Below are 57,671 nucleotides of genomic sequence, written 5' to 3'. Positions count from 1 at the left end.
TGGAATAGGACCTTGATGCAAGTGAAGGGTCAACACCTTCAATGCTCAATTTATTGGAAGCGAAGAACTTATTCCCGTCTGACTTTTGCTGAAAAAGAGAAGTTGCTTCACTTCCGTTAATTGAACTTAAAAGACCGTTCATCTGGACACCCTCTGTCCACTTTTTAATATCGAGAGATTGAAAAGCTTCCTTGACTGCTTCAGACTCTACTAAGGAGCTTGTGATGAGTAGATTTCCTTTGGCCTCGTTCTCTAACTGTTGACTGACAGACTGAGTTAAGTTATCAGCGAAAAGTTCGCATGATACTGCTGATGCAACACCAACACTCAAGATAAGAGCCAATAGTCCGTATCGTTTTCTTCCAGATGATAAATTATGAAAAGGGATAAACCAACGAGGAGAGATGAGTTCCCTCATGCTTCCAACCACTCTGAAAATGAAAGAGAAAGCAGATGAACATACCTTCACAAATATACTTACCAATATAATAATCAGTAGAATCCCTAAAAAAGATAGAACGACTCTAGAACTAATGGATTCGGTTGAACCCAGAAAAAGTGTTTTTTGTAAGTAGAATGCTACAACTAGCGAAATCAGTAATAATAAGAGTCCTCTTTTCCAAAAGCGTACCCGATAAGAAGGGATCTGATGGTTTCCTTCAAGCAATAGCTGCATAGGAGAGACGATGAGCATTCCTTTTAGAGGAATCCATGTTGATATCAGTGCCATTAGCATTCCTACTGCGAAGGTAACAATTGTGACTTTCCATGAAAACTCCCAAGACAACGGTATAGCTAACATTTTACCTACGTAAGAAGTTAACCAAGTACTCACTAGAAGACCTGTTACTATTCCAGTAATAGTTCCTATCGTTCCGATAAGAATACCTTCTGTTAAAAAGGTACCGGCAACTGAGCGAGAGCGTACACCTATTGCCTTCATAACTGCAATATCGCGCATTCTTGTGCTCATTGCCTGCTTCATTGTATTTGAAACTGTCAAAGCGCTGATTCCCAGTGCAAGCAGACTGAACAATTGTAAAAGTAAAAGAAGGGTCTTGGCTTGAGCCAAGCTTTCGTCTGTCCGCTCTTTCGTGTCCGTTAGCGTAGCACTTGGCAGATGCTTCTCAAGTTCTGCTTGCCAAGAAGTCTTTGGTGTGCCCGCTTTCCAATGGATAAGAATTTCATTTGTGCTTCCGGCTGGAGCGTTTAGCAGATTAGCTGCTTCATTCAAGGTAAGATAAGCAGCTCCAAAAATATCCGCATCTCCGTAAGACTCTTGAACATTAAGTACTAATCCTTTTACCTTGTACTCATGCAGACTTCCATCAGACGCGCTCGGCAACCAAATTTTTTCTCCAACCTTTACCTGTAGGCGATCTGCTGCATTATCAGCAAGAAGGACCTCATTCGCTTGAAGTGAACGGATGCCAGGGTATTGATTTTCCCCATAATAAGGGTAAGTCTTCGGATCAATTCCCTTCAAGATCACGCTTGTTGTTTTATTTTTGGATTGCACCATGCTCTGTCCGACATATGAAGATGAATGGCTGTCGATTTCTCCCATGTCTTGGAATATATCATTCACTATATTGCTCTGTAGTGGCTTAAGGTAGGACTGGACTAATACATCCCCACCTAATAGCAGTTTGGCAGAATTCTCAATAGAACGTGGCGCCAATTCAGATAATAGGAACATACTAAAGAAACTTGCACTTCCAATAATGAGAGACAATATAGTGAAAATTGTTCTTAATTTGTTACGTAATAAACTTCTCCCGGCAGAGCTCAGCCATATCATCAGATATTCACCTTCCTTTACTCAGACAAGGATCCTCAGTTTCAACCCGTCCATCTCTAATGTAAATCACTCGGTCGGATTTTGAAGCAACCTCTGGATCATGGGTAGCAATAATGAAGGTCATTCTCATTTGCTCTTTTAAGCGGAAGATAAGGTCAAGAACTTTCTGTCCGGAATCACGATCTAAATTGCCGGTTGGCTCGTCGCAATGACTAGAGAGGGCTTATTAATCAGAGCTCTTGCAATAGCGACACGTTGCTGTTGTCCGCCGGATAGTTGATTAGGCAGGTGCTTCATCCGATCGCCCATCCCCACAAGCTTCAACATTTCTTCTGCTTTTTTACGTATTTCACTATGTCGGGTGCCTTTGATGCAGAACATGGGAAGCATTACATTTTCAAGAGCGGTCATTGTAGAGATTAGATTGAAGGATTGAAAAACAAACCCAATTTTTTGTGCGCGATAATCAGAAAGTTTTTTTTCAGATAAAGATTCGATTGACTTACCCTCAAGTGCGATTTTCCCTGTACTAGGCTTATCTAGGGATCCCATAATCCCAAGCAGGGTTGATTTTCCGCTGCCGCTGGGTCCCATAATGCTTACAATCTCACTTTTGTAAAACTTCAGATTTATTCCCGTAAGAACAGATATTATGCCGGCTTCGGATTCGTACTCTTTGTTAAGATTTTGAATGTCCAGAATCGGTTGTTCTACAATCAACTGAATTTTCCTTCTTTCTGTTAATTTTTTTAATAAGTAATATGGTGAATTGAAGAATTAATATCACAATCACTATCAAAATGCCTTTGAAGTTTGTCCAGTTCCAAGAATGAAAGAGGGAAGTAAATGAAAAAATAAAACGTAACATATACATTAAAGCAATGCTAAAAACAATTAAGTATAAAGAGGAATACGCTAAAAACACTTTCTTGTAAGTACTGCTCATATTGATAATATTTAATCTGAATTTCTCGCGGAAAAGTCGTTTCCTACATACATATCCCAATAATCCTTGTTTTACCAATGTAAAATTTCTAGTATGCAGGTTGGGAATTCCGAGGATATCTGTAAGTACCCAGAAACCATCAAGACGTAATAATGAAGAAAGATGCTTTTAGATAAAATTGTTAACCCAAACCTAATGACATCACTTGATTCTTTAGATACCCTAATAACCCATTTATTAACAATGTTATTCTATAATTTTAAATCTACTTATTATGTGAATTTAGTAACAAAGTCAAAACTCTTCCGAAATTTTCAAAATAAATGTATTAAATCTCAGTGAGGAATTTAAGTTGAGGGAATTCCTGCTCACCAGAGATGCGGTAAACTAGATGCCTTGACTACTAAAATTTGCATTAAATATTACCTAAATCGTATTTATCGAGCAGGAAATAACAGGAGCTAAATTGAAAAAGTATACCCTATAGCAGCACTGACCGGGAGGATGGCATGCAATTTCAACCAATTTATTATAATGGGGAATTATTTCTACCGAAGATCGAATTAAATATGACACCGAATCAATCGGTTGGCATCATAACGGACTTGAAGCGAAAGCAGCTTTTAATGAATCAATTAGGGGATCATTCCCAATATTATTTATTTCGGGCTGGGCAAAACGAGTATATGCGTTTATCGGTGGAGGAACTAATCACTTTTCTAATCAGAATAACGGAGAGGTATGAGCGTGCCGCTTCGTTGATAGATTATTTTGCTTTAAAGGAAGAACGGAAGGTAAAGATCAAGGATCTAAGCTCATCGAAAAGAATGTATGTGACATTGCTGCGTGTATTTTTCGCGTATCAGCCTACACTTGTACTGGAGGAACCCTATTTTTACTTGGAAGAGCAAGATTGTCGTCAACTCAAACGGATTCTTGATGATCTTTCACAAGAAAAGCAGATTTTAATTTTAACTTCGAATTTAGAGGATGCCCTTATTTCCTGTGATGCCATTTATCGGTTGAACGAATCGGGATTTCATCCATTGGATATTCGGGACTTCGACGAGGATAAGCAGGAAGTACAGAAACAAGACGAGGCCAATATAACCTTGCAGAAGATCTCTACCAAAAGAAATGACAAAGTGATTTTATTTAATCCGCCTGAAATTGATTTTATAGAAAGTGTAGAGGGGTCAATCCTTGTTCATGTGGGCGGTGAAAATTATGACTGTGCGCTGACGCTGACCGAGCTCGAGCAGAGATTATTAAATTTCGGTTTTTTTAGGTGTCACCGATCCTATATTGTTAATCTGCAAAAAGTAAGAGAGATTATTACATGGACGAAAAATAGCTACAGCTTGCGATTAAATACAGGTCAAGATGCCGTGGTTCCGTTATCCCGTTCAAAATTGTCTGAATTAAAAGCTCTTCTTAACATTTAAAGGGTACCATTCAGGCGCTTACAGCTACATTTCGGCGCGTTTTGATGGCAGGAAGCATGTAATCTGTATATGTTTAAGCCATCAACACTAAGGATGTGGAGTTAATGAATGTTATCCGGGTAGAACGTATCCGTAAGAGATTTGGAGAAAAAGATGCGTTAGCAGATGTTTCTTTTTCAATTCCTAAGGGTGAAATTTTTGGTTTCCTTGGACCGAGTGGCTCAGGCAAAACAACATTAATCAAGATTTTAACGGCACAATTAAATCCGACAAGTGGACAGGCAAGTGTATTTGATCAGTCAGCGGAGATGATGCAGCAGTCTGCTCAGAAGATGCGTTTTGGCATTTTGACGGATAACAGTGGTCTATATGAGAGGTTAAGTATTGAGGAAAATCTGGAGCTGTATCGTAAGTTATATGATCTTCCCAAATCTGCGGTCGACAAGGTGCTGCAGTTTGTAAACTTAAGCGGGGAGCGTAAAAAGAAAGCCAACCTCTTATCCAAAGGGATGCGTCAGCGTGTCATGCTGGCATGCGCGATTATCCATGAGCCGGAATTATTATTTCTGGATGAACCAACTTCGGCTTTAGATCCGGTAAACACAGCACATATTTATAAAGGCTTACGCTACTTAAATGAGAAAGGAACAACGATTTTTCTGACTACGCATGATATGTCTGAAGCAGAATTGATATGCAACCGTGTAGCGATTCTGTATCAGGGACAAATCCAAACCATAGGCTCACCAAAGGAACTTAAGCGGCAGCACCGGGAGAACGTAATTTGTGTGGACTTAATCAATGGGGAAACCTACGAGCTCCCGATCGATGAGGGGGCGGCAGATCAAATCGCGGATTGGATGAAGCGGGGGCTAATTGACCGGTTAGAGACGAAAGAACCAAGTCTAGGTGATATTTTTATTAAAATGACAGGAAGTGAGCTACTATGAGTATCTCATACAAACGTGCCCGGGCGATATTTGTGAAGGATTACAAAGAGTTTTCACGTAACTACGCGCTGTCCATTATGCTGATTTTTCCTATTATTATCGCTCTGATTTTCAAGAGGGCAGGTGCGTCTTTACCTGGAGCCAGCGGTTTTCTTTTTAATAGTTCGTTTGTATTGCTAACATGTTTCGCACAAGCCTGCTTGATTGCGGAAGAGAAGGAGCGTAACACTTTACGGTCATTAATGATGACACCGGCTACGACCATGGATGTACTAATCGGTAAAAGCAGTTTGGTCTTTGTCATGTCCACTGTTGTTCTCGCTATTTCTACATTATTATTTGGCTATGAGCCGGCTAATATATGGGCGTTTGTGGCAGTAATCATTCTTTCGATTATTCTGTACACTGCAGCTGGGACGATCTGCGGCTTATTCTCCAAGACGTTGCTTGAAGCCTCATTATCTATACTCCCTGTGGCGTTTATATTTATGGGGGCACCGTGGGGAGAAGTACTAGCGAAGGATTATCCGGTCTTCAAAGTGCTGGATTACATGCCAAGCAGTCAGCTTGTGCATCTGCTGGGTCTAAGCAATACAGGTTATACGACGGGCGATGTATTGAAACCACTCCTCATTAATTTGGTATGGACGGTTGTGCTAACAGTAGTGTCTGTCATTTTGTATCAGCGGCGGTTGAAGGACGAGTAAGGGAGCTCTGAAGGGACTTTAGCCAGCCTTCGGTGGGTCTTTGGTAGGGTTGAAACAAGCGGCCGACTGAGACTATACGACGATTATTTTCCAATTGAGGCTGTGATGTTGTCATGACGGGGCCTGCCGGGTAATAAAGATGATTAGAACTTTCAAATTTGGCTGATTTTGGATTGGGAGCCAAGGAAACGGGGGGAAAGATCATGGCGGCACAGACAGTATCAGGCATCAGCTCCGTACAGCCCATTGCGGCCTACGGCGGTACACAGAGTGATGTCAGTTCTCTGGAGAAACAGCGAAACAGGCTGATGATGGAACTGGATAAAGTGAATGCGGCACAAGGAAGTGAGATGCAGACGCCTTATCGCCGGGAGCAGCTGCAGCGGCAAATCCGGCTGCTGGAGTCCCAACTGGTACAGAAAAGCGGGAGCAGCACCTCCGTAAATTTTGTGCCTGCTTCTCCGCTTCAGGATCACCTCCCTCTTTGGGGAAATGAAGGAAAGGGAGGCCTCAAGGGCATCGGCCTGACTGATCCCCGGACGGCGACGGTGGACGCGGAGGGTCATTTCGACGCGTTAATTTAGGCAAGCGAGCGAAGGTGCGGAAAGCGTCAGGTGATGAACCGACGGCCCATAATCATGAGGCTAGCTAGCCGAGCTTCCACCGAGAAGACCTGCAGCACGGTAGAAACAACAAAATAGGCGAGAGGGAAGCGTCATACTTCCTCCTCGCCTATTCGTGTTTGCATTTTGCCTAGGGTTCAACTACTTTATTCTGGTGTTCCTTGGGTTACCCCATGGATATACGAGAGCGTTGGGGAATCGACGGCCCCTTGTCCCGGATTATAGGTGAAGGAGTACTCGATGGTATCCCCGTGTTGCAGGTGATTTACAGGGTAGGTGTAGTTACCGTTTCCTGCCGGGGTCATGGCTACGTTTAGCTGCCCACCGTTATTTAGCTTATAGTGTAAGTCGGCAAAGGTTGCGCCGTTCACATAGAACAGCAGGTCGTCACCTATTTTCTTCAGACCCCGCACCTCATCGCCGACGATGATAACACCGGATGATGATGCCGGTACAACAGTGATGGTGGAGAGGGCCGTTTTATTGCCGTCGGCTGTTGTAGCCGTTACGGTTGTTGTGCCTGGAGTGAGTCCCGTCACGAGACCGTTCGGATTCACGGAAGCGACGCTGGTACCTGATACGTTCCAAGTGACCTGCTTATTGGTTGCATTAGACGGGGCAATATTGGCGTTCAACTGCACAGTCTGTCCGACTTCCACCTGCGCAGTAGTTTGATTCAGAGAAATACCGGTAACCGGTACGTTTACCGGATTCTCGCTGTTGCCTTCTTTATAGACACGAACATAATCCACTTGCATTGTTGCAGGAATATCGGACGGATCTGGGGTATGGCCGCTGTCGAAGTGCCCGCCGATTGCCAGATTCATAATGATGTAGAAGGGTTGATCGAATGGGGCATTCGGATTGTTAGGTGCAGCTACGGAATACCATTGATCTCTACTGACTTTAAAGAAGAACTTGCCGTCCACATACCATTTCATATTATCTTCTTCCCAGATCATGGAGTACACATGATAATCATTGGCGAAGGTCTGGCCTTCAGGGAAGTGATATTCACCAGCAATATATCTGTTTACAGGCCATTGTCCGCCAAAGTGTATGGCCCCGCTGGTCGTGCCGGGCAAGCGTCCTTTGGCTTCCATAATATCAATTTCTCCGGATGCGGCCCACGCTCCATAAGCGGCATCTTCCGGAAGCATCCAAAGTGCTGGCCAAACGCCGTTACCTGTAGGTAGCTTAGCACGAATATCTACTCTGCCGTACTGGAAGGACAAGTGATCTTTGGTGTTAATCTTGCCGGATGAGTACTGGGCATACCGGCTTGGGTCCTGTGGAAAGGATTTTGAATCGTTCAAAGCTCTGATATTCAGCTTTCCGTCCTGTACAAATACATTTTGTGTACTGTCTGTATAGTGCTGCAGTTCCGCGTTGCCCCAGCCCCAGCTATTCGGATCGTCAGTAATATAATAACCTTGTTCGTAGCTCCATTTGCTCGTATCGAGTGCTGTTCCGTTAAATTCATCCTGCCAAATGAGATTCATGCCCTCTATCGCCGGGTCGTTTGCTGTTCCGATGGCAATGTCATCATGATCGGATACATCCGGACGTGGGGCATCTGGATTACCGATAAAGGTATAGTTGACGTAATTGTTGCCGACACTTCCGCCCGCCTGTCCATTTAATGGATAGCCAATACGGATTTGCACATCCTCTTGGACGGGCTGGAACCAAAGCCCATAGATGTAGTCAGCCCAATAGCCCCACTGGTTGGCATCGGACATGTTGTTATAGCCATTGCCGGCGTATACAAATCCGCTCTGGCTGGAATCACTCATAGCAACCCATTGTCCGTTGATGTTAATTTGGTATACGTAATTTCCTAGCTCAGTGCCTATTGGAGCGCCCCCATCAATTTTGGGTAGCGGGACACCTATTACACCTTTTGCATCTGCGGTAAAGGTCGTTCCCTCATAAGGAGTTAAGACATATGAATTTCTTACAGGTTTATTAAAGGTGAGGGTATAAACGACGTTAGCCGTTGAGGTTTTCGATTCTAACTTGACGTTGATAGACTCTGTTACGGTGAACCAGTAGCCGCCGCCGCCTTCGGTGAATTGTCCGAAGTTGTTATCGTAGATCCAGCCGCTGGCTGCATTATTGTCAATATCAATCCATGTACTGCTGCTTACAGGTTTTACATATACCTTCAGATCTTCAGCTACGGCTTCATAGGTAACAGCCGGATCATTGTTGAAGGTAGGATAAGTAAAGCCTGCACTTCCTGTAAATCCTGCTGTAATCTGCGGCCCTTGTGTAGGGGCCATAGCAGTAATGGTCGTTTTGTTTATGTTTTGAAATACAAGGGTATAATCAAGTGTAACTCCATTAGCCTTGGAGAATAGCTGAATCTCCGTTGTTGCGGAGAGCGTGAACCAATAGCCATTCAAGCCACCGTCGCTCCAGTGTCCCCAGTTTTGGTTGTAGGTATAGCCGCCTGCATTGTCAATATCCACCCAGTTTCCAGCAACTTTTACTTTTACACCGACGTCATCGGAAACATCATTCCAGGTGGCAGAGCCCCCATTAAATGTAGGCATGACGAAACCATAGCTAGCTTGCCCAACCCCTGATTTTGAGATGACAGGACCGTCTGCTGCTGAAAAGTAAGACATAGAGGTAACTGTGGTTCCTGCTGCCTGCACCTTTGAAGTCGGCAATAGGCCAACCCCAGCTAACAGTACTACTGCTAAGAACAAACTAAATACCTTCTGCTTAAAACCACTCTCCGTATTGTAAAGTCGTTTCATACTTGCCCTCCTTTAATAAAATAATGAAGAAACGAAACCGCTTACATTTAGGGACATCTCTATTCTATCGAATATAATAATCAGCTAAAAGGTACAATTATTTTTGTTCTAACCCAATTTTTTGGCTTTTGATTATTTATAGCGCTGTGTCACGGTACTTTTCCCCGCTGTCGTGCTTCCGGCGCATCATTTGCCGATATTCTGTGGGCTGCATATCCATGACATCCCGAAAGGATCGTGTAAAACTTTTGTAGCTTTCATACCCTACCATGGTGGCTACCTCTACAATTTTATGATCGGTTTCGGCCAGTAGCCGCCGGGCTTTATCCAGGCGCACATCGCGCAAGTATTCTGCAAAGCCTTTGCCGATATTTTTTTTGAACAGGTTAGAAAAGTAGGCATAATTAAGCGACACGTGATTCGATACCATCGCGAGATCCAGGGGTTTATGATAGCTTTCGTGTATAAAGCGTATGGCTTCATTTAAATCTTGCGAGTTGCGATAGCTGCACTTATATTCATAATAAAATTGGTTCAGCCGAAGCAGCTGTTGTTGCAGCGCCTGAATATAATCGCGAATACCCGGATAATCGAATAGATTACGTAAACATTCGATGTCCAGCGCTTCTTCCCCCATGTACGGGCGGATCACACGTACAGATTCCTCCAGCATCTGTACAATGGCACGGCATAGCTGCTGTGTGTATTGGATGTGATAGCGTTGCAATGTATCTTTGTGAAATATCATAGAAATGCCTTGGGTGATTGTACCGCTGTTTTTGGTGCCGATTAACTGAAACAGGGCGTATAACTCTTCATAGGGAAGCTCCCACTGCTGCTCCAGTCGCTCAATATGTGTTGGCAAGATGCAGCTCTTCTCTGGAAATAGGTAACTGTGGCGATAGAGCTCCAACGCTTGTGTATAGCTGCGGGGCAACTCCTTCAATCCTTGCTGCGGGCTGGTCATAGCAGTAATGGCATCTATCTGTCCTGCTTTGAGGGCGGCCGGGAAGGCTCCCGTATCTACGGCCGCATCAACCGCGAGAATCAGGTACGGGCGGTGTTGCAGGCATATACACCCTCGTCTGCCATACACTCGGTAGGCAAGGGATTCCATGCTGTGGCTACTGTCGGCCCCCGGTTGGTTAATCCATAATTCCTCCCGCAGCAGACACAGGCGGTAATTACTCCACAACTCTGGATTCTGTTGCTGGGTCTGGATAACCCACGCCTCATCAATCATTGCACCCTGCATGAACATACTCAGTTCCTTGCGGTCTGTCTCCTGGGCGCGGCGGGAGATATGCTCCATATTACGCGAGAGCGTCTGCCGTGTTTTTATCTCATTTGCTACATGTTCTACTGCGGTTTGCAGATCTTCACGTTTCACAGGTTTGAGCAGGTAGCCCTTTGCTCCAAGTTCGATGGCCTTTTGAGCATAGGCAAAATCACTATAGCCGCTAATAATCAGATAATCTACCTCGATGTGCTTCTGTTTGCTCTGCGCCATCAGTGTCAGTCCATCCATATCGGGCATCCTGATATCAGTAATCACCAGTTGGATGTTGTGCTGACTCAATATATCCAAGGCCTCAATTCCGTTTACTGCACAGTAAATATTGTCCAGCTGCAGCGGAAATTGGCGCAGCATCGCCTGCAGCCCATCACGAATGTGCTTTTGATCGTCCACAATTAGAATATTGATCATGCCCTACCATCCTCCAAGATTCACATTTTCCCAAGGCAAACGTATGGTTATACAAGTATAGGCGCCCTGCACACTGTCAATCCAAAGACCGCAGTCCTTACCATAATGAAGCTGTATGCGCTTATGCACGTTCTCCAAGCCCAGTCCGTTTTTGCTGGTAACAATCGGTGAATCTGAGTCGCCCCGTAGCACAGCCTGCAGACTGGACAGCATTTCCGGGTCAACACCTCCGCCATCATCTCGTATCTCAATTAGCAGAAGGCTTTCATTTTCTACCGATACGGTAATATGGATACGTACGCTGCCGCCCGAGGGCGCTGCATGATGAACGGCATTTTCGACGATGGGCTGCATGCACATCTTAGGGATTGTATAACGCAGTACCTCCTGCGGGAGATCCGCCGTCAACTCAATGCTGCCACCCTCCATAAAGTTTATGAATCGGACATAGCTGTGTATGTTGGCAAGTTCTTCGCTAAGCGCAACCGTATCGCTGCGCCATTGCATACTGTATCGCAGTTGTGAGCCTAAAGACACCAACGCTTCGGCGATAGCCGGCTGGCGCTGAACCTCCGCGAGCATACGGATGGATTCCAGCGCGTTATATAAAAAGTGTGAATTGATCTGCGAATGCAGCGAGTGCAGTTGTGCATTTTTGGCGATCAGCTGTTTATCTACCACTTGGGTCATCAGATGTTTGATTTCGTCCAACATATTATTGTAGCTGACGGCAACCTCATCGATTTCGTCACCGGTTTCGTTTTTATCCAGGCCGGTATCAATTTTCGCATCCAGTTGGCCTTGCCGCACCTTGCGCATAGAAACCAGCACCCTGTCGAGCCGGCGAAAAATGCGCCGAGTGGTATGTGAAACGAGCAGTAACATCAGCAGCAATACACACAATGTGATCGCTACTACGAGCAAGTACCAGCTTCGTGGGCCTTTCATCAGCGCTTGATGAGAGGCAATATCCACTACATAGGCGTTCAGTGGGGCGATGTAGCGATACAACGCGTAGTAAGTATGGTCGCCTACCTTTACCTTAATGGGGCTGCTCTGCTGCAGCACATCCAACCGCTGGTGAATGCTGCCTAGAATTTTATCCAATTCTTCACCGGCATTTTGAGAAAAAATATGCTCAGGATTGTATACCGATCGGGAAGAGTCGGCTCCATCCATCACTACAGAAAAGAAATCCCCCCCGCTATCCTCAAGCAAGTCACTGAAAAAGACGCTATGCTGGGCGCGGATTTCCATAATGGTAGGGAGCTTCTGCTGTTGCCCCTGAAGGCGTACCAGCCGGTAATAGGATAGCGTATGCTCCCCATCTTTAAAAGCAAATAAGCGGTATGCCGCACCGCCTTCCTCACGAAGTGTCACCCAATAGTCCTTCGGCCAGAACTTGTCATAATGGTAGATTTCAGGCCAAATCTCAAATAGGTTTGGATTATCGATATAGAAACTGAGCTCGCTGATCATCTCGTAGCTTTGAATGATATTATGCATTTGCTCAAATTGATTTTGTCTAAATTTTACGAGACGCAGGCCATCCCCGCGCATATTGGAGTGAATGAAATCTACAAATGCCTTTTGATTCAGCGCAGTAGAGGAAGCGTTCTCAATAATGCCCATTTTGCTGCGCAGCTGTTCGTTAATTCTTGAGACATGGCTGCTGCCGGTAGCCATAGCGTCCTTGTATAGCTGACTTTCCTGTGTGCGGATAAATAAAAAGGATACCACAATCGCAGGGATGGCAATCATCATGCTAAAGGCCAAAAACAATTTTTGGGAGATGCGGGAATTACGGTACAGCTTCTTCATTTTAGTCAGCAGATACTTCATTTAAGTAGCCTCCTACCCTTGTAATATACCATATATTACAAACTGCCCGGTAGGTAACTAGGCTGTTTTGTTAAATGGTTAAAAGAAGCGAAAAAGGGAATACCGGCCAACCTTTCGGTGGCCGGCAGTAATCTTTATACGGGCATTATTACTCTGCCATTTTGGATTTTCGCACATCCAGTTCAGCCTGGCGGTATTCCATCACCTTGCCAAAGTTGTAATTCTCGCGGCGGTCAAGGAAATTGTCGAAGATTTTATCAAATTCAGCCTCATTCTTGGCCGTAATTAGCTCAGGGAGTACTTCCTCCCAATTTTGCGAAATACGGGACCAGGCTACCGACACATCAGAATCGCCCTGTGGATCTAAGCCCTTATAGATACCGCTATCAATATCGGCCTGCTTATTGGCGAAGTCTTCCATTTGCTTAATGACAGGAGATTTCTCCGGTCTCCACTGGTTGACGATTACAGGGTTTCGCATCATCCAATAGGTATCCATGATGCCGTATTCTTTCTCCAGCTTCTCAATATCAGTGTCGAGTAATTTTACCATTTCAGGCTTCAGTTGCGGCTTGCCATCCACCATCTCCCATGTTTCGCCTTCCTTGCCAAGGAACAAATCTCGCTGGCCTTCTTCGCTGGCCAGATAGGTCAAAAAGCGGATGGCTCGTTCAGGGTTTTCGGTTGATTTGCTAATCATCGTCACCATCCAGCCGTCCATGTTGCCAGGGAATAACTTAGGGTTATCGCCCTTGCTGTTCTTTGGCCCATCGACTGCGATGTAGTAAGAGTCCGGGTTGCCGCTAGCAGCCAGCATAGGATTGACAGCCGACATACCGGTCCACTCGCGGACCATCATGAAATAGCGGGCGTTGTTTGTTTTTTCCTCTACCTGAGTATCGGAATCCACCAGGAAATCCACATTAATCAACCCGCGCTCGTAAGCCGTACGGAAGGTTTTAAGCCAGGCAATATAATCGGGATCGGTAATGCGGTCGTATACTTTTCCGTCTTTCTCATGCGGTACGGCCAGTAGGTTCTGCAGATATTCGGTCATCCCGTAAGGGACGTTCCCTTGTGCAAAAAAGGGACTGATGGGCTGGCCTTTATATTGGGAGTACTTATCCTTTACCAGTTGCAGTGCGTTCAGAAAGCCCTCTGGAGTGCTAAGGTCCGGGCTGCCCATCTCCTCATACAAATCTTTTCGCACCAGGAAAGTCTGGTTGGCGGCCGTCATGCCAGTTTCATGCATCAGGTTGGGGCTATATGAATCATTCGGAACGCCATAGGTATTGCCATTTTCTTGACGATACCACTTCAGTGTACCGTCCCCGGCCACCTTGAAGAAGTAAGGGTCATACTTGTCAGCTAATTCATTTAAGGCGTAGACATGATCGCCTTCCCACAGCTTTTTGACAGCGGTTTCCCACGAACCCATTGATATCAAGTCTGGCAGCTTGCCCGAGGTCATCATTAGGGTAATATGCTCATTCGCTTCACCGGAAGGTACCTCAAGCTTGATGTTTACGCCTGTTTTTTCCGTTACGTACTTGGAGGTCAAGCTGTCTCCCCAAGTGTGGGCATACCAGTTAGCACCTACGAACCAGGTCAAATCAACAGGGCTGGTATCCAGCTTCCATGCCGGATCATCGGGATTGAGCTTTGCTTCACTCTGCGGCGGCTGTGTACTATCTGTAGGCTGTGGTGTTGGCTTATTTTCACTATTCGCTGAATTGGAACACGCGGCTATGCCTAGCATCAGGCTTGCGGCCAGAACGAGGGTCAACCCCGGCTTAATGAGATTGCGTTTCATGACATAATCATCCTTTCTTTGCTGCTTCTGAATTTTTGTATACCAGTTTCTAGACACTCACACTCTTATCCCTTAATGGCGCCAATCATTACACCTTTGACCAGATAGCGTTGAATGAAAGGATAGACTATCAGAATAGGCAGTGTGGCCACCATCATGGATGCAAATTTAATAGAGTTGCCGGGAAGTCTTGCGCCGAATTGCGCCATAGCTTGCTGCTGCATGAAGGACATAGAATTCTCCGCAATGATTTTGTACAGCATGGTCTGTAGTGGCAGTAATTCCTGCGAACGGATGTAGATGACCCCCTGGTAATAATCATTCCAATGATAAACGGCTGAAAAAAGCGATATAGTCGCAATGACAGCCATGCTATTGGGCAATACGATTCTGAACAGGACACCATAGTCTGAAGCACCGTCTACCTTCGCAGATTCCTCCAGGCTGTCAGGTATGGTGCGGAAGAAGCTCATGAAAATGACCATATTAAAAAAAGTGTACATAGAGGGAATGATGAATATCCAAAAATTATCATATAATCCCAGCTTCGTCATCAGAATAAATGTAGGGATCAGCCCGCCTGAGAACAGCATCGTAACCAATGCGATTTTAAGATACAGCTTGCGTCCGATTAGATTAGACTTGCTCATTCCGTAAGCAATAATGGCGGTAAACAACACATGCGTTGCTGTCCCGATCACTGTGCGCAGAGTGGTGATGTAAAAACCGTTCATCATTGTTTTATCATTGAACACAACGCTATAGCTGGCCAGCGATAATTCTTTGGGAAACCAGTTGACGGTGCCCAGGGATGCCTGCTGCGGCGCATTAAGCGAGTTAATGAATACAAACCACATCGGGTACAGTGTTAAAAAGCAAACCGCCAGCATCAGCAGGGTGTTGCAGACCTCAAATACTCCAATTTGCCGAAATCTTTTGCGTCTTTCCATACCTCTGTCCTCTCCTTTCTAAAAAATGCTGTCGCCGGTTAGTTTTTTGGATGTGTGATTGGCCAAAAACAACAAACCTAGCGCCACAATAGAGCGGGCGAACAGGACGGCTGTTGAGAAGGAATGGCGCCCGGAGACCAACCCCATGTTGTAGATATACAAGTCTAGGCTTTCCGCCATCCTCATGTTCATATTGTTCTTCAACATAAAGATCTGCTCAAAGTTACTGCCAAGTATCCCGCTGACAGCGAGGATGAACAAAATAGCGATGGTGGGGCGTATGCTCTGAATGGTGATATGCCACATCCGCTGCCGCCGGTTTGCGCCATCCAGCTCAGCCGCTTCGTACAGCCCCGGATCAATGCCGGATATTGCCGCTATGTAGATAATGGCGCTCCAGCCGGTTTCTTTTAACGTATCGGTGAAAAAGGTGATCCACCAAAAGTACTTAGGGTCGCTGTTAAACAGGATTTCGCGTTCCTGGAGCCCGATCGCCATCATCAACTGATTGATCACACCGCCCTCGCCCAGCCAATTGAGCGCAATGCCGCCAAAAATCGTCCAGGCAATAAAGTGCGGCAGGTACGAAATGGTTTGTACCGTTCGCTTAAATCGAAGACTCCGTATTTCATTCAGCAGCAAGGCAAACAAGATAGGAATGGGAAAACCCAGGACCAGCTTGATGCTGCTCATCCCCAGAGTATTGCGAATCGAACGCCAAAAACGCTCATCCGTCAAAAAATCCTGAAAATGCTTCAGCCCGACAAACGGTGATTCTAGTAAGGGTTTGGCGATGCTGTAGTCCATAAATGCAATAATGAGCCAAAACATAGGGATATAACAAAAGATAAACATCCAGATGATTCCCGGGATAACCATGCTTTGCAATTGCCACTGCTTAAAAAGCGCTTTCATTTGTTCCGTTCTGTATTGGAACATTTTCCGTGCCCCCTTTCTATTTCATCGTATGAAAAAGCGCATAGGAAAAAAAGCCCATGATTATCGACCCTATCCCATTTTTTTAGATTTGTTTGACCAGCCGCAAAAATTAAGTATGCTGTGATTAAATGAAGGGAGTGTGCAAAGGATGAATAAACCTATATGGGAACAGAATTTCTTAGATAGAAATGCCGATTTGAAGCTATGGAATATCCGCCTTGGCAACGACTTATTAGATAATGAAGGTAATCCCATAGACCCAGGTTGGGGCAACGGAGAGCAGCAGTATTACACGGATCATTCCAGCAATCTGTATATCGATGAATTTGGCTTAAATCTGTGCGCACGCAGTGAATCCATTGGAAAGGATGGGCGCAATTTTGCATATACCTCGGCTCGTTTGGATACAAAGGACCATTTTTCCTTTTGCTATGGGAAGTTAGTTGTGCGTGCAAAGCTGCCGGTGGGGCAAGGGGTTTGGCCTGCCATCTGGTTGCTTCCGCAGGAACAGGCTTACGGACCTTGGCCAGCTTCCGGCGAGATTGATATCATGGAAGCCAAAGGCCGCTTGCCTCAGCAAATATCCGGAACACTGCACTACGGAAAGGATTGGGAACATCAAATCGTCGAGGAGTTCTCACACCATTTTGAAAGCGGAACCATTAATGAATTTCATGATTATGCACTGGAATGGACCGCCAGTTCGATTCGATGGGTGGTAGACGGACATTGCTTTGCCGAGCGCTGCTTGGAGCCAGGGGTTATGCCCTTTAACGAGTCATTTTATCTGGTGCTGAACCTTGCAGTGGGCGGCTGGTATGACAATGTAGCGGTTGACGAGGCTGCACTGCCAGCGGTGATGACGGTTTCAGGGATATGGCTGTACCCATAATTAAGAATCTTTGTGAGGCTCTATTATCGATTTTCAATACCTACATCCCATCTGGTAGAATAGGGAAAACCATATTTCTCTATATTCTAGTAACTTGATTATAAGCTTGGGAGGTAGACCATGGACAAAGAACTAATCGCACAGCTGACACAGTGGCATGAAGATGATGAACACCAGAAGATTGTAGACACTCTGATGGAGATTCCTCCAGCGGACAGAGATTACGAGATGGTCAGCAGTCTGGCAAGAGCGTATAACAATTTGGAACGTTATGAAGAAGCCCTTGAACACTTCGCGAAGATTGCGGAACAAGGGCAGAATGATTATCTGTGGCATTTTCGTGTAGGATATTCCTACTATTATTTGAATCGATATGAGGAAGCGGTGAGAGTGCTGGGTATTGCCCATGACCTCGATCCGGATGATGAGAATACGGCCATGTTTCTGAAATTCAGCCAGCGCAAGCTACGCAAAGAACAACACGCCGCAGCCAGACAGGCAATCAGAGAGCAACATAATGATTCGGGGACGACTGCAACTCCTTTTGAAGGGATGGACCTCTCCGAGTTTTGGAAAGATAGCGATTATGCGCTAAAAGAATATGTTTCGGCCCCGCCTACGGATGAGCTGATTGCTTCTGTAGAAGAAGAACTAGGTTACAAGCTTCCTGCCTCTTATATCAGTCTGATGAGGCAGCACAATGGGGGAGTGCCTTATAATACCTGTTTTCCTACGGAGGATGCGACCTCATGGGCTGAGGATCATATCGCGATTACGGGCATTATGGGCATCGGACGTGAGAAAAGCTATTCACTCTGCGGCGATCTCGGCAGTCCGTTTATGATTGAGGAGTGGGGATACCCTGACATTGGCGTGGTAATTTGCGATTGCCCTTCGGCAGGTCATGATGTCGTGATGCTGGATTACCGGAATTGCGGGAAGGACGGTGAACCCGAGGTGATTCATGTGGATCAGGAAGATAATTATGAGATTACGTTTCTGGCCCCAGACTTCGAGACGTTTATACGCGGCCTGGTGAGTGATGAAGAATACGACACCTCTGAAGAAGATAAAGACGAGGATTTGCGCAAAGTAGCCGTAGGCCAATTCTCACCATTGCTTGCGAAGCTGTGCAGCCATGTGTCTGAAGTAGATCAGCTTGAGCATAAGATCCGTAAAGTATGTACCCGAATCGTTGAAGAGAAGGGACACTTCTCCTTTCATGCGGATGAGCTTTCTACTCTGATGTATGATGTGCAGTTCTGGCTATACACAAGCTCTTATCCAAATACGAGCCGTCAACAATATCTGGATGTATATGAAGAAATGATTGCTTTTGGCGGCGAGTTCGGCCAAGGCGGGTATGCTCCCGGCTGGATCAGCGATTGGCTGGATGGCCGAATACGGGAAGGACTGATCGTTCAGGAAAACGGGGTGCTTAGCTTCACAGATCAAGCCGGCTCAGAGGTCATTGCACGGCTGGAAGCGGAAGCTGCAAAATAGGAGACGTTGATTCGGGATTTATTCCCGTGCGGTGCTCGATTGATCACGATAGTATTCAAGGGTCATCCCACAAGGGATGGCCCTTAAACTTGCCGTTTCAGACAGTGCAATCCGCATAATAAGCGAAAGAAAATTAAAGCGCTTACTCGTGAGCGTTTATATAAAAATGTAATTATTAACATTTTTCGACAACATTCACCTTACTTTTACATGGTAGTTATGATATATTCTGGGCGAATATGGATAACAAAAAAAGAGAAAGGGGAATGAGTATGGAAGCGTTGGTGTGGACATCCAATCATAAGCTGGAGCTCTGCGAATGGGAAGAGCCGCAGATTGCAGCACCGGATGAAGTCAAGATCCGGATTGAGATGACAGGTGTATGTGGAACAGATTTAGCAGTCATAACTGGGAAAGAGGAGGGGGTTCCAGGGGTCATTCGTGGTCATGAGGCAGTAGGGACTGTAATCCAAATCGGCAGCAACGTTGACCGTGTTAAGGTAGGCGACCGCGTAGTTATCGATCCGAATCAAAGCTGTGATGAATGCTATTTTTGCTTGAAGAAACAGCCGCACCTCTGTACGGGCATCGATGGAAATGGGATGCCTATTGCGGGTTTGAATCGAAATGGGACATTCACTTTTTTTTACTCAACTGCACAAACGTTTGCACACCGTCTTCCCGATCATATGAGCTGGGAGACGGGGGTTTTGATTGAGCCGCTTGCCTGTGTACTGCACAATTTCAAAGAAGCTAATGTCACAGCAGACGACAAGGTACTCATTCTTGGATCGGGTCCAATGGGACTGTTAAGCCAAATTGTGAGTAAGTCGAAATCTGCGCTCACGGTAGCGACTGAAGTTAATCCCTATCGGTTAGCTTTTGCCAAAGAGATCTCAGATTTTGCTCTAACCCCTGCCCAATTAAATCAAGCTACCGTAGACAAAATCTGTGCGGGACATAAGTTTGATGTGATTATCGATACGGTGGGCACTCAACTCGAAGTGGCGGAAAAGTGGATTGAACGTGGAGGCCGCATCGTTCCTTTTGGTATTAATGCGAAGTATCGCTACACCTTTTCCCCTACTAAATTCGTGCAGCATGCAATAAAAATTATAGCAGCAGGTGAATACCGCTACATGTTCGAGGAAGCTTTGCGGTTTGCCGCTGAAACTCCTGAAATGGAGAAACTAGTAACTAGAAAAGTTAAGCTCAGTCAGCATGAAGCAGCGATAGATGAGTTAATCGGCTATGAATTGAACTCTTTGAAGGTGGTTGGGAGTGAAACCGTAAAGACGGTTTTTGTTCCCTAAACGTAAGACTACAATCAATGAGAGGTGGCACTGTTGATGAGCAATGATAGCAAATTCAGATTAATTCAAGATTACTTGTCTACACAAAAGGCCAAAGAGGTAGAGCCAATTTGGATACCCGCAGTGTGGAATGAGTGCCAATATGAACGTGTTCTCTTAGAAAAAGAGGGTGAAATTTGTGTACACCCGTATGATTTTTTGACTGATCATTTGAATTATGTGGACAGGCTTTCGTGGAGATATCTGCTTAAGGAACGCATAAATCTGGACGATAGCGCGATCTATTCTTCGCTTATTCGCTATTCTACGGCTTGGGATTACAACCATGACGGAAAAATTGAATCAGGTACTTTTTTAAGATTCTTTATTCTTCTGCCTCTGCTAAAGAAAATGGGCATCAATATTCTGTACATGCTTCCAGTTAACCAGTACAGCAAGTTGAATCTGAAGGGGGATATTGGGTCCCCTTACGCAGTGCAATCGTTATTCCATTTGGACGAGAACCTGCACGATAGCCTATTGGATGATATGGAGGAGTTTACGATCCACGATGAGCTCAGCGCTTTGGTAGAGGCTTGTCATTTACTTGATATTAAGACTGTTGTTGATTTCATTCCCCGTGTGACGGCGAAAAACAGTGTGTTCATTACCGAGCATCCTGAATGGGTGTATTGGATCAAAATGGACGAATTAGAAGGCTTTGCGCCGCCCGCGATTCCCCAGCTTGGATTTTTTGAGGAGTGTACGCCGGACAAATTGGAGACGGTCTACCGCAGCCAGGAGACAGCAGTATTTCTGCGGAAGTTCACGCCACCGCCCAATGAACTCCATCCAATTCTTTGGCAGCACTTAAAGGAGAAAGCTGCTAAAACTGGAGATGAGCTATTAACTTTGGTGGAGCAAGAGATGGGGATAACGACTGCTCCAGCGCATTCGGATTGGATAAATGATGTGCAGCCGATTTGGACAGACATTACGTTCTTACGCCTCTACAAGGATTTCTCTCCGCAAGTGAGACATCTTATAAGTCCGGATCAGGCGCCATATGTCCTTTTTGATACGATTAAATGTAATGACTACCCGGGAGAGCAGCCGAATCTGGAGCTGTGGGATGTTCTGGAGGAGGCAGTACGGGTTAATCTCGAAAAATATGGGATTGACGGCTTCCGCATCGACATCGGACACGTGCTTCCTATTCCGTTGTTGACTCGTATTTTTGACACGATTAAAGAGATGAATCCAAATGCGATCTTAATCAGCGAAGATTTGTTCAATCGCAACCACAAGAAGGCGGCAAACACCGGCTATAACATTATGCTTGGCAGTGGGTGGAACGTCATGACACAAATTACTAAAGAGAATCTCGTTTCATTCTTAGAAGAGCTGCCTGAGTTGAATATACATGTGTTTGCCTGTGCAGAAACAGCAGATACTCCTCGGATCACCAGCCGTGGCGGTGTAGAGGTTGCTCGGATGATCGCGGTATTTAATCAATTTCTTCCGAACGCAATTCCATACGTGACGACGGGGTATGAAATGAATGAGGAGCAGCCGCTCAACTGTGGTCTTGGAGATAACACGAACGGAGAGGAGATTTCCCGAGCTTTTTTTAACGTTATGCAAATTAATTGGACCAATCCTACACCGATGCTGCCGCTGTTGGCAGAGCTAAGTGAACTCAAGAAAGATTGGCGCCACCTAGTGAAGCCGGAAAACTTTTTCGTGGCTCAATCCCCGGAAGGTATTGTTCTGTATGGGTATATGCAAGGAGATGAAACGCTGCTGTGCTGCTTTAACTTGAGTGCTGCTGCTTTCTGCCAAGTTGATTTGAAGGTTGCCGTACCTGGCCGATGCCCAATGACGGTAACACTGGATAGTTCCTTAACGGGTAGCAGCGTAGGTCAGGCGTTCGATTGCTTGCTGCTTGCGCCTAATCAGGCTTTAGTGCTCGTAAACAATGATAGACAATTTAGGTAAGGGAGAGAGGCTGCAATGGAAAAGAACAATAAGGAAGTCGTGGTATGGCATGAGTTTGATGGTCCGGGAGATACCTCGATTGAGGTGCTGGAGGGAATTTGTAAGCTGTATACTGAGCGCTTTGGGGTACAAATTACGCCACAAGTCATGAATATTAAGGAGCTGACTGCGCGCCTGAACCAAATTAAGGACACCCAGCAAGGTCCACATCTGGCGATGGTTCCTGCCGACATGTCCTCCTATGTTGAGAACGGTCTTTACTCCGAAGTGCCGGGCGGGCTATTTGACGATACGCTGACTGAGGGTGCTCTTTCAACGATGCAAATGAATGGTGTTCAGTATGGTATCCCGGTATTGCGGGGCAATCATCTGGTTGTGTATTACAACCCGTCGATTTACCCTAGTGCGCCGACGACATGGGACGTGTTCGAAGAGGCAGCAGAAAGGTTATCCGCCCAAGGTATCGTACCGATTGGAGCAGACTTACAGCAAGGCTATTGGTTTATTCCGTTCCTTACAGCTTTCGGCGGCTGGCCTGTACAGAATGGAAAGCCGAATATCGTCACCTCTGAAATGAAGCAGGCGCTTCAGTTTATTAGCGACAAGATGGATCAAGGCGTGCTCGTTAGTCTCGACGGCTCCACAGGACTGCTTGAGCAGTTCATTGACGGTAAGATCGGCGCCATTATTTGTGGCGAGTGGATTTATAACCATCTAGATAAGCATATGAACAATAGGCTTGCGGTTTGCCAGCTTCCGAGCATCGAAGGGCGGCAATCGTTATCCATGTCTTCTTCTATCGGCCTGATCTACCCTAATCATTCATTAACGTCCGAGGAGAGGGAAGATATTTTATCATTCACGCGCTTTATGCTGAGTGACGAATGCCAATCGATGTGGACGCTGGGTGTACAGCGGATTCCGGCTCAGGAAGAGGTGCTGAACCGTCTAGCTGCCTCTGCTGCGCCTAACAAAAAGATGATTTTATCGCTTCTAGATCATTCACGGCCGATGCCGACTTATCCCTTCATGATCCATGTATGGGAGGCGTTAAATGCGGGTCTTATCGAGCTGCCCTTGAGCAATCCTGAACAAGCATTGAACAAAATAGAACAGACTATTCAAGCCTCTTGGGGCGCATTTAAAAGCTAATTAGAGATGGGGAGAGCCAAATGAAAACAACGATATTCAGCCAAATTTCTATTGATGGAAAGCTTACTATGGGCGCTGGTAATTCGAGTAAAGAGCTTTTTTCTTTGTTTTCCAGTGAGGATATGGAATTTATTCATCTATTCCGGGGGAAGGTGCAGGGAATTATGGTCGGCAAAAATACAATTTTGACGGACAATCCTTTCCTTACTAATCGGTATGAGGAAAATAAAAATCCAATTCGTATCATTCCGACAACTACCTTGGATATTCCGCTAGATTGCAATGTACTCTCGGACCAAGGGAAGACGATTATTGTCACGACCGAGAAAGGACGGGATGAAGAAAAAATCAAACAGATCCGGCAAAGAGGAAAGGAGTGCCTTATCTGCGGCGAGGATAAAGTAGATTTTGTGGAGCTTGAACGTCAGTTGGAGGAGAACTATGGGATTACCAGTCTGCTGGTCGAAGGCGGCGGATTCTTAAACTGGCATATTTTCAATCAGGATATCGTCGATGAGATTATTCTAATGCAGCTTCCAATCATCATAGGCGGCTCCACAAACATTACTTTAGTGGATGGAGACGGGTATCAGCAATTGAGCTTTGCGAAAAAGTTCAAGGTTGTAGAAATTCAACCAAAAGATAACTACACGCTCATGCGCTACAAAAAGGTGATCTAGCCTCACACTAAGTCATAGACTGCGAATGACAATGAGTTCTGGAAAAATCGAGAATATGGGGGTTGTGAACGATACATGTCAGAGAAAGAAGATTTCTACAAAAGTGTGTATAAAATCGCTGTGCCCGTTACGCTTCAAAGCTTGCTGATGGCGTTGCTTAATTTGACGGATCAATTGATGGTTGGGCAGCTGGGAGATGTGGCAATTGCCTCGGTGGGGATGTCGACCAAAATATACGGGATCATCGCGGTTGTCTTGGCCGGTTTATCGACGGGTGTATCCATATATGCAGCCCAGTTTTGGGGAAATAAAGATTCCAAAAGCGTCTCTCAAGTACTGGGTCTCGGACTGATCACCGGCTTTGCGTTCTCATTCCTGTTCTCTGCGGCTGTCTTCATCGATTCGCCGCTCTTTCTGAGCCTGTTCACTACAGACGTGAATGTAATAGATGAGGGTTATATTTTTCTCCAGATAATGTCGATCGGTTTTGTACCTGTCATGCTCACGATGATGTATTCCGCGATTTTACGCAGTACTGGCCATGCCAAATGGCCGATGTATGTAAGTCTAATTGCAGTTGGCTTGAATATTATACTGAATTACGTACTTATTTACGGTCATTTCGGTGCTCCTGCGCTTGGTCTGAAGGGCGCTGCCATTGCTACTCTTATCTCTAGGGTCTTCGAATGCTTGTTGATCATTGGTGCCGTGTACCGGTATCGTTTACCGGGAGCTGTCGGGTTAAAGAACTTATTCATCGTTCCTAAACCGCTCATTCGCAAGTTTTTTGGAACGACCTATCCGCTGCTACTGACTGAATTGATTTGGGTATTGGGTGAAACGGCATATGCGGTCATTTATAGCCGTATGGGGACGATGGAAATGACTGCAATGACCATTACCTTCCCACTTCAGGGTCTTTGCATCGGTTTATTATCGGGTCTGGCTAGTGCAGCAGGGGTAATGGTTGGCAACCGTTTGGGTGCGAATGAATCTGATATCGCACTCGATCATGCGAAAAGGTTCATTCGCCTAGGCATCATTATCTCTCTGATTGTCGGGGTTATCATTGCGGCAGGCTCGAAGCTGTATGTCTCTGCGTTCAATATCTCCGAGGATGCTAAGCAAATGAGCATGTATATCGTTATCGTGTTTGCTGGATTTCTTTGGGTCAAAGTATCCAATATGATTATAGCCGGCGGTATTCTAAACAGCGGAGGAGACAGCAAGTTCGTATTCGGCATGGAGTCTACCGCAACGTGGCTGATAGGTGTCCCATCCGGGCTGTTGCTGTCATACATTTGGAAGCAACCAGTCTACCTTGTGTATCTCGTCATCTCGCTGGAGGAGGTTGTCCGCTTTGGTTTCGGCTACGCCCGGATTTACTCCCGTAAGTGGATGAGAAATTTAGTTAGTGATCTGGCTGAAAAAGCTATGTAACATACGACCTGATTGAATCGGTGTGGAGTATTAACCCCCCTAAATTGGAGATCTCTTCACTTAACAATGCAAAAGGTACTGCCTCAAGGTAGTGCCTTTTGCATTGATTTTTAAATATTCAGTTGTTAACTGCCAAGTATCTTAACCACTACGTTTTAAAGCACCAGTTACTTCGTTGACGGTTATTTTGATCATAAAGTAGAATTTTTACGTCGAAAAAGTAACAAAAAACCACCAACTTACATTGGTGGTTTACGATCCATATAGTATTATTTCAATTCAATCTGTCCTTGTTCGGTTCCCCAGAACCCAGTTTGGACATTCAAAAGAAAGCCAGTCATATCTTCTGGGATTTCAAATACTACATTGTCTGTTTGAGCCAATCCAGGATTGATTCCTTCATATAAAAAATAGTCTCCGGAAGTAGTAATCAACATGCCTTTTAGTAGTTTCTTGGTAAGTTTTTAATAGTATTAGAGTGCAGTGTTTGAATATTTCTCGGGAGCCGTAGATGAGAGAAAAATAGGCCGCACTTCATGAAAAGAGCGACTATTTCTTTTTACATTTACTTAGGTTGCTTACGTCTTCTGAGATAGGCCCAGATCACAAATACCGCTGCTAGAGCAATAATGGCGCTAATGGTAATAGACCTTGTTAGGTGATTATTATCGTCCGGATAATACGCGGAAGCAATGGTTTCATAAATCTAAAATAGTCTATGGACTGTTCAACAAATTTTGTGAGTGCTGCGGAGATGATTTTATAGGATCAGCTCCGCAAGACGATAAATGCCCTGCTCAATTGCTGCCTCATCTACTTTTGCAAACCCTAATACCCATCCTTTTCTTTTGCTATCCAAACAATAGGGTCCAAGAGGGTACACACGTATTCCATGTTGTAGGGCTAACTTTGTCACAGCTTCTTCGTCGAATGTTTCCTCAGCTTCTAATAACATATGTAATCCAGTTTCTACTCCACTGAGCGTGAAGCGCTCCCCTAAACCGCTAGCCATAATAGCTTTTGCCATGACCTCGTGTCTTCGCCGGTATACGTTTCTGACTCTTCGCATATGGCGCATAAAATGACCATTTTTAATGAAGTGGGTTAGTGTTAGCTGATCCATAATCGGAAGATGACGGTAAGTCAGCTCCTGCACCTTCGCTAGTTGAGCAATTGCCTCGACTGATCCAACAATAGCCGAAATACGAATGCCTGGTGCAATCATTTTAGAGAAACTCATGAGATACAAAGTATTATTAGATGCCTGACTAAACAGCGTTGGCAGCGGCTCGCCGCGATATCGAAATTCACTATCATAATCGTCTTCAATGATCCAAAATCGTTCTTGAACGGCCTTATGCAGCAATTGTTGCCGGCGGGGCTCCGACATAACGACCCCTACTGCGCACTGGTGGGAAGGGGTGGCAAAGACCAGTTTGGATTGCGGGTGAATATGCCCAACCACTAGACCATACTCATCAACAGGAACGGGTACCACATTCATACGGCGGTATTTCATTGCCATCCAAGCAGCTGGGAAACCTGGATCTTCTACTGAGACAGTGTCCCCATCAGCTAAAAGTGACTGTGCGATTAAGTCAATACTATGCTGAGCTCCTGAGGTCAACAGAATCTGATTGGTTTGGACATGTATGCCCCGTTCAAGTGATAAATAACGCTGTATTTGCTCACGTAATGGTGTGTACCCGTAGCAGTTACCGTAAGCCCAGCTTGATAAATCCATTTCAGAGGATGCCTGGAGCAGCGATTGCCGCCAGTTTTTTTGAAATTGTTCATCCAAATAGGGTTCATGGGGACTGAAATCAATATCCACTTCTAGCGGTTCTTTACCTCTGAACCAGTCATGTAATTGATCAACAGCTGAGTCTAGCAAGGAGAGTGAAGGAGGTGTGGGGCCCTCTGTTTCTATTTCCTTCGTTGATATAGCGACTTGCTTCCATGTACTAACTCGCGTCCCTCCCCGGCGGGAGGTAACTGTATAACCCCGACTTAACAATTCCTCATAGACGATCTGTATAGTTGAGCGGGAGACACCTACGATGTGCGCAAGTTCGCGGGTAGGAATCAGTAGTTCTCCTGGTGCCCAGACTCCGCTAGTAATATTATGGATCGCTTGATCAAGCAATTGCTGCCAGATCGGTCGCTTATCATTACGAATTACTTTCATCATCGTACATACCTCCAAATAGAAACTCCAATCATAAAAAGCTGATTATGGATTGCTCTAAACAGCGAATTATGGATATTTTAATGCAATCCATTCATTGATATACTACCGTAACAACGCTGGTATCCGCAATTTAAATAAAAGGAGAGATTCGATATGAATTCGGTTCGTTACAAGACCAGGGAATGCCTAGATCAAGAGAAGATTGAAAGGTTCCTTCACCAAACGAGATTAGGTTATCTGGGGTTGGTTGATGGGAACCTCCCTTATGTTGTGCCACTTAATTATGTATGGACTGAAGGGAAACTGTATATTCATGGGGCTGGAGATGGAAGACGTAATCAGGTCATGCGTGATAATCCGGAGGTATGTTTTACGGTATGTGAGGAATACGGAACTATTACAGATCCGGTACCAGCCAAAACGGATACAGCTTATATGAGCGTAATGATTTTTGGACAAGCAGAACCGATTTCAGATTTGGATGAAGCCACACATGTACTTCAGGAATTGATCAATAAATACGTACCGGGTTATTATAATCGACCCTTGTCCAAGCAGCATGTGGAAAAGTATAGATCGGCTGTATTTGGCGGTCCGGTTCAAGTTTATCGGGTAATTCCGTATCATATCACGGCAAAAGAAAGTCCTATTGAAGCAGAAAAAATGTATAAAAGGGGCATGGGTACTGGACGAGATGTTTAGCCGCAAGATACCATTACAAATGGTGTTATGCTAACGAGGTCTTTGGCAGCCTTTATGTCCTAATCATATGGGGAGAGGGAGGCTTTTTAGAGGTACTATCTATCAAAGTAGGCCGCAATCCAATGAAGGAGGGCGGCCTACTTATTTTTACATTTATTTAGGTTGTTTACGTCTTCTGAGATAGGCCCAGAACACAAATACCGCTACTAGAGCAATAATGGCGCTAATGGTGATAGACCTTGTCAGATGATTATTATCGTCCGCATAATATGCGGAAGCAATGGTTCCCGACCCATCCTGCTCGTCATCGGAAGAATCGTTCTGCATCGTTTGTAACACATCAATTAAATGCCCGGGTGCTTGAGGCTCCGAAATATTGCTTAGTCCTTTTGTTTCTGCTGATGAGGCTTGTTGTGGGGCGATGATTAGTTCCTGATTGTCTTTCTTGAAGGCAGCTATATATTCGTCCCGCTCACGGATAAGTGTAGGCTCACTCACTTCACCCTCAGCTTCTAGTGAATGAATAGCATAGGCCAAAGTATTAGGATTTCCTCCAAACTCAGTAACTTGATAGGACCCGTTTGAATCCTTTTGAATGATCATTTTAGATTTGGGTATTCCGCCCGATAAAATAAGAAACTCCCAGTTGTCTTGGGGTGTGACCGTTTCAATCAGACTATCGGAAGCCGCCCTAAGCTTAGCGCCATCAATAAAATGAATCTGCATTCCTTGACCTACGGTAATTTCACTAATCTCTGCTTCATTGTTGTAACCATACCCTTCAGGATCTTTAGATAGTCCTTCTTTAATCAATGTTAATCCTTCTGTATTTGCAAAAGAAACAACATCTTCAGTTACGGTCTGAGCCCATACAGGTGAGAAAAAAGTCAGAAATAAAACGAATGAAGTTACAGTTAACAGCAGCGTTTTCTTAATGGGAAGCCCTCCTTAAATATATTTGTTGAAGCCATGAAGTCCCCATCTCCAGGTTCTATCGTAGCTGGAGCCACCTTTAACGTTGGTGTATAACATGGAGGTTTTTGTGCCCCCACTCGGGTTCATGTGTTGAATCCAATCATTTCCACTATATGTGTCGTACCCATAGATAACTACTGCGTGCCCGCCACCGGTAGCACTATTCCATTTCCAGCTTACATATATAGGACTGCCAACATTATCAATCTGGTTTTTTACATCGCTGTAAGATAGTGCTCCTGTATGATTCCAACTGGAGACACCATAATCATGAATGCCTTCTTGAACAGTTCCATAAGATTCACTCTCGTCTGTTGTACAGCCGGAGGTTCCCTTCACATGATCATAAAAAGAACATTGGCTTACAGAGATTCCGTAATATTGAAGTATGGTAACGCTAGTCGCAGCCCAGCACCAATTATTCTTAGCTTGTGTAGCTGTAGGGTAGCCAATTAAATTAGTCGCATATGCTTGGGAAACAAAAGAAAAAAGAAAGACTGAAACAAAGGTTCCAACAAGCATCAATCTCTTTTTTAAAGATAATTTCATGAATGGAATCAGCTCCTTATTATGGATTAATATTCCTTTTAATAACACTATTAAAATACCATATATTAACTTATGTGTAAAGTTTAAATATTTTTCCGTTTTTATAATAGAGTCTACACATTTGATATGGAGAGGGGGATACTGATATGGATAAGAAAATATTGATACTCGTAGGAATACGTGCTCCAATGATCCAAAGCAAGCCATTCATAACAAAAGCCACTCCGCTAAGGAATGGCTTTTCTTCATTTACTCTGCAATTACTAGTTACAACTGAGGTTCTTCTTTGCTAACTAGGTTTGCTTTCTTTTCAATCATGAGCTTGTTTTTCGTGGGCATAAATAAGGTTATAACAAATGCGGCAATGGATAAAATCATCATGAAGTAGTAGGCGTCACTTGCCCCAAGAATTGATGTAAGGGATTTAAGAATCTCAGGAGTAGTGGAGGGATTGTTCAGCATCACTGTAGTTGCATGACTTGTTGCCTGCACTGTATAAATTGTAATTACGACAGCAGTACCAATGGCCCCGGCAATTTGGCGAACGGTATTGTTCACAGCTGTACCATGAGTGCCAAGTTGTTTGGGCAACGCATTTAGTCCGGCTGTATTGAGTGGCATAGTAATGAAGCTTAATCCAATTCGCAGGCCAATAGTACGAATCATTAGATACGTATACGTAGTTGATTCAGATAAATCTGTTACCGCCCACATAGATGGAATAATAAACAATAGACCAATGATGAACAGCGGCTTCGCACCGAAACGGTCGTATAATTTACCGGTGACGGGTGACATGAACGCATTTACGAGTGCGCCCGGCAACAATAGTAGTCCTGCATCAAATGCTGTAAACCCGCGGCCATTCTGCAGATAAATAGGCAATAAGATCATATCTGCGTACATCATCATCGTGATTAATACGTTAATAAGAGATGTCATCGTAAAAACCTTATTTTTGAAGACCGACAGGTTTAGCAGCGGATCATCCGATTTGATTTGTCGAAGACAGAATACGGCTGTTACCACGACCCCAATCCCTAAGGTCAGGATCACGATTACATCATCCCAGCCTTTACTGCCTGCACTACTGAAGCCGTATAAAATTAAGCCAAATCCGACGGTTGATAAAAGAACACTTATGACATCAAGCTTCGACTTAGACGTCTCAGATACATTCACTAAATACTTGAGTGCCAACGCTATAACAATGAGGACAAGTGGAATAAGCCCGATAAATAACCAGCGCCAAGAGTGGTATTCGACAACAAAACCCGCGAGCGTTGGCCCAATAGCAGGAGCGAATATCATCGCCAGTCCAAGCAGTCCCATAGCGCTGCCACGTTTTTCAACGGGGAAGATCGCCAGCACAACACTCATCATGAGCGGCATTATAATGCCAGCACCGGCAGCTTGGATCATTCGTCCGATTAAGAGTAGACTAAAGCTCGGCGCTGCTGCACAAATTATAGAACCGATTAATAAAAATGACATGGCACTTATAAATAATTGCCGTGTTGTAAAACGTTTCATTAAATAGGCCGTAATCGGAATCAAAATCCCGTTGATCAGCATAAATCCTGTTGAAATCCATTGTACGGTTGTTGCCGTTACATCAAATACATCCATCAGACTACTTAAGGCGACATTTAAAAGCGTCTGATTGAGTGTGGATAAGAAACAACCAAAGATTAAGATGGTTAGTAAGATCCCTTTATTTATTTTCTTAATGTCTTCTTGCATGTTGCAGTCCTCTCTTCATTGCTTTTTCGACATAGTGTCAATAAAATAAATCATATCAGGATTTAAATAGTATTCCTATTTGCAATTTTATTGAAAATGTCGACTAATCGACAGAATAGGCAAATTAGTTGATGAAATGCCATTTAAACGATAATAGAGGGATGAAATGACTGAACATAAAAGAGTTGACCCACGAGCTATTCGCTCAAAAAAGATGCTTAAGAACGCCGTTTTTTCATTATTGGCCGACAATGTGGAGATTTCGCAATTGACCGTCCAAAAAATCGCCAACCGCGCGGAACTAAATCGTGCAACGTTTTATTTGCATTATGAGGATATTAACGATTTATTGCGCCAGATCGTACATGAAATCTTCGATGACCTGTCCATGAAGGTTGAACCGCTATTACAAATGAAGAGTAACAACGAACAGGAGCAGCTGGTCACCTTTTTAAATTATTTTTTTGAATACCGGAAAGTTTTTGCTGTATTGATTGAGCATAAAGGCTTCAAAAAACACTTGACCAACCTGTTAAAAGGTACTGTCGAAAAACGAAGAAACGCGAGGAACATTGACCTTACTAAGGAGGTAGTCTCCGTTGATATTATTGCAGCCTCACTACTGGGGATTATTATGTGGTGGATTAAGGATGGCAACCAATATAGCGCTGAATACATAGCGGGGCAAATTACCTTGATGTATAAAAGAAGGTATTTATAAGGGCTTTTATGATATATTCAAGTAAAGTTTGAGTCCCTAGCCAATAATCTAAAAAGGAAGTGCGAACAATGGATTTAGAAACGGTCATGCAAGAGCTTGAAGCTCTCGGCAAGGAACGCACCAAGAAAATATATCTATCCAATGGCGCGCACGAACCGCTTTTTGGTGTGGCCACAGGCCAGATGAAGCCCATCTTCAGAAAAATAAAACATAATCAACCCTTGGCCGAGCAGCTTTATGCTACGGGAAATTACGACGCTATGTATTTTGCCGGGGTGATCGCGGAGCCTAAAGCAATGTCAGAGTCGGATTTTGAGCGGTGGATTGCTGGCGCTTATTTCTATATGCTATCGGACTTTGTGGTGGCAGTAACGTTGGCGGAGACGGATATTGCGCAAGAGGTTTCTGATAAATGGATTGCAAGTGAGATAGAGCTGAAAATGTCGGCGGGCTGGAACTGTTACTGCTGGCTGCTCGGAAATCGCCCGGACAGTGAATTTTCCGCAGAAAAATTGGCCGCTATGTTGGAGCTTGCTAAAAATACGATTCATGATGCTCCTGAGCGAACGAAATACGCAATGAACAATTTCATCTACACTGTGGGCGTATCCTATCTGCCGCTTCATGATAAAGCGGTTGAGATTGCAAAGGACGTTGGCCCGGTGGAAGTCCATACCGGTAGTGCAAAAAGCAAGATTTTGAATGCTTCAATTAATATTCAAAAGGCAGTTGATAAATCGCAGCTCGGCTTCAAACGAAAACATGTAAGGTGTTAGTCAATCATGGACATCAATGACCTTATTGCTGTATGGAATCACGTGAATTGCAAAGTAGTTGATATTCGTCGGATGACCCTTAGACCTGGCGAATCTATACCTTCCTATTACGTCCCCTCAAGGTTGTTTCTTATGTCGATTCACGGTAATGCTACAGTTAACCTGGGAAGCCAAGTTCACCGTTTACAGCGCTTTACAGTGCTTCATGTAGGCAAAGGAACTGTGCTCAACATTGACGCAGGCAGCGAGGGGCTGGATTACTATAGCATTTATTATAAAGTGAGTATGCATCCCTCACTACCCTTAGAGATTGCTACGCTATACGAGGGCGCTAAATCCTTTGATCATTCGTACAGCATGACGCCTGACAATTCGGTAGCGCTGTATCGCATAGTGAGCGAGATGTTTAAGGAGTGGGGGAAGCCGCAGCCGCTTGCGCGGTTGCATGTTCGCACTTTACTTCATCAGTTTGTGTATGAGCTACTCCATCAAATGTCGGTGCACGGTGTTAATACGACTAAGCGTGATCTGGCCGCCCGGATCGCCGACATTATCCATGAACATTATACGGATAACATTACGCTGGAATCATTATCGGAAAGCCTGAACTATAGCGTCCCCCATTTATCTTCCTACTTCAAAATCCGTACTGGACTTAGCCCGATTGATTACTTAATTAAGGTGCGCATCGAAAAAGCGGTGGCACTTCTGCTGGAAACAGATGCTACGCTGAAAGAAATTGCAGTGGGCGTCGGTTATCAAGATCCTAGTTATTTGGGCAGGCTGTTCAAAAAGTATAAGGGTGTTTCCCCGATTAGCTATAGAGAATTGCATTCCAGAAAGAACAAACTAGAAGATAGTCCTGCCACAAACATAGAATCCTCCATTGTTGCCCTTGAATCATTTGACTATACTGATTATATTGATAACGATTATCAGTATCATTTTGATCAAGAGGGAGATTCATTCATGTTTAAACATTCAAGGCCTACGCTGGCATCGGTATTGCTGTTAAGTTTCATTTTGGTACTGAGCGCATGTGGTACAAACGGTGCTACGGAGAATGCTGCCTCACAGCAGCCGAAGACCAAAATCGTTAAAACGGTTAACGGTGAGGTGGAGATCCCCCTTCATCCCAAAAGAATTGTTGCAGGTGAATATCTCGGCAGCTTAATTGCGCTGGGCATTACACCCATCGGAACCTCCGAACATCATATTAAAAATCCATATTTTCAGGAGTATTTGAAAGACGTTGAGAATATAGGGGACGGAAATGGAAATGTAGAGAAAATTCTGTCGCTTAATCCCGATTTGATTATTATGGATGATTTCTATCCTGAGCTAAATGAGCAGATGTCAAAAATCGCACCTACGGTCGTTATTCCATACGCTTCCTTAAAAACGGTACATGAGGAAGTGGCTTATTTCGGTGAGCTGCTTAGTGAAGAAGATAAGGCCAAAACCTGGCTTGCAGACTATGACAGCCGTATGGCCAATGCCAAGGAGAGCGTATTGAAGGTTGTGCCAGCAGATAGCACATTTTCCATTATTGAATGGTCTGAAAACAGCTTGATGGCCGTCGGAACAGACTTCGGCAAAGGTGGACAACCAATCTATAATGGATTGGGATTTAAGCCTCCTGCGGATATCGCCGCCGAAATGGCCGATCCGGGCTGGGCTTCATTCTCTGCTGAGGTCTTACCAAAGTATGCCGGTGACTATATTATTCTTACCTCCGACTCGAAAAAGCTGGATGAACTTAAAGCCGACCCGATCTGGGGCGCACTGCCAGCAGTCAAAAATGATCACGTATTTCTTTGGACAAGCGATCGCTCCGGCTACTGGGACCCGATAGCTATTCTGAGTCAGACAGAAGAGTTGGCGGCTTGGCTGACAAGCCACTAATACAACGTGTATTCCAAACCTAAAAGGCGCCCCTTCGGGTGCCTTTTTAGGTTTTTTTGGAGATGGTTCGCCGCCATGTGTTCTATGTGTCATTCTCCAGCTGATTCTGCAGTAACATCAAGATAATTGATCCTGTATTGCGACGGTGACAGCCCATATTTCTTCTTAAAGGCAGCAGCAAAATAAGAACTACTATTAAAGCCAACTTCGCTGGCAATGTCGTTAATATTGAAATCTTTCTTCTCCACCAGTAGAGCTGCGGCTCTTTGCAGTCTTAATTGATTTATATAATCTGGAAAGGTCTTCTGCGTATAGCTGTTGAACAGTTTGCTAAAGTACGATGAGCTCATATTGTATTTTTCAGCAAGGGCATCAATGGATAGCGTATTATCGTTAATATGCTCATGGATATACTCGATCGCCTTCATAATGTTGTTTTGCACCGTTAATGAACGGGAAGTTTTTAACTCTAAACAAGCACTGTCGAGCATTGTTTTTAGCAGGGTACTAAGCTCATCAATATTATTGCAGCTTTGCAGCTTCACATAGACATCCAGATAGATGCTACGGTATTCCTTATTTTCTACTATGGAGTTATGCGCTAGCATAGCAGCATCAGCAAGCAAATTGGCTAAATAACTTAAACCTGCTTCATACTCAATATTTTTCACAAGCTCAAGTAAAGCTTCTATATTTTCAAGAGGGATCGTTTGCAATTGGTTGCTTTTAATTAGCTCCAAAATCTTCTGTGTCAACTCATTCGCTTGCCCTTTGGATAGACTACTTGGTGTAAAGGTGTCAAAGATAAAGTACGTCTGCTTGTAGCAAAACAATTTATTTCTTATCAAATGTTGGGCTTGTTCATAGGAATCCGGTAATTGCTGCAAGTTATATGCTATTTGTGAAATGCCTATAGTGATATGAACTTTATAGTTCTCGGCAAGCTTATGAATCATTTGTTCAGCGTATTGCGCCACAACTTGCAGATCGTTTAGTAAAATACCCGACCTCCCTTCGCTGACAATTAGAATGAACTGATTGCTGCTTATAGGATAGGCTTTATAATCTATTTCCTGGCTCCATATTTGTTGCCCGACATTTTGCAAAAGAAGTAAGAGATTATAATCGAGATCTAGAGCAGAAGGTGCAGTAACTTCTACACTGATAACGCGATAATGTCCTTGATCTCCTAGCTTTTCTTGCAGGCTTTTCAGTTCTCGCGGCAGTTGCGGGTCTGCATTTTGTTGACTATAGTTACGCTTTTGAAGAAAATCTATAAATTCATTGCTGCTGTGCCGTGATTCCAAGGCACTCATTTTAGAAAGCGCTTTCGAGATTGTCAGTGATGCTGTTTGTATCTCATCATAATGGTTTCCATGTTCTTGCTCCTCTTCATCATCCTGCTCCGAGTTTCTGAAGGCTGTGTAAATATTGAGCAGCATATGATTAACTGGCTTGTAAACTTTATTAGTGAACACATAACTTAATAATAGCGCAATGAAAATAATGAAGATGGAGAAGATAATAATCGCATTTCTAGCCTTAAGTAATTGTTCAATACTGCTTTGATAGTCCATGACGGAAACGATACTGTATCCTTCATGCCCATTATTTACATACGAAATTACTATATCTTCATCTTTACCCTTATTTTTTGATGAATAGCTGTTATAGCCATCTGTGGCATGCGCTATTTCATTTAGTGTAGTTGGTGCTATGGGATAATTATTGTTTTGTTCAGTTATAATTTGGCTTGTTTGATTATCTACGATTAATATACTGTCAGACTGATCTTCATAGCTGGAAAGAATGCTCTTACGTAATGTTTCCGTATTGGAGACTATGATAATACCACTTTGACTAGTGCCGTATAAGGCTGTGCGCGAGGTTTGAAAAAATACGAGTCGCTGGCTGCCATCTGCTAATGTAATCGGAATAGGATAACGATCCGTCTTAGATTGCAGTACTTGCTTTAAAATATTTTGTTTTTCATTTCGATTAAGATAGTAGTCATCCAGTTCATAAATAATGTCATCCTGATTAAAAAAGAAAATGGAGTTGACGGATTCGTTCGCATTCAAAATCGGGTGTAAGTTATTGCTTATCTCTATCGCGTCCAATACGCTGGTGTTTTCATAGTCATAAATGTAAGAAATAGATTTGGGCATTTTATTAATAAGCTCTGTCAGGCGACGGTATTGATCTAGTTTGCTGTTGTATACGGTACTGATATTTTCCAGCTTATTTCGCAACATGTCGTTAATTTGATTTTTCATATATACATTAAAATATTGGAAGGCCGCAACATTGATAATAATTACAGTAATAATAGAAATGGATAAAAAGTTCATATAGACTTTGAACTTAAAGCTTTTGCGCCATCTATTGGCATATTTACTTACAAATTGTTTGCCTGGATTCAACAGCTTCAATAGCTTCATTCCCTCCTTATATGAAATTATGAAGGAATAGCCTAATTGTGAGTTGATGAATCAGGCTATTCCGATAGTCATATAAGCTTAATTAGTTGCTTTTTTGCTGGAAATGAACTCACTAAATTGTTTTTGATATTCAGCAATAAATTTTTCTAAACCGGCATCACGCAGCTTTTTCAAGGCAGTGTCAATATTGGAGTCATAGTCTTTAAAACCTTGTGATATGGGTTGTATATATTCTTGTTCTACGGCTTGCATTTGAGCGTATTCCGTTTTTACGGGCTCCATGTTGAAGGAGAAGCCAATATCTTTTTGTAGTATCGAGCCTTCGTTCCAATTTTGATACGTACTGATTTGTTCTTCAGTAATATAATCTCTAAATCTTGTGAAATGAATGTTATCAGGCAACCAAGTGTCGAACAATGTATCTTGATTAATAAACTCAATCTGTCCATCAGCAGTTAGGTTATAATCTTTGCCTTCAACGCCATACAGAATAAAGTCTGTCCATTCTTGACTGCTTTGCAGTAAGTTAATTAACTTCACGTAACCCTCGAGTTCAGCACCCTTTACATTAGCCCCAACTGCAAACGCTGTAGAATATGTGCCGCGTGACATTAGTGGTTTTTTCGCAGGATCACCTAAATAGTAGTTTTTGAACACCGCATTAGGGTTAGCTTTGCGTATGGCATCCATATACTCAAATACGCGATAGCTTGCACCCATGCCGAATAATGCTTTGCCTGCAAAAAACGATGAATCTGCTTGTGCAGGATTTGACAAGGCGTAGCTTGGGATAAGACCTTCTTTATTCCATCTGCGGGCGATATCCGCCATTTGTTTGTATTCATCCGATTCATAAAAGCTGTAGACAGTCGGATCTTCCGGCTTGTTGCCATCGGTCATAATAAAGCTATACGGCTGATAAATATTAATGTTCGAATTAATCGAGCCATTGAAGATATTCAAGCTCCAGCCGCGTCCTGAGCCAATCATATCAGGATATTTTTGCTTTGCCAATTTGTAAAATTGCTCAACATCCTCAACGGTTTTCAAATCGGTCATACCGACTTCTTGCAGCAGATCCTCTCGTGCAATAATCACATAATTTTCTCCAGCATTTGGTTTATTGCCGAAAGGTAATGCATATTGCTTTCCGTTGACCTTCCAGATGTCAAACGCTTCATCGCCGCCCGTATTTTTTTTTAAATCGCCAGCATATTTTTCAGCAGCTTCAGTCAAATCAGCGTAATAGCCCTTGGCAACGGATTTTGCCATAAATGCTGTATCGGTATATGTGGCGAATTTTTCGCCGGATGAAAGCATTAGCTCGGTTTTACCAGTTGCATACTCGGTCCATGGTAAATATTGAATACTTACATCGACGTTAATCGCTTGCAGAACCTTGTCATGAAACTCATTTTTCGCAAAATCAGCCATACGTTTTGACTGCTCCCCGTAAAGCACTAACGTTGCTTTGGTCGGCTGATCGCCACTGCCATTATTGTTATTGTTGCTACCAGCTTCGTCCCCTTGCGACTTGCCGCCGCATCCGCTTAAAAGTCCCGCCAGCAGTAAAGATGCAAGCAGTAAGGTGAACCCTTTTCTCGATTTGCCCATAAGAACACTCTCCCAAATTTATATTTAGCCTACTAAAATTCAAATAGGCCTAACTACTATTGTTTTTTCTTATTATCCTTTTACAGCGCCAACAGTAACGCCCTTAACAAAGTACTTTTGTACAAAGGGATACAGCAAGATAATCGGACCAATCGCAATACAGGTAATTGCCATCTTAATCGTTTGCGAGGGCAGAATAACATGGCCTGCCATGGTGCCACTTGGATTGGCTGCAAGGTATTGAATATTGGCCATCATTTTGTACAAGATGTATTGCATCGTATATAGCTCGGGGTTATTATTGAGCATTAATGGTAAATAGAAGTCATTCCAATATTGCAGTGCATAAAATAATGAGATCGTAACAAGCCCCGGTTTGGCTAACGGCAGCATCATTTGCATAAAAATCCGCCCATGACCAGCGCCGTCAATTTGTGCACTTTCCAGCAATTCTTGTGGGATGGACTTGAAGAAATTACGTAGCAGATACATATTGAATACATTTATTGAATAAGGCAAAATCAATGCTGCCAACGAATCCTTCAGGCCGAAAAATTGTGTGGTCACTAAATACCACGGCAACATACCGCTGTTAAACAGCAGAGTAAAGTAAGCGAAGAACGCCAGTTTATTACGGTGCTTAAAATCTTTTACGGAAATGACGTAGGCAAAGCATGCTGTTATCGACACCGATAGTAGTGTGCCAAATATTGTCGTAAACAATGTTATCTTGTAGGCTTTTAAGATCATAAAATCAAGATTGGAAAATACATAACGGTAAGTATCCAATGAGAAATGACGTGGAATAATCGAAAAACCTTGCATAGTGATCGCCATTTCATCAGACAGTGAACCGGAAATCGCTAAAACAATCGGGAACAAGCAGAATAGTGCAAATATTGCTGAGCAGACATAAAAGGCTATATTAGTTAACTTATCAGCATTTGATCGTTTCAAATAGACACCCCCTTAAAATAATGTGGAATCTTTGTCGTACCAGCTTGTAATCTTGTTAGCGATAATAACAAGGAAGAAGCCAAAAACAGATTGATATAACGAAATCGCCGACGCAAACGCCATCTCACCATTTCTTACGCCGCTGCGATAAACAAATACATCGATCAGATCCGTGAAGGGTAACAAAATCGGGTTCATATTCGTCAAGCCGATAATCATATTTAGGTTACCGCGCAGCATATTGCCGACCGATAATAGAAACAAAATAATGATGGTCGGTTTAAGCATAGGAATTGTAATTTTAAAAATTTGCTGAAGTTTACTGGCGCCATCTACCTCGGCGGCTTCATACATGGAGGAATCAAAGCCAGTCAACACACCAAAATAAATAATGGAGTTATAACCTGTACTTTGCCAAATCACCACAATGACCAGAATCGGAATCCAAATCCACGGCGTAGCATAAAAATCATAAGTTGAACCGGTGATGCTTTTAATAATCTGATTTAGAAAGCCTGTTTCATTATTCAAAATTGCATTTAGAATGGAGCCAATAACCATCCAAGACATAAAAAACGGAAAAAACATAATGCTTTGATTAACTTTGACGAATCGGCGACTAGAAATTTCATTGAGCATAATAGCAATCGCTACCGCGAAGATGGTGCCAAATACAAAAAATAAAATATTGAACATTATCGTATTAAATGTCGCCCGCATTGCAGTATCAAAATTGTTAAAGAAAAATTGAAAGTTTTTAAAGATGGGATCTGCCCATGGGCTGTTAAAAATACCTCCGTCAAAGCGATATTCCTTAAACACTAAAATCGACCCTGCCATTGGCAAGTAGGAAAAGGCCAACAGCGCTAATATGCCGGGCAGTGCCATCATATAAAGAAGCCCGTCTTTTTTGAGTGCGCTCATAAACCTATTGCTTGTTTTTTGTCTCAAATAAATTCCCCCTCACTTAGTTGCCATGCATAACAAGCTACCTGTACTCCTCTAATAAAACGCTTTCAAAATCTAAATGAAATACGTACTCCAAATAGTAATCTTTTGGGTCTTAAAGTAAATCGCAATTAGAGGAGAAGCTTTTAAAAACGAGCATTTTACCCTCGTTTAGGCTATTAATTTCTCGCATTTTTATTAAAAATCCGTATTATGTGTTTAAATCCAGCGGTAATTAATGTTATTGACAAAATATTTGACAATGATTAGTATTGAAAAATATTAAAAATGAAGTTAGCGGCATAACAATTAAATAATTCGCAAGCTATGATTGCTATGGATCACACTATAGCAGGAGCAGCTTCTGGAGAGACCGTGGGGGATTCCCCCGGCGCCGAAGGGTTCACAATCTCAGGCAAAAGGACAGAAGAGTACTAGATAATTCATTTGTTATTCTGATCATCGTCAGAATAAAGGAATGTATTTTATTTATTATTCTTAGACCTAAGAGATTGGAGCGTATCCAATCTCTTTTTTGTTATCATTTTTACTTGTACATTTTTTCACATAAGGGGGAGTTTGAAATGGCAGCACAAGAATTAAAGAGAGATTTAGAGAATCGGCATGTTCAGCTCATTGCGATTGGTGGAACCATCGGTACCGGATTATTTTTAGGATCAGGTAAAGCTATACAGCTGGCAGGACCATCCATCATTTTTGCTTATTTAATCGTGGGTATCGCTATTTTTTTTGTGATGAGGGCATTAGGAGAACTTCTGTTGTCTAAAGCAGGTTATCAATCTTTTACAGACATTGCCGAAGACTATCTTGGACCGCGGGCGGCGTTTGTAACCGGATGGACCTATTGGTTTTGTTGGATCATGACGGCTATGGCCGATATTATAGCTGTTGGGGTCTATGTACAATATTGGTTTGATATCCCGCAATGGATACCCGCAGTCATTTGTTTAATTATTTTATTAGGACTCAATTTATTAACGGTAAAAAGCTTTGGCGAATTGGAATTTTGGTTTGCTTTAATTAAAGTAATCACTATTCTCGCTTTGATTGCTATCGGGGTAGTCTTACTGGTGATTGGATTCAAAACAACTACCGGAACCGTTGCGCTCAGTAATATTTGGGCACATGGGGGAGTATTTCCAAACGGCATTTCAGGGTTCCTGCTTTCATTTCAAATGGTTGTGTTTGCTTTTGTGGGTGTGGAATTGGTGGGCGTATCGGCAGCAGAGACCTCCAATCCAGAAAAAACTATCCCATCGGCGATTAATAAAATACCTTTGCGAATTCTATTTTTCTACGTGGGTGCTATTATTGCCTTATTATGCATCAACGCTTGGACAGAACTAAACCCGGCAGAAAGCCCTTTTGTTAAAACATTTAGTTTAGTGGGGATTCCGATTGCCGCGGGGGTTATTAACTTCGTTGTATTAACTTCAGCTGCGTCCGCTTGTAATAGCGGGATGTTCTCAACAAGCCGGATTCTATACAATCTAAGCAGAAATGACCAGGCTCCAGCCAACTTTGCAAAGCTTAATAAAAATCATGTACCAAGTAATGCTTTATTCATATCCACACTTGTCTTATCTGTAGGCGCTTTGTTGAGTAAGCTGATTCCGGAGACGGCTTTTGGCATCGTGACAACAATTAGTGCCATTTGTTTCATCTGGGTTTGGGGCGTCGTTCTAATTTGCCATTTGCGATATAAAAAGACGAAGCCGGAATTGCAGGCCAAATCAAAATTCAAAGCACCGTTTACACCCTTTGTGAATTATGTTGTTCTAGCTTTGTTTGCAATCATACTCATAATTATGCTATTTGCTGATGAAACTCGTCCGGCCTTATTGTTGACGCCTCTATGGTTTATATTATTATTTGTTTTGTATTCGATAAATAGAAGAAAGAGGGAAAGAATAACGCCTGATCCAAGAGCACGTCTCGAAGGTATTCGGACTAACACGGAGATTCGGCATGATTAGTCGGTGAGGATGCTTGGTGATATTACAGTTGGATAGGCAGACATAGAAATCCACCACCGTATACGGTGGTGGATTTTCTCATTAATGAGGTCGATGCTCTTTTTCGAACTTATGTATGCTATCGGGATATTCTTCCATGTTTTTTAATCAGTCTAAAATTATCCTCTATTTAAAATCAACTTTGATTTGTGCTATCTCACTATTCGTGCCAATTCGTAATGGCGGTCCCCAAGTCCCTGCACCAGATGTAACGATGACGTGAGGGCTGTTAGGATTCTTCTGATAGTGGCCATAATCTACTGTAAACATAGCATTGGTGATCAGATTTGCAGGGAATACTTGTCCTTGATGCGTATGTCCGCTAAGTATCAAATCAACGTCATCTGCGTATTCAATCCTATTGGTTGGTTGATGATCCATTACGATAACGGGCATATTTGTATCAATGTCACTCATCACTTCTGAAGTCATTGCTCTGGGGTTCCCTTGATTACCAATCGGTGATGAATCCCTTCTGCCAACAACAACGAATTGATTATCAATAACGACATGCTCATCATTTAGAAGTTTGATATTACTCTTATCTATAAAGTTCACGATCTCATCGTATGAGCGTCCTGCATCATGGTTACCTAAACAAGCATAAACTCCATAGGTTGACTGAATAGTACTTAATAACTCTATTCCTTTGGAAGGGTTAGAGAGCGCATAGTAGTTACCATTAAATATATCTCCTGTCATCAACACCATATCCGGCTGTAGTCCATTAATACGATCAACAACGTCTTCAATAAACTTTACATCATTTACGTAGCCTAAATGTAAGTCGCTGATCAGGACGATATTTAACTGATCTAATGAAGTGTTTTTATGTATTTGGAGCGGATAGGTGACTTCTTTTAAATGATTTGCATTATAAATCCCATAGGACACCAATCCTATGACTAGAATTAATACTATGAACCTTGTATGAAAAATAACACGTGCTGGTGTAGGAGAAGGGAGGACCTTGATCCATTTACTAATTAGTAAGATTACATCTGAAAGGATCAAAAGCAAGAACAAATAGAAGTAGATACCCATCCAATAGTCCCCGAATTGACCAATAAAATTAACAATATTTGAATCGGTCGTCATAGCTGAAGAAGACAATAGTAAATTAATAATGATGGTTAACGCACATAAGCTGTAGATGACTCCATATATGATCCCGTTTATATGTGAAAATATATGTTGTAACCATTTAAAAATCTTTCTCGCAATGTAATAGTTAGTTGCCGCGTACATAGCGAATATAAATAAAAATGCAAATACCATAGGGTACACCATCCTAATGCTTTAGATATCAGAACTAAAGTGAATACAATAATTATAGCAATAATTACTAGTTTCAGAAATTAAATGGGGTATTGAGTTTACAGTTTTTTTCAGTTATTGTTTATTACTATTTCAGCTGATATAATTCTTATTTCGACAATCAATTTAAAAGTGGTGAATTCATGAGAGAGTTCTACAGTCGGGTGAATCGAAAAACCTATTACATATTAATGTTAATGATCATCGTTCTTATGATGTCTGGATTAATACTATCTACTCTAGAGTTAGATGGAATTGATTTTGGTTATATCATTCATTTTTTATGTGTGGCGTTTCTAACGGTTTGTTTATGGATTTACCCTAAGCATGAGACACATACTTTTAGAAAGATTATCATTCTATTTGGATTTGCGTATTTTTATACGCTATTCTTTTTATATCCTCAAACTTGGACTACCTATATCCTCATTTGTCTTATTCCTGCACTCTCTATTCTATTTTTTGATTTAAAATTGTTCTATTTTTCCTTCATTATAAATGGAATACTGATGGTAATTACATTTGGCTATATCCTCTTGATTGATAGAGGGGATCTATATACATATTTACATTATGATATTCTAGGGAATTTCATTAATATAATAGCGGTTCAAGTGTTATTATTTTTCATTTTTCAAATATCATTTAAACGGATGAAAAAACAGCAGCTTTATTATGAACAATTACAGCAATCTGAGCGCTTAAAGATGGTTGGACAATTGACAGCTGCCGTTGCGCATGAAATTAGAAATCCAGTGACAGTGGTTAGAGGTTTTTTACAGTTTTTTGATGAGGATCCTTCATTTGATGATCCTATGAAAAGAAAATTTAAATTAATGATTGATGAATTGAACACAGTAGAACAGATTATCTCGCAATTTCTAACCCTTTCAAAGCCAAATGGAGAACAAAAACTAGAAAAAGTAGATGTGAAGGATGTTATTGAGAGTGTCACAGGATTGCTCCATTCCTACGCAATGTTATCTGATAATCAAATTGTTACCTATGTAGAAGAAGACTGCAAGATCTCTATTAATAAAATTGAATTTAAGCAGCTGCTTATTAATATAATAAAAAATGCTTTAGAGGCTTCGGATGTTGGTAGATCTGTCTCTATTATGGCGAATAGGAACAATAATTTTATTGAGATAACAATCATCGATGAAGGAAGCGGGATGTCGGAAGCTGAGGTTAAGTCGCTAGGGACTCCTTTTTATTCATTAAAAAGTAATGGAACAGGTTTAGGATTAATGATTTGCTTTAATATCGTAGAAAAGTACGGCGGGGAAATTTACTATAGTAGTTCTGAAGGTAAGGGGACAACAGCTACTATCCGCTTTTTATCTATAAATGACCAGTAAAACGGAACATTCTTTCCGTTGAAAGAAGGGGATTACCTCAAGCCTTCGGCCGGAGAGGTAATCCCCTTTTCCTAGATAAATATGTTTATGTTTGCTGCGCTAACGATTATTTTAGAGGGATTTTGATCTCCAGTTGCTTGTTATAATTTTTAACTACATTGCCTTTGGCATCTACTTTATAAGCCCCGGTGTTGCCTTTTTCAAATACGGCTTGATACGGTCTGATAATCAGATATTCTGCCGCTGAGCTAGGTGCTTCGAACAATAAATCTTCAGAAACCGTATTTTGAGTTGCTGCAACAGAATCCCTTGCAATAAATTCTAATTCATTTCCCAGATTATCATAAATGTCATATCCTAAAGCCTGCGCTTGGGTGGCAACCCCCTTAATCGCTAAAGCGATACGCACAGAAGTCTCTCCCGCAGCAACACGGGTGGTTTTGATTTCAAATTGGTTGTCTTTCTTTATAGCAGGCAGCTGAATGTTACGCACTAATGCTGCTTGCTTGAGAGAAAATTTAAGTACATACGGTTCATCGATTCCGTTAAGCTTCACATGGATACTCAATTCAGAGGAAGCCAGGTTTGCCTTTTGTTGCTCAGTTAGCCATCCGGTCTGCAATACAACAACCGCCTTGTTGGCATCACCGTCACTGATCCAGCGAGGTGTTTTTAAATCCATGCCTCCTGGTTGAGTGAGCTTGGCGTCTATTCCCACAATAGTACCTTCTGCAAGATAGGGCTCACCTTTATCATTTAAAGTTACTCCTGCGAGCATTCCTGAAAATAACGATCCCTCACGGCTCAGGTCGATCTTAATATAGTTACCATCAAACTGCGCACTGCCCTTTAAAGTAAGCTGATCGTGTGAATCGGCCATTTTTGTTGTATTCAGGGAAGCTTCAACAGCGGGTTGAGCACTGGATGCTTGGGTTAAAGCTGGCATTCCCAACGCTCCTAGGCATACAGCAGCACTTAAAATTACAGACATCTTCTTAGTCATTTTTTTCATGATATTATCAAGCTCCTTAATTTTTATTTAACTAGCACGTTTATCTCTAGACCGTCAATATAATGCTTCACTGGGTTTCCAGAACTGTCTGTTTTAAATGCTCCATTCTTACTTTGTGGGTTCTCAAACTCATAAAGATAGCCACGGATTGTGAGCATATTAGGGTGTTTCTCAAATGGCTCAGTAAGCAAATCGACATTAAGTGACCTATTGGAAGTCGAGAGGACTTTCTGTGAAATATCTTTCAGCACCTGTCCTTGTTGATCCTTTACTTCAAAGCCCACTAAACTCAATGCTGCATGGTCTTCGTTTGTATCCTGTTCCAGCATGAGCGACAGGCGTGTCGTTAATGGACTATATTCCAGCTTTTTCAGGATCAAACTCCATCCTCCAACTTGTGCGCGTATATCAGGTGTAGAAATTTTATTAATCGTAGCCTTCCGCGCAGGAATTTGGAGAACAAACGGTTCATCCATACCGTTTAAGCCAAGAGTTACGGTCAATACAAATCGATCAGGAAAAGGTTTGTTGGAGATTCCGGAATTCGAGGAATCCACTAGTCTAAAAATAGCTGTGTTGCTTTCCGCACCTTCTATCCAGCTTAGAAACGGCATAGCTTTCCAGAGACCATCAGAAAATTGCTCCAGGGAAGCGCCGTCGATCAATACTTCTGCAGAGGTTATTGCACCTTTCGCTAAAAAAGGCTTCCCATCCGCTCCAATCGTTACTCCGGCTAGCTTACCTTCCAGTTTTTCTCCCTCACGCTTCACCGAGAATGCCAACCGGCTGCCATCAAATACAGCCTCTTCGGCAGACAAGGTGATCCCTTCATGGGTATCACTGCTGTTTAGACGGGAAGTCAGTCCCAGACGCTGGGCCGCTTGTAACCCTATATCATCTGCCCGTTCAAAAATACCGCCTATCAAGGGAAGCTGCTTGAGCGCATTGGCCAACGTAGGCGGATAGATAGCCGTTAGCATAACACTTAACAATATCGCCGCAGTCACAGCAGCTGTGATTTTTGGATATATCCGCTTTTTCTTTTCCTTTTCCACAGGATCCTGGACAATGGTGGCCAGCGATGCATAAATCGAATCCTGCCGTGATCGTAGTAAAGGAGGAAGCTCCTGTATATTAGCTTTCCCTAGCTCCCTGATCTGCTTTTCTAAATTGTTATTATTCATTAGCAAGACCCTCCTCCCGCACAGGATGTATCTGTTTGGACAACAATCTCCGTGCGCGATGAAGTCGTGCCCTGACCGCTCCCTCGGAGATGTCGAGCACATCTGCAATCTGCTTAATGGATAAATCGTCATAATAAAAAAGCACGATAGCAAGCCGCAGGGATTCGTCCAACTGATTAATGAAGCTTTGCAGGTCTACGTTGCCTGAATCTTCAAAATGCACATAGGAAACGACCGGTTCCTCGGGAATTTCCGCCACAGCTATAGTTCGTTCTCGCATACGAAGTAACTGATTGCATTCATTAATCAGGATGCGTATAACCCAGGTTTTAAAAAACTTAGGCTGTTTAAGGTTGGCCAACCCTTTATACACCTTCAGTGTTGTTTCCTGAAGAGCATCCGCGCAATCTTCATCTTTTAGCAGAATGGTTTTGGCTAATCTGTACAACTGGGATTCCAGTTGCCTGAAAAGACGGGTAAACGCCTCGTGGTCGCCTTTCTGCGCTTTTTTGATATCCAGTTCGTTTTCCAGCAAATGATTTTTCCTCCTTGAGGGCCCTCTGTATAATTAGATGGAGAAGACATCCAAAAAGTTATATTTAGGATAAAATTCATTCTCCTGCACAAATCACTTACCTCGGTAGTAGTATAAAATCCATGCAATTCATTGTTTTTGGCAAAGATGGAGAGGTTAATAGAAAGGGGGGGACTTCAAGTGGATAAACTGAAATAAATTCAGGAATTACCACCTTATCAGAAGAGAAGTAGTGGGGTAATCCTGAATTAAAAAGTGTATACATATACCTTGGTACGCAGTGTGTCCGTGCATGTTATGGTACGGACAGGCTGCATGCCTGGAAGGGCAAAACAAATGCTAATGACCACTGCGCCCGGCAGTAGCTCACGCTTGAACTTGTCCCCCAGCCGTTTCATCGCTCCGGGAAATAAGTAACAAAGAACAATATCTGCATGCTCGTAAGAGCTGCTATAAATATCCCCACGTACATAACGAAGCCTTCCGCGGAGCAGATTCTGGCTTTCGTCTGCTCGCAGCATACGTGTGCCGAACCTAGCAAGCAGCTGGGATGTCCACAAGGGAATACTGGAATTTTCAATGCCGGTCAGCCTTTTGCCTGGACATTGGCGAATAACATCCATGCCAAGTGTTCCCCAACCCGATCCCGCCTCCACAATGCTGCTATATCCCGGAATCCGATTCACCTCAACGGCAACAGCCGAGCGTACAGATTTTGACGTAGGCATCGGCGATATCCCGTTTCTCCAGCTCACCAGCACAATCGACACCATGGATAACAAGGCTGCGAAGGCGATGAGCCAAGCGATGGCTTGAATCACGATCAATACTACCATTCCTTCTTCATCTGCTAGAAGTTGGCTTCAAATTCTCTTACTTTCTCCCAGCATTTCGTTTATTAACTTCATATGGATAAAGATCCTGAATTTCCTTGCTTTCAATATCTTGACCTACATAAAAAATCAGAGTGGGATCATTTGCTGGATGGGCATAAGAAAGATAAGTGCGATGTATAAAATCAAAGTCCATCTTACCCAGCTGGAAATCGAGTTGATATTTATCTTCTAAATAGACTTCAAATTGCTTTTTTAAAGCCAGAGACTTCCACGGAAGTCCAAAGAATAAAAAGTAGGTTCCTATAAGAAATATCAAAAAAATTAAGAGGAAAAGCGACTTTTTACTGAGAATGGTATGTTTTATAATTTATAACCCTCCCTAGCGTTTATTCTACATGAACTTTGCTGGACATATCAAAATCAACCTCTTCAAGAAATTCAATAACTTCTCCATTGGGACTATGAATGATCGCGTTTTTTATTAGAAGAGGCGGTTCGCCCAGAGACAGAGAGTCCGGTGCTATAAAAGCCTTTGCCCCATGTGCAAGGGCTTTTTGATACATCTCCTCTACATTATCTACATAGAAGGCAAGGTGTAATAACGCTCCGTGCGCTATATCTTCATCAGACAAGGCTTTTTTTCCTTGAGCGGCGATGACTGCATCATTATCAAAAATCTCAATACAGGTTCTGCGGTCAGGCGAAATCAGCATGGAGGCTTCTTTGATCTGAAAGGATGGCAGACTCCAATGATGACCTAGCTTGAATCCTAAAACGTCAATATAGAATGAAATAGTTGCTTTATAGTCTTTAGCTTGAATCGCTACATGTGCAAGGCCTTTTACACTCATTTATAATCGCTCCCAACTTTAATATATACTTATTATAGTTGTATTAAAATATGAGATATATATATAAGATAAGTGTTTTGTAGTAATATGGTTATTAAATTTAAGGTATTTTAGTGGAATAAGTTTATTTTATAAAATGGGTTTAGGAGGCGCTTGCTATGGAACAGCTTGTGGATGAGATTGATAAAAAGATTATGCAATTACTTCAGTACAATGCCCGAATGTCCATTTCACAAATCAGTAAAGAGGTTTCGATGTCACAACCCTCTGTTAAAGAACGAATGATCAAGTTGGAGGAAAGGAATATCATTTCTGGGTATCATACAGCTTTTAATCTACGAGATCTGGATCGGGGCACAACTACGTTTATTCTATTAAAAACAGAACATTGCCAAGAGATTACGGATTTTTGCAAATATGCTATGGAAGTTACCGATTTATATCGGATTAGCGGAGAATATAATTACCTCATAAAGGTGCAAACCGCGTCGATTGAGGAGTTAGCTGAATTCCAAGACAACCTTATAAAGTTTGGACCTTCAAAATCTCATATCAGTCTAAAAAATATATTGGAAAACAGGGTGTTGCTCTAAAGCCCATTTTCCAAATACAATATCTAGTAACCGCTTTCATTCCGTTGTAGAATGGATGAAAACAACGTTAGCATTAACTCGGATACAAGGGAGCATGGGTATGGAGAGGTTTTTATTCAGTAAAAAGTATATTCCGTTCACCTATAAGATGATGATACCGTACCTCATTCTAGTATTGCTGACAGATGTATTGGTGGGTTATATAGCTTATACGATGCTCGTAGAGTCCAGAACGGAAATGGCGGAAACGAATGTCCGGACAGCTTTGAAGCAGACGAGGAACAATATCGAATATCAGACAGATGAAATCAAACGAATGACTAACTCGCTGTTTCTCAATACGAATTTTCAGAATGCTCTGCAGTTTAGGGGAGATGCATTGGAAAACATGCTCAAAATGAGGGATGATATCGTTCCTTATATGAAAGCCCCTCTGCAATTGTATGGGAACAATTTGAGACTTGTGCTCTATACCGCGAATGAGACGATGCTTGAAATCCCCGGTGATGATATGTCTGTACCTATCGGTAGAAGCGATTATTATATTCTTTCTGATCAGGTTATTGAAGATAAGGAATGGTTCAAGTCGATTGTTGCCAATAACAAAGACAGCTTGTGGCTTCAGGCGGACAGCGACAGTGAACTAAGCAATATTTCGTATTTCCGCAAGCTGGTTTCTTCTAAGGGAGGCCCATCGATTATTGGTTATATTCGCGTCACGGCGAGAATTGACGAGCTTTTTGGCAATTTCGATACCTTTCCGATTGAACAGGGTATAGACCTTCGTCTAGTGGATCGGGTTAGTGGATTAACGCTTTATGAACAAGGTATTGTCGATGAACATGCGAAGCAAGATGCTTATCTGATCATTAGTGAAGATATTCCGTTGTCTGACTATGCTATCGAGGTACGGGTGCCGCATGCCTACTTGAATAAAGATGCTAGCCGAATGCAGAAGGTGATCACCACGGTTTGTCTGATCAGCTTTTTAGTCATGGCGGTGATCGGCTTCCTCGTTGCCCGCATATCAGGCAAAAAAATTAAACGGATCGTATATTTGGTCCGGTCCTTTCAGGAAGGGAATTTTTATAAAAGAATTGGGTTTGCCGGGAATGATGAATTTGTCTACATTGCTAATAGTTTTAATCAGATGGCGACTAGTATCCAGGACCTGATCCAGAACGTCTATGAGCAAGGGATTCAGAAAAAGCAAGCAGAACTGGATGTGCTTCAAGCTCAGATCAGTCCGCATTTTTTGTACAATACATTGTCGACCATTGGCAGCTTGGCCAATTTGGGCGAAGTTGAGAAGGTTACACAGATGGTACAAGGTCTTTCTAAATTCTATCGCCTCACCTTGAATGAAGGACATGTCTATATCTCTCTTGAAAAAGAGCTGGAGCAGGTAAGGATGTACCTTGAAATTCAGAGGGTAAAGTATGCCGATGCGTTTGAGGTTTATTATGATATTGATCCTGATATTTTACAGGTTCCCATCATTAAGCTGATTTTGCAGCCATTTGTAGAAAATATATTCAAGCATGCTTGGTTTGGGGAGACGATTGCGATCCGGATTACCGGAAAACGGCTGGGTGAACGCATCGAGCTCAAGGTCATCGATAACGGAATTGGTATGCGGGCGGAGACACTGCGAAATATGCGTTCGAGCTCATTCCATTCGAGCAGCTATGGACTGAGAAACGTGGAGGAACGAATCAAGCTGAGATACGGCCATGATTTCGGTATTCATATCGGCAGTTACTTTGGGGCAGGAACGACCGTTCAAATTATCTTACCGGTGGATAATGCGGAAATCCGGGAAGTTATGGGGGAGTAAATAGTATGGCGATGGAGATCAACGTTCTGCTGGTGGATGATGAAGTGATCGATTTGGAATGGCTGAGACGGCGGGTGGCGGGCAGTGATCATTTGCCTTTGCATAGCGTGAGAACGGCAACTAGCGGTTTTTCCGCTTTAAAAATGATGGAGCAGCACCGCATTGACATCATTCTCTCCGATATCCGCATGCCGATTATGTCGGGCGTGGAATTTGCCCGGAAAGCGAAGGAGATTAACCCTGAGGTCCATCTGCTTTTTATTAGCGGACATCAGGATTTCAACTATGCCAAAGAGGCCATTCAATTAAATGCCTCCGGTTATTTGCTTAAACCCGTCGATGATGACGAGTTAAATAAGACGCTGACTGAACTCTGCGCCAAGATTGAGAAGGAGAGGAAGCAGCATATTTCCTTATCGGAAACACTGACGCTTGTGAATCAGGAGCTGCTGCTGCGCTGGTTTAATGAGACTGCCCCGGGGCAGGTGGAGACGCATATTCACAACGTTCTTACGTCTTACTTACAAGGCGCGTCGGCGGTTGCTATCGTCGAGATTGACGATATGGCACGGAAAATCCAAACTTGGACGGAAGAAGAGCGGAGTTTATGGAGCAGCACAGCCAATCATTTTATCCGGAAGTTCGCGCAAGATCAAAATTTAGGCATGGTCATCACAACCTATGACTATCATTTTGTGATCCTTGCTGCGGTTCAGGAACAATATTTTACCGCTTTGATGGAAGAGCTCATTCGGTCATTCTATCAGGAGTTTTCCTGTTCAATTACGATTGGAAGAGGGATGTACACAACAGAACTGGGTAAGCTGCATGATTCCTATCGGCAGGCTCAGGCTGCTTTAAGTATTAAATGGATTGTTGGGAAAAATAGAATCATCCAAGATGCCTCGGAATGGAGCCCGAAGGAAAAGATCGCCTCAGATTTAGAGGTTATAGTGGACCGGATGCTTAAAGCGATGCTTGATTACGACCTTACCACCATTGATGATTGTTTGCTGCAGCTGTTTGCCGGGGACAGTCCGCTCTCCCAGAAAAATGACATCTACGATATCATTATTCGAATTACCTCCAAGCTTCATGCCGATCTGCAGCAAATGAACGAGCATCTATACGAGATTTTGAATTGGGATTCACATCATCCCTTTGTGCTGTTTCAGTTTGAAACGGTGCATGATATTCTCTCTTGGCTGAGAAGAAGATTTTTTGAGTTGTCGGAGCTGCTTTATTTGAAACGGCAAAGGCAAAAGCGGAAGTTAATTGATGAAATCACGGAATATGTGAAAGAAAGATTAGATCAAAAAATAACGCTGAACGAAGTGGCCGCCCATTTCGATTTTACGCCTAACTATCTCGGTCATTTATTCAAGGTTGAAACCAACAGTTTATTCAGCGATTTTTTAAGTGAATTACGGATGAAACGGGTATGTGAGCTGCTCGAAGATCCGACTAAGAAAGTGTATGAGATTGCGGAACAAGCCGGATATAAAAATATTGTTTATTTCAACAGACAGTTCAAGCAATGCATGGGCATGTCGCCCGGAGAGTACCGGAAGAAAAATAAAATCTAACAAAAAAGCGGTGAAAATGAAAACCCGGCGATGATTTTTCGTTTATTGGAGAATCGCTGCCGGGTGTTTTTGGTCTGCCGGCTAACCTTTTTTTGTCGAATCGTTGAATTAGTATTATGTTTAGTTGTTTCGCTGAATTATCTAAGCGCCTTCGCCCTTTTATAATAAGAGATATAGAGAAGAGAGGGGTGCAAAGATGAAAGGGCATACATTTTGGAGCGATTTAAAGAATTATAGGGTTCTCTTGCTGATGCTGGCTCCGGCGGTTGCTTTTTTCCTTCTGTTTGCCTATGTCCCGATGGCGGGCATTATTATTGCCTTCAAGCATTACGATTATGCGGGCGGTATTTTTGGAAGTGCCTGGAACGGGCTCGACAACTTCCGCTTTTTCTTTGAATCAGGTGATGCTTGGCGGGTAACACGAAATACAGCACTATATAACATTGCGTTTATCGTCGTCAATAACAGTTTGCAAATTTTTGCAGCGATTATGTTGTTTGAGGTCGGTGGTAAATGGTTCCGCAAAATCACACAATCGGCGTTGTTCCTGCCTTACTTTATCTCATGGGTCGTTGTCGGAGCGATTGCTTATAACCTGCTCAATTATGATATTGGCACCGTGAATGCTTTGCTCAGAGGTATCGGACTCCAGCCTGTCGATATTTATAATACACCTTCCTATTGGCCGTATATTCTGGTTCTCGTTTCTGCCTGGAAAAGTCTTGGATACGGAACGGTGATGTACTTGGCCGCGATTACGGGGATAGATACAGAAATGTATGAAGCAGCCGAAATCGATGGGGCTAATATTTTTCAGCGAATTATGAAAGTAACCATTCCGAATTTGTATCCAACGATTATTATTCTGGTGCTGCTGGCAGTCGGGAACATTTTCCGTGGTGATTTCGGGATGTTCTATAACATGATCGGCAACAACGGCTTGTTGTTCTCCTCGACAGACGTTATCGACACTTTCGTATTTAGGTCACTGATTACTTCGAATGATATCGGCATGTCAGCTGCAGCTGGTGTTTTCCAGTCCGTTCTTGGCTTCGCGACGATCATGTCAGTGAACTATGCTGTCCGTAAATACGACAAAGACCGCGCTCTGTTCTAATCGTATCAGGAGTTAAGTCTTTCATAATGGAGGTAACGATATGAAGCAGCTTGATCGTAAAATATTTTCAGGTATTGGTTATGTATCCCTGATTTTTCTCTCAGTTTTATGTATTTTTCCTTTTATACTTGTCGTATCTTCATCCTTTACGGAAGAATCCAAAATCCTAACGGATGGTTATCAATTTATACCGACTGCCTTCTCAACTGAGGCCTACAGCATTTTGTTTAAGTATCCCGAACAGATGATTCAAGCCTATATAGTGACAATAGGAGTTACTATACTCGGCACGGTGCTTGGCTTGTTTCTGACTTCGATGACTGCTTATGCGCTATCCCGAAAAGATTTTAAGTGGCGCAATAAATTTTCATTTTTCTTTTTCTTTACGACTTTGTTTAGCGGCGGTTTGGTTCCGTGGTATCTGCTTATGGTCAACTACCTTCATATGAAGGATACGCTGATGGCCTTAGTGGTTCCGATGATGCTCAATGTCTTTTATATCATTGTTATGAAGTCTTTTATGGGCAGCATTCCGGAAGCGATTGTAGAATCAGCAAAAATTGACGGCGCAGGAGACTTTAAGATCTATGCTCGTCTAATCCTGCCGCTGTCCAAGCCGGCGTTAGCTACCATTGGCTTGTTTCTAGCGCTGGCCTACTGGAATGACTGGTACAATGCATTGCTGTTTGTATCGAATGAAAACTTGATGCCGCTCCAATATTATTTGTATAAAATGCTAGGCAATATGGATGGCATGCGCAAAGCGATGATGGGTGCAGGGGCAGTCGTAACGACATCGATCCCAACCGAGAGCTTGAAAATGGCGATGACAGTTGTGGCCACTGGCCCGATTTTGCTGGCTTATCCATTCGTGCAGAGGTATTTTGTCCAAGGTTTGACGATTGGTGCTGTGAAAGGATGAACCCGGGGAAACTCGGTTTATCAATATAATTAAACACAAGGGGGAAGGCTTGAGATGCTGAAGAGAAATAGATTGATGATGCTAGCGCTCGTTTTAACCTTCGTAATGATTCTAAGTGCATGTGGTGGTGGCAATAACAATGCTAATACGTCTGCACAGGCTACAAATAATGCGTCAGAGGGAGGAAGCGACACTACGAACACCTCAGAACCTGCAACTACCTCAGACACCCTTGATACCTCTAAAGAAGTGAAGCTGAAAATGATTTTTGTTGGCCCTAAACCGATAGACTATGATAGCGTTTTTGCTGAGATTAATAAAAAGCTGAAAGAAAAAATCAATGCTACTGTAGAGGGCGAGTTCCTGGATTGGTCGGACTGGGCGCAAAAATATCCGCTGAAGCTGGCAGCTAATGAGGATTTTGACCTCATCTATTCGGCAAACTGGGCTGGTTACAATGACCAGGCGCTGAAAGGCGGATTCCTGGAATTGACCGATGAGCTGCTTACCCAATATATGCCGCAGACTTTAGCAGCTATGTCTGATGTGAGCTGGGATCAAGCTAAGGTAAACGGCAAACTGTATATGGTTCCGCAAAACAGAGGGGAATCCGTTGAAAAACTGATTTTGTACCGCGAGGATTTGCGTAAGAAATACAATCTTCCGGAGATCAACAGCCCAGAAGCGTATGCCACTTACTTGAAAACCATAGCACAAAACGAAAAAGGAATTACACCGTTCACTCCGGAAACAGGAGACTGGAAATATCATAATTTGGACCGTGTATTGCTGAAGCAACAAAACGAATGGAATATGTTTGATCTCGACCTTCCGTTTGCTTTCAAATTGACGGATGAAAAAGGGCAAGTATTTAACGTATATGAAACGCAAGAGTTTAAAGATCTACTCGTATATTACAAAGATCTCGCTGATAACAATGCATGGTCAAAAAACGTTCTAAACAGTAAAAATGATCATCAGGCCGATTTTAAAGCAGGCAAAACAGCATCGATTACGCACAACAACGGAACACTTGGAGCACTTATGGCTTTGATGCGCCAAGAGAATTCCCCTTATGAAGTAGCATTGGCTGACATCAACCAAGGCAAGAAGAAATCAGTGGCGATTTCCACCCAAAACGGTACTTCGATCCACGCTACTTCCAGAAATGTGGAACGTTCCTTGATGTTCCTCGATCTGATGCAAAATGATAAAGAACTGCACGACCTAATGATGTACGGCCTTAGCGGTGTACATTACGAAGCGGTTGGCGATGACAAATATAAAGCCCTTGAAAAGAATCCGAACTATACTGGCTTCTCTAACTGGAACTTCAACTCGCCACTTAACCGTGACAATGAAGCATTCCCGCAAGAAGCAAACGATCTGGCTAAAGGCTGGGAAGCAAATGTCTATCACTACGCGCTTGAAACCTTCGTATTCGATAACAGCAAAGTGAAAACGGAAATTGCCAACGTTGGTAACGTAATGCTCCGTTATGCGATTCCGCTCG

45 protein-coding genes and 1 riboswitch (2 of these 46 running past the window's edge) are annotated in these 57,671 nt (G+C 43.0%); of the genes, 23 read left to right on the top strand and 22 right to left on the bottom strand.

The window, feature by feature from the left end; all coding sequences use genetic code 11:
* Positions 1–1,801, bottom strand: the 5' portion of a protein-coding gene (locus MHI51_RS30205) for an FtsX-like permease family protein (RefSeq protein ID WP_405173471.1). 755 nt of this gene lie to the left of the window's left edge; the window shows 1,801 of its 2,556 coding nt (coding positions 1–1,801); it begins with the start codon at positions 1,799–1,801; its stop codon lies beyond the left edge, outside the window.
* Between the two features lie 183 nt (positions 1,802–1,984).
* Positions 1,985–2,521 (bottom strand): ABC transporter ATP-binding protein, encoded by a 537-nt coding sequence (locus MHI51_RS30200; protein ID WP_256718959.1) that lies wholly within the window; start codon positions 2,519–2,521, stop codon positions 1,985–1,987.
* A 735-nt stretch (positions 2,522–3,256) separates the two neighbouring features.
* Between MHI51_RS30200 and MHI51_RS30195 the strand changes: the two genes are divergently transcribed.
* The 4 genes from MHI51_RS30195 (at position 3,257) to MHI51_RS30180 (ending at position 6,433) form a co-directional block, all read left to right on the top strand.
* Complete coding sequence (locus tag MHI51_RS30195) at positions 3,257–4,192, top strand: LytTR family transcriptional regulator DNA-binding domain-containing protein (protein ID WP_076276319.1); 936 nt, start codon at positions 3,257–3,259, stop codon at positions 4,190–4,192.
* A gap of 104 nt (positions 4,193–4,296) precedes the next feature.
* Positions 4,297–5,142, top strand: coding sequence for an ATP-binding cassette domain-containing protein (locus MHI51_RS30190; RefSeq protein ID WP_405173470.1), 846 nt, complete (start codon positions 4,297–4,299; stop codon positions 5,140–5,142).
* Positions 5,139–5,849, top strand: coding sequence for an ABC transporter permease (locus MHI51_RS30185; protein ID WP_076218792.1), 711 nt, complete (start codon positions 5,139–5,141; stop codon positions 5,847–5,849). Before MHI51_RS30190 ends, MHI51_RS30185 begins: the two co-directional genes overlap by 4 nt.
* 203 nt (positions 5,850–6,052) lie before the next feature.
* Positions 6,053–6,433 carry a FlxA-like family protein gene (locus MHI51_RS30180; protein WP_076218791.1) on the top strand — a complete coding sequence of 127 codons (381 nt, stop codon included), beginning with the start codon at positions 6,053–6,055 and terminating at the stop codon, positions 6,431–6,433.
* Between the two features lie 185 nt (positions 6,434–6,618).
* On the opposite strand, the gene MHI51_RS30175 is transcribed toward MHI51_RS30180, so the two are convergent.
* The 6 genes from MHI51_RS30175 to MHI51_RS30150 form a co-directional block, all read right to left on the bottom strand.
* On the bottom strand, positions 6,619–9,240 hold the full coding sequence (locus MHI51_RS30175) for a family 16 glycosylhydrolase (protein WP_076276318.1): 2,622 nt from the start codon (positions 9,238–9,240) through the stop codon (positions 6,619–6,621).
* Positions 9,241–9,376: 136 nt separating this feature from the next.
* The gene (locus MHI51_RS30170; RefSeq protein ID WP_405173469.1) at positions 9,377–10,948 is read right to left on the bottom strand and encodes a response regulator; all 1,572 of its coding nucleotides are present in this window, start codon (positions 10,946–10,948) and stop codon (positions 9,377–9,379) included.
* Between the two features lie 3 nt (positions 10,949–10,951).
* Complete coding sequence (locus tag MHI51_RS30165) at positions 10,952–12,790, bottom strand: sensor histidine kinase (protein ID WP_405173468.1); 1,839 nt, start codon at positions 12,788–12,790, stop codon at positions 10,952–10,954.
* A 148-nt stretch (positions 12,791–12,938) separates the two neighbouring features.
* Complete coding sequence (locus MHI51_RS30160; protein ID WP_139332112.1) at positions 12,939–14,660, bottom strand: extracellular solute-binding protein; 1,722 nt, start codon at positions 14,658–14,660, stop codon at positions 12,939–12,941.
* A gap of 8 nt (positions 14,661–14,668) precedes the next feature.
* Positions 14,669–15,553, bottom strand: a complete 885-nt coding sequence (locus MHI51_RS30155) for a carbohydrate ABC transporter permease (RefSeq protein WP_038573901.1) — start codon at positions 15,551–15,553, stop codon at positions 14,669–14,671.
* 18 nt (positions 15,554–15,571) lie between these two features.
* Positions 15,572–16,492 (bottom strand): sugar ABC transporter permease, encoded by a 921-nt coding sequence (locus MHI51_RS30150; protein WP_076124267.1) that lies wholly within the window; start codon positions 16,490–16,492, stop codon positions 15,572–15,574.
* A gap of 148 nt (positions 16,493–16,640) precedes the next feature.
* On the opposite strand from MHI51_RS30150, the gene MHI51_RS30145 reads away from it, so the two are divergent.
* The 7 genes from MHI51_RS30145 (at position 16,641) to MHI51_RS30115 (ending at position 25,449) form a co-directional block, all read left to right on the top strand.
* A complete protein-coding gene (locus MHI51_RS30145) occupies positions 16,641–17,384 on the top strand; it encodes a glycoside hydrolase family 16 protein (RefSeq protein WP_076220285.1) in 744 nt (247 codons plus the stop codon).
* Positions 17,385–17,504: 120 nt separating this feature from the next.
* The gene (locus MHI51_RS30140) at positions 17,505–18,887 is read left to right on the top strand and encodes an SMI1/KNR4 family protein (protein ID WP_405173467.1); all 1,383 of its coding nucleotides are present in this window, start codon (positions 17,505–17,507) and stop codon (positions 18,885–18,887) included.
* 266 nt (positions 18,888–19,153) lie between these two features.
* Positions 19,154–20,200 carry a zinc-binding dehydrogenase gene (locus MHI51_RS30135; RefSeq protein ID WP_256718957.1) on the top strand — a complete coding sequence of 349 codons (1,047 nt, stop codon included), beginning with the start codon at positions 19,154–19,156 and terminating at the stop codon, positions 20,198–20,200.
* Positions 20,201–20,236: 36 nt separating this feature from the next.
* Positions 20,237–22,177: an alpha-amylase gene (locus MHI51_RS30130; RefSeq protein WP_081387429.1), complete on the top strand. Its 1,941-nt coding sequence runs from the start codon at positions 20,237–20,239 to the stop codon at positions 22,175–22,177.
* Between the two features lie 15 nt (positions 22,178–22,192).
* Positions 22,193–23,329, top strand: coding sequence for an extracellular solute-binding protein (locus tag MHI51_RS30125; protein WP_076276314.1), 1,137 nt, complete (start codon positions 22,193–22,195; stop codon positions 23,327–23,329).
* 20 nt (positions 23,330–23,349) lie between these two features.
* The gene (locus MHI51_RS30120) at positions 23,350–24,009 is read left to right on the top strand and encodes a dihydrofolate reductase family protein (protein WP_076220834.1); all 660 of its coding nucleotides are present in this window, start codon (positions 23,350–23,352) and stop codon (positions 24,007–24,009) included.
* 75 nt (positions 24,010–24,084) lie between these two features.
* A complete protein-coding gene (locus MHI51_RS30115) occupies positions 24,085–25,449 on the top strand; it encodes an MATE family efflux transporter (protein WP_076132870.1) in 1,365 nt (454 codons plus the stop codon).
* Between the two features lie 760 nt (positions 25,450–26,209).
* Here the strand turns inward: MHI51_RS30115 and MHI51_RS30110 are convergent.
* Positions 26,210–27,640, bottom strand: coding sequence for a PLP-dependent aminotransferase family protein (locus MHI51_RS30110; protein ID WP_076276313.1), 1,431 nt, complete (start codon positions 27,638–27,640; stop codon positions 26,210–26,212).
* Positions 27,641–27,793: 153 nt separating this feature from the next.
* Here MHI51_RS30110 and MHI51_RS30105 point away from each other — a divergent pair, with 153 nt between their 5' ends.
* Positions 27,794–28,342, top strand: coding sequence for a pyridoxamine 5'-phosphate oxidase family protein (locus MHI51_RS30105; RefSeq protein ID WP_036682364.1), 549 nt, complete (start codon positions 27,794–27,796; stop codon positions 28,340–28,342).
* A 153-nt stretch (positions 28,343–28,495) separates the two neighbouring features.
* Here MHI51_RS30105 and MHI51_RS30100 read toward each other — a convergent pair whose 3' ends face one another.
* The 3 genes from MHI51_RS30100 to MHI51_RS30090 all read right to left on the bottom strand — a co-directional run bounded on the left by MHI51_RS30100 (position 28,496) and on the right by MHI51_RS30090 (position 31,609).
* Entirely contained in the window at positions 28,496–29,155 is a 660-nt protein-coding gene (locus MHI51_RS30100; protein ID WP_076124251.1) for a hypothetical protein, read from the bottom strand.
* 135 nt (positions 29,156–29,290) lie between these two features.
* Entirely contained in the window at positions 29,291–29,866 is a 576-nt protein-coding gene (locus MHI51_RS30095) for a C39 family peptidase (protein ID WP_076124249.1), read from the bottom strand.
* 267 nt (positions 29,867–30,133) lie between these two features.
* The gene (locus MHI51_RS30090) at positions 30,134–31,609 is read right to left on the bottom strand and encodes a DHA2 family efflux MFS transporter permease subunit (protein WP_076276312.1); all 1,476 of its coding nucleotides are present in this window, start codon (positions 31,607–31,609) and stop codon (positions 30,134–30,136) included.
* 166 nt (positions 31,610–31,775) lie between these two features.
* Here MHI51_RS30090 and MHI51_RS30085 point away from each other — a divergent pair, with 166 nt between their 5' ends.
* From MHI51_RS30085 to MHI51_RS30075, 3 genes are all read left to right on the top strand, one after another.
* Positions 31,776–32,330, top strand: a complete 555-nt coding sequence (locus tag MHI51_RS30085) for a TetR/AcrR family transcriptional regulator (RefSeq protein ID WP_076220609.1) — start codon at positions 31,776–31,778, stop codon at positions 32,328–32,330.
* Positions 32,331–32,398: 68 nt separating this feature from the next.
* Positions 32,399–33,106, top strand: a complete 708-nt coding sequence (locus MHI51_RS30080) for a DNA alkylation repair protein (protein WP_076220608.1) — start codon at positions 32,399–32,401, stop codon at positions 33,104–33,106.
* Between the two features lie 6 nt (positions 33,107–33,112).
* Positions 33,113–35,011 (top strand): AraC family transcriptional regulator, encoded by a 1,899-nt coding sequence (locus MHI51_RS30075; protein ID WP_405173466.1) that lies wholly within the window; start codon positions 33,113–33,115, stop codon positions 35,009–35,011.
* A gap of 89 nt (positions 35,012–35,100) precedes the next feature.
* Here the strand turns inward: MHI51_RS30075 and MHI51_RS30070 are convergent, their stop codons facing one another.
* The 4 genes from MHI51_RS30070 to MHI51_RS30055 form a co-directional block, all read right to left on the bottom strand.
* Positions 35,101–37,452 (bottom strand): helix-turn-helix domain-containing protein, encoded by a 2,352-nt coding sequence (locus tag MHI51_RS30070; RefSeq protein ID WP_076218851.1) that lies wholly within the window; start codon positions 37,450–37,452, stop codon positions 35,101–35,103.
* A gap of 78 nt (positions 37,453–37,530) precedes the next feature.
* Complete coding sequence (locus MHI51_RS30065; protein WP_076276309.1) at positions 37,531–39,066, bottom strand: DUF3502 domain-containing protein; 1,536 nt, start codon at positions 39,064–39,066, stop codon at positions 37,531–37,533.
* 72 nt (positions 39,067–39,138) lie between these two features.
* Positions 39,139–40,023 carry a carbohydrate ABC transporter permease gene (locus tag MHI51_RS30060; RefSeq protein WP_076218853.1) on the bottom strand — a complete coding sequence of 295 codons (885 nt, stop codon included), beginning with the start codon at positions 40,021–40,023 and terminating at the stop codon, positions 39,139–39,141.
* 12 nt (positions 40,024–40,035) lie between these two features.
* Positions 40,036–40,974 carry an ABC transporter permease subunit gene (locus MHI51_RS30055; RefSeq protein ID WP_139331004.1) on the bottom strand — a complete coding sequence of 313 codons (939 nt, stop codon included), beginning with the start codon at positions 40,972–40,974 and terminating at the stop codon, positions 40,036–40,038.
* A gap of 351 nt (positions 40,975–41,325) precedes the next feature.
* Positions 41,326–41,408, top strand: a riboswitch (glycine riboswitch).
* 147 nt (positions 41,409–41,555) lie between these two features.
* On the opposite strand from MHI51_RS30055, the gene MHI51_RS30050 reads away from it, so the two are divergent.
* The gene (locus MHI51_RS30050) at positions 41,556–42,968 is read left to right on the top strand and encodes an amino acid permease (RefSeq protein WP_076191542.1); all 1,413 of its coding nucleotides are present in this window, start codon (positions 41,556–41,558) and stop codon (positions 42,966–42,968) included.
* Positions 42,969–43,133: 165 nt separating this feature from the next.
* Here MHI51_RS30050 and MHI51_RS30045 read toward each other — a convergent pair whose 3' ends face one another.
* A complete protein-coding gene (locus MHI51_RS30045; RefSeq protein WP_341004159.1) occupies positions 43,134–44,285 on the bottom strand; it encodes a metallophosphoesterase in 1,152 nt (383 codons plus the stop codon).
* 182 nt (positions 44,286–44,467) lie between these two features.
* Between MHI51_RS30045 and MHI51_RS30040 the strand changes: the two genes are divergently transcribed.
* Positions 44,468–45,685 (top strand): HAMP domain-containing sensor histidine kinase, encoded by a 1,218-nt coding sequence (locus tag MHI51_RS30040; protein WP_076276308.1) that lies wholly within the window; start codon positions 44,468–44,470, stop codon positions 45,683–45,685.
* Positions 45,686–45,791: 106 nt separating this feature from the next.
* On the opposite strand, the gene MHI51_RS30035 is transcribed toward MHI51_RS30040, so the two are convergent.
* The 5 genes from MHI51_RS30035 to MHI51_RS30015 all read right to left on the bottom strand — a co-directional run bounded on the left by MHI51_RS30035 (position 45,792) and on the right by MHI51_RS30015 (position 50,103).
* Positions 45,792–46,697: a DUF5643 domain-containing protein gene (locus MHI51_RS30035; protein ID WP_076276307.1), complete on the bottom strand. Its 906-nt coding sequence runs from the start codon at positions 46,695–46,697 to the stop codon at positions 45,792–45,794.
* A gap of 23 nt (positions 46,698–46,720) precedes the next feature.
* The gene (locus MHI51_RS30030) at positions 46,721–47,881 is read right to left on the bottom strand and encodes a DUF4179 domain-containing protein (RefSeq protein WP_076276306.1); all 1,161 of its coding nucleotides are present in this window, start codon (positions 47,879–47,881) and stop codon (positions 46,721–46,723) included.
* Positions 47,874–48,416, bottom strand: a complete 543-nt coding sequence (locus MHI51_RS30025; protein ID WP_232061486.1) for a sigma-70 family RNA polymerase sigma factor — start codon at positions 48,414–48,416, stop codon at positions 47,874–47,876. The genes MHI51_RS30030 and MHI51_RS30025 overlap by 8 nt, the downstream gene beginning before the upstream one ends.
* 248 nt (positions 48,417–48,664) lie before the next feature.
* Positions 48,665–49,252 (bottom strand): class I SAM-dependent methyltransferase, encoded by a 588-nt coding sequence (locus MHI51_RS30020; protein WP_076276305.1) that lies wholly within the window; start codon positions 49,250–49,252, stop codon positions 48,665–48,667.
* Positions 49,253–49,638: 386 nt separating this feature from the next.
* On the bottom strand, positions 49,639–50,103 hold the full coding sequence (locus MHI51_RS30015; protein WP_036682343.1) for a VOC family protein: 465 nt from the start codon (positions 50,101–50,103) through the stop codon (positions 49,639–49,641).
* A gap of 158 nt (positions 50,104–50,261) precedes the next feature.
* Between MHI51_RS30015 and MHI51_RS30010 the strand changes: the two genes are divergently transcribed.
* The 6 genes from MHI51_RS30010 to MHI51_RS29985 all read left to right on the top strand — a co-directional run.
* On the top strand, positions 50,262–50,696 hold the full coding sequence (locus tag MHI51_RS30010; protein ID WP_076276303.1) for an Lrp/AsnC family transcriptional regulator: 435 nt from the start codon (positions 50,262–50,264) through the stop codon (positions 50,694–50,696).
* A gap of 100 nt (positions 50,697–50,796) precedes the next feature.
* The gene (locus MHI51_RS30005) at positions 50,797–52,533 is read left to right on the top strand and encodes a sensor histidine kinase (protein ID WP_076191558.1); all 1,737 of its coding nucleotides are present in this window, start codon (positions 50,797–50,799) and stop codon (positions 52,531–52,533) included.
* A 5-nt stretch (positions 52,534–52,538) separates the two neighbouring features.
* Positions 52,539–54,119 carry a response regulator gene (locus MHI51_RS30000; protein WP_405173465.1) on the top strand — a complete coding sequence of 527 codons (1,581 nt, stop codon included), beginning with the start codon at positions 52,539–52,541 and terminating at the stop codon, positions 54,117–54,119.
* 196 nt (positions 54,120–54,315) lie between these two features.
* Positions 54,316–55,236, top strand: a complete 921-nt coding sequence (locus tag MHI51_RS29995) for a sugar ABC transporter permease (protein WP_076132837.1) — start codon at positions 54,316–54,318, stop codon at positions 55,234–55,236.
* A 40-nt stretch (positions 55,237–55,276) separates the two neighbouring features.
* Positions 55,277–56,158: a carbohydrate ABC transporter permease gene (locus MHI51_RS29990; protein ID WP_076124225.1), complete on the top strand. Its 882-nt coding sequence runs from the start codon at positions 55,277–55,279 to the stop codon at positions 56,156–56,158.
* Between the two features lie 54 nt (positions 56,159–56,212).
* On the top strand, positions 56,213–57,671 hold the 5' portion of the coding sequence (locus MHI51_RS29985) for an ABC transporter substrate-binding protein (RefSeq protein WP_076276301.1). 128 nt of this gene lie beyond the right edge of the window; only the first 1,459 of its 1,587 coding nucleotides appear in the window; it begins with the start codon at positions 56,213–56,215; the stop codon falls past the right edge of the window.

It is taken from the genome of Paenibacillus sp. FSL H8-0260, assembly GCF_045040625.1.
GTDB lineage: Bacteria > Bacillota > Bacilli > Paenibacillales > Paenibacillaceae > Paenibacillus_AQ > Paenibacillus_AQ odorifer.
This window is presented reverse-complemented; position numbering and strand designations above follow the sequence as displayed.

Coding starts and splice junctions, on each gene's coding strand:
- MHI51_RS30070 (WP_076218851.1), bottom strand. CDS start 37,452: ATGAAGCTATTGAAGCTGTTGAATCCAGGCAAACAATTTGTAAGTAAA.
- MHI51_RS30050 (WP_076191542.1), top strand. CDS start 41,556: ATGGCAGCACAAGAATTAAAGAGAGATTTAGAGAATCGGCATGTTCAG.
- MHI51_RS30065 (WP_076276309.1), bottom strand. CDS start 39,066: ATGGGCAAATCGAGAAAAGGGTTCACCTTACTGCTTGCATCTTTACTG.
- MHI51_RS30135 (WP_256718957.1), top strand. CDS start 19,154: ATGAGTATGGAAGCGTTGGTGTGGACATCCAATCATAAGCTGGAGCTC.
- MHI51_RS30180 (WP_076218791.1), top strand. CDS start 6,053: ATGGCGGCACAGACAGTATCAGGCATCAGCTCCGTACAGCCCATTGCG.
- MHI51_RS30110 (WP_076276313.1), bottom strand. CDS start 27,640: ATGATGAAAGTAATTCGTAATGATAAGCGACCGATCTGGCAGCAATTG.
- MHI51_RS30140 (WP_405173467.1), top strand. CDS start 17,505: ATGGACAAAGAACTAATCGCACAGCTGACACAGTGGCATGAAGATGAT.
- MHI51_RS30090 (WP_076276312.1), bottom strand. CDS start 31,609: ATGCAAGAAGACATTAAGAAAATAAATAAAGGGATCTTACTAACCATC.
- MHI51_RS30105 (WP_036682364.1), top strand. CDS start 27,794: ATGAATTCGGTTCGTTACAAGACCAGGGAATGCCTAGATCAAGAGAAG.
- MHI51_RS30040 (WP_076276308.1), top strand. CDS start 44,468: ATGAGAGAGTTCTACAGTCGGGTGAATCGAAAAACCTATTACATATTA.
- MHI51_RS30195 (WP_076276319.1), top strand. CDS start 3,257: ATGCAATTTCAACCAATTTATTATAATGGGGAATTATTTCTACCGAAG.
- MHI51_RS29990 (WP_076124225.1), top strand. CDS start 55,277: ATGAAGCAGCTTGATCGTAAAATATTTTCAGGTATTGGTTATGTATCC.
- MHI51_RS30030 (WP_076276306.1), bottom strand. CDS start 47,881: ATGAATAATAACAATTTAGAAAAGCAGATCAGGGAGCTAGGGAAAGCT.
- MHI51_RS30045 (WP_341004159.1), bottom strand. CDS start 44,285: ATGGTATTTGCATTTTTATTTATATTCGCTATGTACGCGGCAACTAAC.
- MHI51_RS30165 (WP_405173468.1), bottom strand. CDS start 12,790: ATGAAGTATCTGCTGACTAAAATGAAGAAGCTGTACCGTAATTCCCGC.
- MHI51_RS30075 (WP_405173466.1), top strand. CDS start 33,113: ATGGACATCAATGACCTTATTGCTGTATGGAATCACGTGAATTGCAAA.
- MHI51_RS30095 (WP_076124249.1), bottom strand. CDS start 29,866: ATGAAATTATCTTTAAAAAAGAGATTGATGCTTGTTGGAACCTTTGTT.
- MHI51_RS30120 (WP_076220834.1), top strand. CDS start 23,350: ATGAAAACAACGATATTCAGCCAAATTTCTATTGATGGAAAGCTTACT.
- MHI51_RS30170 (WP_405173469.1), bottom strand. CDS start 10,948: ATGATCAATATTCTAATTGTGGACGATCAAAAGCACATTCGTGATGGG.
- MHI51_RS30155 (WP_038573901.1), bottom strand. CDS start 15,553: ATGGAAAGACGCAAAAGATTTCGGCAAATTGGAGTATTTGAGGTCTGC.
- MHI51_RS30005 (WP_076191558.1), top strand. CDS start 50,797: ATGGAGAGGTTTTTATTCAGTAAAAAGTATATTCCGTTCACCTATAAG.
- MHI51_RS30190 (WP_405173470.1), top strand. CDS start 4,297: ATGAATGTTATCCGGGTAGAACGTATCCGTAAGAGATTTGGAGAAAAA.
- MHI51_RS30175 (WP_076276318.1), bottom strand. CDS start 9,240: ATGAAACGACTTTACAATACGGAGAGTGGTTTTAAGCAGAAGGTATTT.
- MHI51_RS29995 (WP_076132837.1), top strand. CDS start 54,316: ATGAAAGGGCATACATTTTGGAGCGATTTAAAGAATTATAGGGTTCTC.
- MHI51_RS30115 (WP_076132870.1), top strand. CDS start 24,085: ATGTCAGAGAAAGAAGATTTCTACAAAAGTGTGTATAAAATCGCTGTG.
- MHI51_RS30000 (WP_405173465.1), top strand. CDS start 52,539: ATGGCGATGGAGATCAACGTTCTGCTGGTGGATGATGAAGTGATCGAT.
- MHI51_RS30150 (WP_076124267.1), bottom strand. CDS start 16,492: ATGTTCCAATACAGAACGGAACAAATGAAAGCGCTTTTTAAGCAGTGG.
- MHI51_RS30035 (WP_076276307.1), bottom strand. CDS start 46,697: ATGAAAAAAATGACTAAGAAGATGTCTGTAATTTTAAGTGCTGCTGTA.
- MHI51_RS30125 (WP_076276314.1), top strand. CDS start 22,193: ATGGAAAAGAACAATAAGGAAGTCGTGGTATGGCATGAGTTTGATGGT.
- MHI51_RS30015 (WP_036682343.1), bottom strand. CDS start 50,103: ATGAGTGTAAAAGGCCTTGCACATGTAGCGATTCAAGCTAAAGACTAT.
- MHI51_RS30145 (WP_076220285.1), top strand. CDS start 16,641: ATGAATAAACCTATATGGGAACAGAATTTCTTAGATAGAAATGCCGAT.
- MHI51_RS30085 (WP_076220609.1), top strand. CDS start 31,776: ATGACTGAACATAAAAGAGTTGACCCACGAGCTATTCGCTCAAAAAAG.
- MHI51_RS30010 (WP_076276303.1), top strand. CDS start 50,262: ATGGAACAGCTTGTGGATGAGATTGATAAAAAGATTATGCAATTACTT.
- MHI51_RS30080 (WP_076220608.1), top strand. CDS start 32,399: ATGGATTTAGAAACGGTCATGCAAGAGCTTGAAGCTCTCGGCAAGGAA.
- MHI51_RS30020 (WP_076276305.1), bottom strand. CDS start 49,252: ATGGTAGTATTGATCGTGATTCAAGCCATCGCTTGGCTCATCGCCTTC.
- MHI51_RS30185 (WP_076218792.1), top strand. CDS start 5,139: ATGAGTATCTCATACAAACGTGCCCGGGCGATATTTGTGAAGGATTAC.
- MHI51_RS30130 (WP_081387429.1), top strand. CDS start 20,237: ATGAGCAATGATAGCAAATTCAGATTAATTCAAGATTACTTGTCTACA.